The 57,019-nt window shown below is 32.3% G+C and carries 59 protein-coding genes, 2 tRNA genes and 3 pseudogenes; 32 read left to right on the top strand and 32 right to left on the bottom strand.

Annotated elements, in window-relative coordinates; all coding sequences use genetic code 11:
* Positions 1-47 precede the first annotated feature (47 nt).
* From HXZ69_RS00475 to HXZ69_RS00445, 7 genes are all read left to right on the top strand, one after another.
* Positions 48-515 (top strand): ABC transporter ATPase, encoded by a 468-nt coding sequence (locus tag HXZ69_RS00475; protein WP_125348739.1) that lies wholly within the window; start codon positions 48-50, stop codon positions 513-515.
* 114 nt (positions 516-629) lie between these two features.
* A complete protein-coding gene (locus HXZ69_RS00470) occupies positions 630-1,232 on the top strand; it encodes a LemA family protein (RefSeq protein ID WP_180904995.1) in 603 nt (200 codons plus the stop codon).
* Between the two features lie 5 nt (positions 1,233-1,237).
* The gene (locus HXZ69_RS00465) at positions 1,238-1,678 is read left to right on the top strand and encodes a TPM domain-containing protein (RefSeq protein ID WP_286494678.1); all 441 of its coding nucleotides are present in this window, start codon (positions 1,238-1,240) and stop codon (positions 1,676-1,678) included.
* On the top strand, positions 1,659-2,471 hold the full coding sequence (locus HXZ69_RS00460) for a TPM domain-containing protein (protein ID WP_280036030.1): 813 nt from the start codon (positions 1,659-1,661) through the stop codon (positions 2,469-2,471). Before HXZ69_RS00465 ends, HXZ69_RS00460 begins: the two co-directional genes overlap by 20 nt.
* A 17-nt stretch (positions 2,472-2,488) precedes the next feature.
* Positions 2,489-2,821, top strand: coding sequence for a hypothetical protein (locus HXZ69_RS00455; protein WP_221854340.1), 333 nt, complete (start codon positions 2,489-2,491; stop codon positions 2,819-2,821).
* A 79-nt stretch (positions 2,822-2,900) separates the two neighbouring features.
* Entirely contained in the window at positions 2,901-4,268 is a 1,368-nt protein-coding gene (locus HXZ69_RS00450) for a deoxyguanosinetriphosphate triphosphohydrolase (RefSeq protein ID WP_286494676.1), read from the top strand.
* Positions 4,269-4,503: 235 nt separating this feature from the next.
* A complete protein-coding gene (locus HXZ69_RS00445; protein ID WP_115001464.1) occupies positions 4,504-4,956 on the top strand; it encodes a GNAT family N-acetyltransferase in 453 nt (150 codons plus the stop codon).
* A 53-nt stretch (positions 4,957-5,009) separates the two neighbouring features.
* On the opposite strand, the gene HXZ69_RS00440 is transcribed toward HXZ69_RS00445, so the two are convergent.
* On the bottom strand, positions 5,010-5,540 hold the full coding sequence (locus HXZ69_RS00440; RefSeq protein WP_125348748.1) for an RNA methyltransferase: 531 nt from the start codon (positions 5,538-5,540) through the stop codon (positions 5,010-5,012).
* An 80-nt stretch (positions 5,541-5,620) separates the two neighbouring features.
* Here HXZ69_RS00440 and mutS point away from each other — a divergent pair, with 80 nt between their 5' ends.
* From mutS to HXZ69_RS00410, 6 genes are all read left to right on the top strand, one after another.
* Positions 5,621-8,176 carry a DNA mismatch repair protein MutS gene (mutS, locus tag HXZ69_RS00435; RefSeq protein ID WP_286494675.1) on the top strand — a complete coding sequence of 852 codons (2,556 nt, stop codon included), beginning with the start codon at positions 5,621-5,623 and terminating at the stop codon, positions 8,174-8,176.
* A gap of 10 nt (positions 8,177-8,186) precedes the next feature.
* Complete coding sequence (locus HXZ69_RS00430) at positions 8,187-8,990, top strand: M48 family metallopeptidase (protein ID WP_221854344.1); 804 nt, start codon at positions 8,187-8,189, stop codon at positions 8,988-8,990.
* A 97-nt stretch (positions 8,991-9,087) separates the two neighbouring features.
* Positions 9,088-10,992, top strand: coding sequence for an acetate--CoA ligase (gene acs, locus HXZ69_RS00425; RefSeq protein ID WP_286494673.1), 1,905 nt, complete (start codon positions 9,088-9,090; stop codon positions 10,990-10,992).
* Between the two features lie 180 nt (positions 10,993-11,172).
* Positions 11,173-11,820 carry an O-methyltransferase gene (locus tag HXZ69_RS00420; RefSeq protein ID WP_286494672.1) on the top strand — a complete coding sequence of 216 codons (648 nt, stop codon included), beginning with the start codon at positions 11,173-11,175 and terminating at the stop codon, positions 11,818-11,820.
* Positions 11,820-12,584: a C40 family peptidase gene (locus tag HXZ69_RS00415; protein ID WP_219033619.1), complete on the top strand. Its 765-nt coding sequence runs from the start codon at positions 11,820-11,822 to the stop codon at positions 12,582-12,584. Before HXZ69_RS00420 ends, HXZ69_RS00415 begins: the two co-directional genes overlap by 1 nt.
* A 140-nt stretch (positions 12,585-12,724) precedes the next feature.
* On the top strand, positions 12,725-15,220 hold the full coding sequence (locus HXZ69_RS00410; protein WP_286494670.1) for a cation-translocating P-type ATPase: 2,496 nt from the start codon (positions 12,725-12,727) through the stop codon (positions 15,218-15,220).
* A 32-nt stretch (positions 15,221-15,252) separates the two neighbouring features.
* On the opposite strand, the gene HXZ69_RS00405 is transcribed toward HXZ69_RS00410, so the two are convergent.
* The 3 genes from HXZ69_RS00405 to HXZ69_RS00395 form a co-directional block, all read right to left on the bottom strand.
* On the bottom strand, positions 15,253-16,023 hold the full coding sequence (locus HXZ69_RS00405; RefSeq protein ID WP_221854348.1) for an alpha/beta fold hydrolase: 771 nt from the start codon (positions 16,021-16,023) through the stop codon (positions 15,253-15,255).
* Positions 16,024-16,114: 91 nt separating this feature from the next.
* Complete coding sequence (gene gmk, locus HXZ69_RS00400; protein ID WP_221854349.1) at positions 16,115-16,681, bottom strand: guanylate kinase; 567 nt, start codon at positions 16,679-16,681, stop codon at positions 16,115-16,117.
* Positions 16,681-17,541, bottom strand: a complete 861-nt coding sequence (locus HXZ69_RS00395) for a YicC/YloC family endoribonuclease (RefSeq protein ID WP_236688172.1) — start codon at positions 17,539-17,541, stop codon at positions 16,681-16,683. Before HXZ69_RS00395 ends, gmk begins: the two co-directional genes overlap by 1 nt.
* A gap of 149 nt (positions 17,542-17,690) precedes the next feature.
* On the opposite strand from HXZ69_RS00395, the gene HXZ69_RS00390 reads away from it, so the two are divergent.
* Entirely contained in the window at positions 17,691-19,001 is a 1,311-nt protein-coding gene (locus tag HXZ69_RS00390) for a DUF4026 domain-containing protein (protein WP_219033615.1), read from the top strand.
* Here HXZ69_RS00390 and hutI read toward each other — a convergent pair.
* The 5 genes and pseudogenes from hutI to hemH form a co-directional block, all read right to left on the bottom strand.
* Positions 18,991-20,220: an imidazolonepropionase gene (gene hutI / locus HXZ69_RS00385; RefSeq protein WP_219033614.1), complete on the bottom strand. Its 1,230-nt coding sequence runs from the start codon at positions 20,218-20,220 to the stop codon at positions 18,991-18,993. The genes HXZ69_RS00390 and hutI overlap by 11 nt on opposite strands.
* A 211-nt stretch (positions 20,221-20,431) precedes the next feature.
* Positions 20,432-20,662 (bottom strand): annotated as a pseudogene (locus tag HXZ69_RS15275) (GNAT family N-acetyltransferase); the annotation flags it as partial.
* Positions 20,663-21,153: 491 nt separating this feature from the next.
* On the bottom strand, positions 21,154-22,206 hold the full coding sequence (locus HXZ69_RS00375) for a DUF3078 domain-containing protein (protein ID WP_286494669.1): 1,053 nt from the start codon (positions 22,204-22,206) through the stop codon (positions 21,154-21,156).
* A 25-nt stretch (positions 22,207-22,231) separates the two neighbouring features.
* Positions 22,232-23,332, bottom strand: coding sequence for a DUF3078 domain-containing protein (locus HXZ69_RS00370; protein ID WP_286494668.1), 1,101 nt, complete (start codon positions 23,330-23,332; stop codon positions 22,232-22,234).
* Positions 23,333-23,413: 81 nt separating this feature from the next.
* On the bottom strand, positions 23,414-24,397 hold the full coding sequence (hemH, locus tag HXZ69_RS00365; RefSeq protein WP_286494667.1) for a ferrochelatase: 984 nt from the start codon (positions 24,395-24,397) through the stop codon (positions 23,414-23,416).
* Between the two features lie 108 nt (positions 24,398-24,505).
* On the opposite strand from hemH, the gene ruvB reads away from it, so the two are divergent.
* The 6 genes from ruvB to HXZ69_RS00335 all read left to right on the top strand — a co-directional run bounded on the left by ruvB (position 24,506) and on the right by HXZ69_RS00335 (position 28,888).
* Positions 24,506-25,543, top strand: a complete 1,038-nt coding sequence (gene ruvB / locus HXZ69_RS00360) for a Holliday junction branch migration DNA helicase RuvB (RefSeq protein WP_038332085.1) — start codon at positions 24,506-24,508, stop codon at positions 25,541-25,543.
* 200 nt (positions 25,544-25,743) lie between these two features.
* Entirely contained in the window at positions 25,744-26,691 is a 948-nt protein-coding gene (queG, locus tag HXZ69_RS00355; protein ID WP_286494666.1) for a tRNA epoxyqueuosine(34) reductase QueG, read from the top strand.
* Positions 26,692-26,751: 60 nt separating this feature from the next.
* A complete protein-coding gene (locus HXZ69_RS00350) occupies positions 26,752-27,432 on the top strand; it encodes an SH3 domain-containing protein (RefSeq protein WP_286494665.1) in 681 nt (226 codons plus the stop codon).
* 46 nt (positions 27,433-27,478) lie between these two features.
* Positions 27,479-27,793, top strand: a complete 315-nt coding sequence (locus HXZ69_RS00345) for a hypothetical protein (protein WP_286494664.1) — start codon at positions 27,479-27,481, stop codon at positions 27,791-27,793.
* A 52-nt stretch (positions 27,794-27,845) separates the two neighbouring features.
* Positions 27,846-28,340 (top strand): hypothetical protein, encoded by a 495-nt coding sequence (locus tag HXZ69_RS00340; RefSeq protein ID WP_038332097.1) that lies wholly within the window; start codon positions 27,846-27,848, stop codon positions 28,338-28,340.
* 29 nt (positions 28,341-28,369) lie between these two features.
* Positions 28,370-28,888 carry a hypothetical protein gene (locus HXZ69_RS00335; RefSeq protein ID WP_052217554.1) on the top strand — a complete coding sequence of 173 codons (519 nt, stop codon included), beginning with the start codon at positions 28,370-28,372 and terminating at the stop codon, positions 28,886-28,888.
* Positions 28,889-28,940: 52 nt separating this feature from the next.
* Here HXZ69_RS00335 and HXZ69_RS00330 read toward each other — a convergent pair whose 3' ends face one another.
* The 3 genes and pseudogenes from HXZ69_RS00330 to HXZ69_RS00320 all read right to left on the bottom strand — a co-directional run bounded on the left by HXZ69_RS00330 (position 28,941) and on the right by HXZ69_RS00320 (position 30,956).
* Positions 28,941-29,228, bottom strand: a complete 288-nt coding sequence (locus HXZ69_RS00330; RefSeq protein WP_286494800.1) for a T9SS type A sorting domain-containing protein — start codon at positions 29,226-29,228, stop codon at positions 28,941-28,943.
* Positions 29,229-29,252: 24 nt separating this feature from the next.
* Positions 29,253-29,996, bottom strand: a pseudogene (locus HXZ69_RS00325) (endonuclease); the annotation flags it as partial.
* Positions 29,997-30,077: 81 nt separating this feature from the next.
* Positions 30,078-30,956 (bottom strand): helix-turn-helix domain-containing protein, encoded by an 879-nt coding sequence (locus HXZ69_RS00320; RefSeq protein ID WP_125348767.1) that lies wholly within the window; start codon positions 30,954-30,956, stop codon positions 30,078-30,080.
* 196 nt (positions 30,957-31,152) lie between these two features.
* On the opposite strand from HXZ69_RS00320, the gene hemA reads away from it, so the two are divergent.
* The 4 genes from hemA to hemE are packed head-to-tail and all read left to right on the top strand — an operon-like array spanning position 31,153 to position 35,026.
* Positions 31,153-32,400, top strand: a complete 1,248-nt coding sequence (gene hemA, locus HXZ69_RS00315; protein WP_219033603.1) for a glutamyl-tRNA reductase — start codon at positions 31,153-31,155, stop codon at positions 32,398-32,400.
* Between the two features lie 7 nt (positions 32,401-32,407).
* Positions 32,408-33,334, top strand: a complete 927-nt coding sequence (gene hemC / locus HXZ69_RS00310; RefSeq protein WP_221854357.1) for a hydroxymethylbilane synthase — start codon at positions 32,408-32,410, stop codon at positions 33,332-33,334.
* Entirely contained in the window at positions 33,334-34,011 is a 678-nt protein-coding gene (locus tag HXZ69_RS00305) for a uroporphyrinogen-III synthase (protein ID WP_181816324.1), read from the top strand. Before hemC ends, HXZ69_RS00305 begins: the two co-directional genes overlap by 1 nt.
* Positions 33,998-35,026 (top strand): uroporphyrinogen decarboxylase, encoded by a 1,029-nt coding sequence (gene hemE / locus HXZ69_RS00300; protein ID WP_219033601.1) that lies wholly within the window; start codon positions 33,998-34,000, stop codon positions 35,024-35,026. Before HXZ69_RS00305 ends, hemE begins: the two co-directional genes overlap by 14 nt.
* A 43-nt stretch (positions 35,027-35,069) precedes the next feature.
* Here hemE and HXZ69_RS00295 read toward each other — a convergent pair whose 3' ends face one another.
* On the bottom strand, positions 35,070-35,696 hold the full coding sequence (locus tag HXZ69_RS00295; RefSeq protein WP_286494663.1) for a hypothetical protein: 627 nt from the start codon (positions 35,694-35,696) through the stop codon (positions 35,070-35,072).
* A 151-nt stretch (positions 35,697-35,847) separates the two neighbouring features.
* Between HXZ69_RS00295 and HXZ69_RS00290 the strand changes: the two genes are divergently transcribed.
* Positions 35,848-36,627 (top strand): superoxide dismutase, encoded by a 780-nt coding sequence (locus HXZ69_RS00290; RefSeq protein WP_286494662.1) that lies wholly within the window; start codon positions 35,848-35,850, stop codon positions 36,625-36,627.
* Between the two features lie 69 nt (positions 36,628-36,696).
* Here HXZ69_RS00290 and HXZ69_RS00285 read toward each other — a convergent pair whose 3' ends face one another.
* The 10 genes from HXZ69_RS00285 to HXZ69_RS00240 all read right to left on the bottom strand — a co-directional run bounded on the left by HXZ69_RS00285 (position 36,697) and on the right by HXZ69_RS00240 (position 44,478).
* Positions 36,697-37,020, bottom strand: a complete 324-nt coding sequence (locus HXZ69_RS00285) for a T9SS type A sorting domain-containing protein (RefSeq protein ID WP_115001418.1) — start codon at positions 37,018-37,020, stop codon at positions 36,697-36,699.
* Between the two features lie 140 nt (positions 37,021-37,160).
* On the bottom strand, positions 37,161-37,985 hold the full coding sequence (tsf, locus tag HXZ69_RS00280) for a translation elongation factor Ts (protein WP_219033598.1): 825 nt from the start codon (positions 37,983-37,985) through the stop codon (positions 37,161-37,163).
* 114 nt (positions 37,986-38,099) lie between these two features.
* The gene (gene rpsB, locus HXZ69_RS00275; RefSeq protein ID WP_115001416.1) at positions 38,100-38,846 is read right to left on the bottom strand and encodes a 30S ribosomal protein S2; all 747 of its coding nucleotides are present in this window, start codon (positions 38,844-38,846) and stop codon (positions 38,100-38,102) included.
* A 124-nt stretch (positions 38,847-38,970) separates the two neighbouring features.
* Complete coding sequence (gene rpsI / locus HXZ69_RS00270) at positions 38,971-39,357, bottom strand: 30S ribosomal protein S9 (RefSeq protein ID WP_038334481.1); 387 nt, start codon at positions 39,355-39,357, stop codon at positions 38,971-38,973.
* Positions 39,358-39,366: 9 nt separating this feature from the next.
* Positions 39,367-39,822, bottom strand: a complete 456-nt coding sequence (gene rplM / locus HXZ69_RS00265) for a 50S ribosomal protein L13 (protein WP_038334665.1) — start codon at positions 39,820-39,822, stop codon at positions 39,367-39,369.
* Positions 39,823-40,157: 335 nt separating this feature from the next.
* Positions 40,158-41,018, bottom strand: coding sequence for a fumarylacetoacetate hydrolase family protein (locus tag HXZ69_RS00260; RefSeq protein WP_286494661.1), 861 nt, complete (start codon positions 41,016-41,018; stop codon positions 40,158-40,160).
* Between the two features lie 123 nt (positions 41,019-41,141).
* A complete protein-coding gene (locus tag HXZ69_RS00255; RefSeq protein WP_115001412.1) occupies positions 41,142-42,281 on the bottom strand; it encodes an acyl-CoA dehydrogenase family protein in 1,140 nt (379 codons plus the stop codon).
* A gap of 52 nt (positions 42,282-42,333) precedes the next feature.
* Entirely contained in the window at positions 42,334-43,122 is a 789-nt protein-coding gene (gene porT, locus HXZ69_RS00250; RefSeq protein WP_286494660.1) for a type IX secretion/gliding motility protein PorT/SprT, read from the bottom strand.
* Positions 43,123-43,148: 26 nt separating this feature from the next.
* A complete protein-coding gene (gene ubiE / locus HXZ69_RS00245) occupies positions 43,149-43,889 on the bottom strand; it encodes a bifunctional demethylmenaquinone methyltransferase/2-methoxy-6-polyprenyl-1,4-benzoquinol methylase UbiE (RefSeq protein ID WP_038334486.1) in 741 nt (246 codons plus the stop codon).
* A gap of 25 nt (positions 43,890-43,914) precedes the next feature.
* Positions 43,915-44,478 carry a hypothetical protein gene (locus tag HXZ69_RS00240; protein WP_038334487.1) on the bottom strand — a complete coding sequence of 188 codons (564 nt, stop codon included), beginning with the start codon at positions 44,476-44,478 and terminating at the stop codon, positions 43,915-43,917.
* A 123-nt stretch (positions 44,479-44,601) separates the two neighbouring features.
* Here HXZ69_RS00240 and HXZ69_RS00235 point away from each other — a divergent pair, with 123 nt between their 5' ends.
* Together HXZ69_RS00235 and aroC are read left to right on the top strand one after the other, a co-directional pair.
* Positions 44,602-45,675, top strand: a complete 1,074-nt coding sequence (locus HXZ69_RS00235) for a 3-oxoacyl-ACP synthase III family protein (RefSeq protein WP_286494659.1) — start codon at positions 44,602-44,604, stop codon at positions 45,673-45,675.
* Between the two features lie 23 nt (positions 45,676-45,698).
* Positions 45,699-46,757 (top strand): chorismate synthase, encoded by a 1,059-nt coding sequence (gene aroC / locus HXZ69_RS00230; protein WP_286494658.1) that lies wholly within the window; start codon positions 45,699-45,701, stop codon positions 46,755-46,757.
* A 130-nt stretch (positions 46,758-46,887) separates the two neighbouring features.
* Here the strand turns inward: aroC and HXZ69_RS00225 are convergent, their stop codons facing one another.
* A complete protein-coding gene (locus HXZ69_RS00225; protein ID WP_125348776.1) occupies positions 46,888-47,568 on the bottom strand; it encodes a LytR/AlgR family response regulator transcription factor in 681 nt (226 codons plus the stop codon).
* Positions 47,555-48,295: a sensor histidine kinase gene (locus HXZ69_RS00220; RefSeq protein WP_185144074.1), complete on the bottom strand. Its 741-nt coding sequence runs from the start codon at positions 48,293-48,295 to the stop codon at positions 47,555-47,557. The genes HXZ69_RS00225 and HXZ69_RS00220 overlap by 14 nt, the downstream gene beginning before the upstream one ends.
* Before the next feature lie 469 nt (positions 48,296-48,764).
* Here HXZ69_RS00220 and HXZ69_RS00215 point away from each other — a divergent pair, with 469 nt between their 5' ends.
* On the top strand, positions 48,765-49,589 hold the full coding sequence (locus HXZ69_RS00215; RefSeq protein ID WP_280038012.1) for a DUF5694 domain-containing protein: 825 nt from the start codon (positions 48,765-48,767) through the stop codon (positions 49,587-49,589).
* 209 nt (positions 49,590-49,798) lie between these two features.
* Here the strand turns inward: HXZ69_RS00215 and rplI are convergent.
* The 3 genes and pseudogenes from rplI to rpsF form a co-directional block, all read right to left on the bottom strand.
* A pseudogene (gene rplI, locus HXZ69_RS00210) lies at positions 49,799-50,296 on the bottom strand (50S ribosomal protein L9); the annotation flags it as partial.
* A 21-nt stretch (positions 50,297-50,317) separates the two neighbouring features.
* Positions 50,318-50,620 (bottom strand): 30S ribosomal protein S18, encoded by a 303-nt coding sequence (rpsR, locus tag HXZ69_RS00205; RefSeq protein WP_019976570.1) that lies wholly within the window; start codon positions 50,618-50,620, stop codon positions 50,318-50,320.
* Positions 50,621-50,628: 8 nt separating this feature from the next.
* Entirely contained in the window at positions 50,629-50,976 is a 348-nt protein-coding gene (gene rpsF / locus HXZ69_RS00200; RefSeq protein ID WP_038334492.1) for a 30S ribosomal protein S6, read from the bottom strand.
* 338 nt (positions 50,977-51,314) lie between these two features.
* On the opposite strand from rpsF, the gene HXZ69_RS00195 reads away from it, so the two are divergent.
* Complete coding sequence (locus HXZ69_RS00195; protein WP_180904959.1) at positions 51,315-52,619, top strand: aminopeptidase P family protein; 1,305 nt, start codon at positions 51,315-51,317, stop codon at positions 52,617-52,619.
* 73 nt (positions 52,620-52,692) lie between these two features.
* Here HXZ69_RS00195 and pncB read toward each other — a convergent pair whose 3' ends face one another.
* Positions 52,693-53,895 carry a nicotinate phosphoribosyltransferase gene (gene pncB / locus HXZ69_RS00190; protein ID WP_286494657.1) on the bottom strand — a complete coding sequence of 401 codons (1,203 nt, stop codon included), beginning with the start codon at positions 53,893-53,895 and terminating at the stop codon, positions 52,693-52,695.
* A gap of 96 nt (positions 53,896-53,991) precedes the next feature.
* Entirely contained in the window at positions 53,992-54,747 is a 756-nt protein-coding gene (locus tag HXZ69_RS00185) for a hypothetical protein (RefSeq protein ID WP_286494656.1), read from the bottom strand.
* Positions 54,748-54,814: 67 nt separating this feature from the next.
* Between HXZ69_RS00185 and HXZ69_RS00180 the strand changes: the two genes are divergently transcribed.
* Positions 54,815-55,228 carry an RNA-binding S4 domain-containing protein gene (locus HXZ69_RS00180; protein ID WP_180904955.1) on the top strand — a complete coding sequence of 138 codons (414 nt, stop codon included), beginning with the start codon at positions 54,815-54,817 and terminating at the stop codon, positions 55,226-55,228.
* On the opposite strand, the gene HXZ69_RS00175 is transcribed toward HXZ69_RS00180, so the two are convergent.
* The gene (locus HXZ69_RS00175; protein ID WP_180904953.1) at positions 55,225-55,752 is read right to left on the bottom strand and encodes a shikimate kinase; all 528 of its coding nucleotides are present in this window, start codon (positions 55,750-55,752) and stop codon (positions 55,225-55,227) included. The genes HXZ69_RS00180 and HXZ69_RS00175 overlap by 4 nt on opposite strands.
* Positions 55,753-55,754: 2 nt before the next feature.
* Positions 55,755-56,360 carry a hypothetical protein gene (locus HXZ69_RS00170; RefSeq protein ID WP_115001390.1) on the bottom strand — a complete coding sequence of 202 codons (606 nt, stop codon included), beginning with the start codon at positions 56,358-56,360 and terminating at the stop codon, positions 55,755-55,757.
* A gap of 298 nt (positions 56,361-56,658) precedes the next feature.
* Between HXZ69_RS00170 and HXZ69_RS00165 the strand changes: the two genes are divergently transcribed.
* Together HXZ69_RS00165 and HXZ69_RS00160 are read left to right on the top strand one after the other, a co-directional pair.
* Positions 56,659-56,731 (top strand) — tRNA-Lys (locus tag HXZ69_RS00165).
* A gap of 96 nt (positions 56,732-56,827) precedes the next feature.
* Positions 56,828-56,900: transfer RNA gene (locus HXZ69_RS00160), tRNA-Lys, on the top strand.
* The last annotated feature ends 119 nt before the right edge of the window (positions 56,901-57,019 follow it).

Here is a 57,019-nt window from a genome sequence, read left to right as displayed (position 1 = left end):
TCTAAAATTTCCGTATCTTTGAAACACAAATTTTAAACAAAGAGAAAATGAATTTAGCAGACGATTCAAGAATTTGGATTTTTCAAGCCAATCGTAAATTCTCAACAGAAGAAAAGCAAGCTATTACAGCTAAACTAAATACTTTTATAGCGGATTGGAATGCGCATGGCGCTGAACTTTTAGCTGATTTTGATTTACCTTATGATCAATTTATTGTAGTTGGTGTAGACGAAAATCAAGCGACAGCAAGTGGTTGTTCTATCGATAAATTAACGAAAATCGTACGCGAAATTGATGCAGATTATTCGTTCGATTTATTGAACAGAATGTTAGTTTCGTATGAAAATGAACAGGAAGTTTTTATCGAAAAATTACCAACATTCAAACAAAAAGTAAAAGAAGGAGAAATCAAAAATGTAAAAGTTTTCAATAATGGAATTTCTTCTTTGAATGATTTTAAGCAAAATTGGTTATTACCGATTGAAGAAAGTTGGGCGAAAACATTATTAAATTAAACGCTTAAAATCCAAAAAATATTAAAGCCGAGTTTAGAAATAAGCTCGGTTTTATTTTTGATAAAATATTGTTTAAAAAACACTATTTTTACGTAATAATAAATTAAAAATACTATGAAAAACAAAGGATGTCTTATTGGCGGAGTGATTCTTTTACTTCTTGCAGGAATCGTTTTCTGGGGAATTGGAGTTTCGAATACGATCAAAACAACAGACCAAGGTGTGCAAAAACAATGGTCGAATGTAGAAAATACATATCAAAAACGTTCAGATTTAGTTCCAAATTTAGTGAACACGGTAAAAGGTGCTGCGAATATGGAAAAAGAAACGTTAACAGCTGTGATTGATGCACGTGCAAAAGCGACTTCTAATCAAATTAAAATTGATGATCCAAGTCAATTAACAGATGCAAATATTGCGAAATTTCAACAAGCTCAAGATCAATTAGGATCTACATTAAGCCGCTTATTGGTTTCTGTTGAAAAATATCCAGATATTAAATTCAATCAAAACTTTACTTCTTTACAAGCAGAATTATCTTCTATCGAACAAGAAGTTTTATTTGAAAGAAAAAAATACAACGATGCTGCAGAGAAATTTAACAACATGATTGTAACTTTCCCTAACAGCTTAATCGCTGGTTTTACAGGTGCTACGAAAAAAGGTTATTTCAAAGCTGCTGCAGGATCTGAGAATGCTCCTAAAGTAGAATTCTAATCATTATGGGAAATAAGAAACATAAATTTCTTTCCTCTAAAGATGAAAAAAAAATAATCGAAGCCATCCAAAAAGCGGAGAAAAATACAAGTGGGGAAATTCGAGTTCATATTGAATTCGAATCTTCTCCCAATCATTTTGACAAAGCTTTAGAAGTTTTCGAGCAATTGGAAATGCACAAAACCAAAGATAGAAATGGTGTGTTGTTTCATGTTTCACCAACCGATCATAACTTTACAATTATTGGTGATAAAGGAATTGATCAAGTGACACCAGATGATTTTTGGGATGATATAAAAGAAGAGGTCATCAAGCATTTCAAAAAAGAACATTATGTAAAAGGGCTTTGTGAAGGAATAAAAAAAACAGGCAAAGCACTTAAAAAATATTTTCCTTATCAAGAGGATGATACAAACGAATTACCAGATGAAATTAGCTACAGTTAAATACTTTTTTCTAACTTTTTTTCTTTCAATTTTAACCGTTTTTGGGCAGACACCGGATGAATTGGTGAAGATGGAACATCCGCCTAAAAAGCTTGTGCAAGATTATGCACATGTTTTTGATGCAATGCAATTGGATGAATTAGAACGAAAATTAGTAGCCTATGATGATTCAACATCTACTCAAATTTTGGTATTAACAGTGAAGTCTCTAGATGGTTATCCGTTAGAAATGTTTGCAAATGATATTGGTGAAAAATGGAAAGTTGGTACACAAGGAAAAGATAATGGAGTTGTAATTGTTTTAAGTGAACAAGATCGTAAGATTACGATTAGAACAGGTTATGGAGCTCAAATTTATTTACCGCCAAGTGTCAACAAATCGATTATTGACAATGTTATTATTCCGTATTTCAAACAAGGTGATTATGCTGGTGGAATAAATGCTGGAGTCAATTCTATTTTTCAAGCTTTTGCAGGAAAATATAAGCAAGACAAACCAAAATCGCAAGAACCAGAAATGGATTGGCTTGCATTGATTTTTGCCATAGGATTTTTCATTTTTATCTTTATTATTATTTCGAAAGGTAAAGGAGGAAATAATGGAGGAAATGGTGGCAGACGAAGAAGTTTGTTAGATGATATTATCATTATGAACACAGGAAGTTCTGTTTTCGGTGGCGGAGGTTTCGGCTCAGGAGGTAGTTCTTGGGGTGGATCATCTGGTGGCGGAGGCGGCTTTGGTGGTTTCGGAGGCGGAAGCTTCGGAGGCGGAGGAGCATCTGGTAGTTGGTAGAAATACTATTTTGATTAATGAATTTTAAAATTGTCACAAATATTGAAACTGATATTTTTTATTTAATTATTAATGAATTAGTAAAAGATAAATGGAAAATTATTTGTGAATATGATGATGAAATTTTTGATAAATCAATTGATTTCGACTTTTACAAATTAGCTAAAAATGAAAAAATAATTTTGTTTGCTTGGGACAACTGGTTTGAAGGAGAGATAAAAGCTGAAATTGAAATTCTAAAAGAGTTAGCTGTTCAATATAAGTTTGATTTAAACTTTAATGAAGCAAATTTTCTTCAAGATGAATATATTACAGAAAGAATGAAAAATCTTTTAAAATTTCACGAATAAACCCAAAAATCCGAACGAAACCGTTCGGATTTTTTTATGACTGAACATTATTCGTTAAATTCGTTTTCTAAATCAGTTTATGGAACTTCTCAATCATATTTACACCAATCAACGCAGCAATACAAACGATACGTCGGATGCGAGATCAGAATATCAGCGTGATTATGATCGTATTATTTTTTCGTCTGCCTTTCGTCGTTTGCAGAACAAAACGCAAGTTTTTCCTTTGCCAGGAAGTGTATTTGTCCACAATCGATTGACGCATTCGTTAGAGGTTTCGTCTGTTGGACGCTCGATGGGAAATTTGGTAGGAAAGTTTATTTCCGAAAATTATAAATTAACAAAAGAATCACAAGAATTTTATAAATATAGTATTCACGATGTTATTTCAGCGGCATGTTTGTGTCACGATATCGGAAATCCAGCTTTTGGACATTCGGGCGAAGATGCAATTGCTTCTTATTTTGATCGCCATGAAACAGATTTGAAACAATATTTTACTGAAGCCGAATGGGCTGATTTAATCAATTTTGAAGGAAACGCAAATGCAATTCGAATTTTAACACAACAACAAAACGGAAAATCGGAAGGTGGTTTACGTTTGACGTATTCAACATTGGCTGCGATTGCAAAATATCCATGTGAATCGGTTGCAAAAGATAAAAATCAATTGCATCGTAAGAAATTTGGATTTTTTCAGGCGCAAAAGGAAGCTTTCCGAACAATTGCTGAAAAAACGAATATGATTTTGGAACAAGATTCACCAATTATTTACAAGCGACATCCGTTTGTGTGGTTGGTAGAGGCGGCTGACGATATTTGTTATTCGATTATCGATGTCGAAGATTCGCAACGTTTAGGAATTATTGATCATGATAAATGCCGAAAATTATTTTTGAATTTAGTTGAATCTTTAGATCCATCTCAAATTGATAAAACAAAAAATACATTAAAATCAATTTCAGATAAAAATGATCGAATAGCCTATTTACGTGCAAAATCAATTAATTTATTGACGCAAAAATCGGTTGAAGTTTACCAAAATAATTTTGATCAAATTGTAAAAGGAGAATTTAAAACGGCGTTATTAGATGTGATTAAAAATGAAACGGAACAAGTAACGAAACGAGTTTTAGACGAAATTCAACGTTTCTCGATTGAAAATATTTATAATCATCGTTCTGTTCTCGAAATTGAAAATGCAGGTTATAATGTAATGTCAGAATTGCTTTCGCAATTTATTCCTCCAATTTTAAAAGATGAAAAAGAACGCAAAACGTTTGAGAAAAAAGCCTTGCGTTTAGTTCCTGCTCAGTTTTTATATGAGAAAGGAACAAAGTATCAAAAGGTAATGGGAATTTTGGATTATGTTTCGGGAATGACTGATAATTACGCAACAGAATTATATCGTCGTATCAAAGGAATCGAAATTGGAATGACGATTTAAGTACGAAGTTAGAAATACGAAGCTCGAATTTAGAGAAATTGTCATGCTGAACTCGTTTCAGTATCTCATCAAAAATTAGCGAATTTGTTATTCCGACGAATGGAGGAATCTATAGATTCTTCATTTCGCTGAAGCTATATTCAGAATGACAAAAAATAATGAATTCTACGTTTCGTAAACTAGATAACTAATTTCTAGTCTCGAATAACGAATAACTAAATAACATCACACAATAATGAAAAATGTAACAATACGAGAAGCAAGAAAAGAAGATTGTCCTCGAATTTTAGAGTTAATTCACGAATTAGCTTTATACGAAAAAGCACCAGACGAAGTAACGGTAACCTTAGAAGAAATGGAAGAATGCGGGTTTGGAGATAAACCAGTTTGGGGTTCTTTGGTTGCAGAAGTGGACGGAAATGTGGAAGGAATTGCGTTGCATTACGATCGTTATTCGACTTGGAAAGGACGCAGATTATATTTGGAGGATTTGATTGTAACCGAAAAAATGCGCGGTTCTGGAATTGGTAAATTATTATTGGATGAATTAATTGTTTATGGAAAAGCGAATAATTACCACGGAATGGTTTGGCAAGTTCTGGATTGGAATGAACCTGCAATTAATTTCTATAAAAAATATAACGCAGATTTTGATCCAGAATGGATTAATGTTTCGGTGAATTTTTAATAACAAAAAACTCCAACTTGATGAAAAGTTGGAGTTTATATTTTTGCTTAACGCTATTTCATAAAACTTTCATACCATTTCCATAAAATAATTCCTGTACAAACCGAAACATTAAGCGAATGTTTTGTTCCTGATTGTGGAATTTCGATACACGTATCACATTGATCAATGATTGATTGTTGCACACCATCAACCTCATTTCCCATCACAATTGCATATTTCTGAGATTGGTCAACTTCAAATTCATTTAACAAAACAGAACCTTCCGTTTGTTCAATCGTTACAATTTGATAACCATCTTCTTTTAATTTAGCAACCAATTCATTCGAATCTTTCACATATTCCCAATCAACAGAATTTTCTGCACCAATGGCCGTTTTATGAATTTCTTTATGAGGTGGAGTTGCTGTAATTCCACACAAATAAATTTTATCAATTAAAAATGCATCCGAAGTTCTAAAAACTGCACCAACATTGTGCATACTTCTCACATTATCCAACACCACAACAATCGGGTGTTTTTCAATAGCTTTATATTCTTCCGCAGAAACGCGACCTAATTCGTCTAATTTTAGTTTTCTCATCACTTCGTTTTTAACTAACTTAGCTGTTCAAAATTTATAATAATTTGACAAAAGTAGTAAAGAATAAGGAAACTCCTCTAATGAAACAATATAACACCATCAAGGCGAAATATCCTGATGCAATGTTGTTGTTCCGTGTGGGAGATTTTTACGAAACATTTGGAGAAGATGCTGTGCGAGCTTCTCGCATTTTAGATATAGTTTTAACAAAACGCGCCAATGGTTCTGATAATAGTGCTTTGGCAGGGTTTCCTCATCATAGTTTGAATACTTATTTACCGAAATTGGTGAAAGCCGGTTTACGCGTTGCAATTTGTGATCAGCTCGAAGATCCAAAGATGGTAAAAGGTATCGTAAAACGTGGTGTTACAGAATTGGTAACGCCTGGTGTTGCGTTGCAAGATGAGGTTTTATCGTCAAAATCGAATAACTTTTTGATGGCTGTTCATCAAGGTGATAAAGCTTTTGGAATTGCGTTGTTAGATGTTTCGACAGGAGAATTTTTGGTTTCGGAAGGACAAGAAGATCAAGTAGCGAAAATTATTCAATCGTTTCGACCAAGTGAAGTGATTTACCAAAAACGTGTTAAATATAATTTTTCTGATGTCAAAAGTAAATTTTTGTTGGATGATTGGGCTTTTCAATATGATTTTGCAGTTGATAAATTAACCAATCTTTTTAAAACTAAGAATCTAAAAGGTTTTGGAATTGAGGATTTAAAAGATGGAATCATTTCTGCGGGTGCAATTTTAGCTTATTTGGATGACACACATCACTTCGAAATTCAGCATCTAACATCTATTCAGCGTCTTAATCAAGATAGTTTTGTGTGGATGGATCCATTTACGATTCGCAATCTCGAATTGGTTTATTCTCCACATCCAAAAGGTGTTACGTTATTAAATGTTTTAGACGATACCAAAACTCCGATGGGAGCACGTTTGTTGAATCGTTGGATGGTAATGGTGTTGAAAGATTTGAAATCAATTCAACGTCGTCAAAATATTGTCGAATACTTCTACAAATTTGGAGATTTACGTTACGATTTGCGAGAAAAATTAGGTCAATTAACCGATTTAGAACGTTTGGCTGGAAAAGTTTCGACAGGTAAAATTACACCTCGTCAATTGCAACAATTAGCACAAAGTTTGAAAATTTCGGAAGAAATAAAAGAAGTTGCTGAACAATCGAATATCAAAGAAGTTGCAGATTTATTTTCTCGAATCGAACCAATTGATCATTTAACACAAAAGATTTTTGATACACTTTCTAACGAGCCTCCGCATCAAATTGTAAAAGGAAATGTAATTAGAGAAGGTGTTTCAGAAGAATTGGATCGATTACGAAAAATTCAGTTTTCTGGAAAAGATTATTTGGATCAAATGTGTCAACGCGAAACAGAACGAACTGGAATTTCGTCCTTGAAAATTGCATTCAATAATGTGTTTGGTTATTATATTGAAGTTCGAAATACGCACAAAGATAAAGTGCCAGAAGAATGGATTCGTAAGCAAACTTTGGTGAATGCAGAGCGTTATATTACCGAAGAATTAAAAGAGTACGAAACACAAATTCTTGGTGCAGAAGAAAAAATTCTTGCTATAGAAAATCAATTATTTATTGAATTGTTACAAGAAATTATCACTAAACTTTTACCGATTCAACAAACGGCAAAAGCAATTGCATTTTTGGATGTTTTGTCAACTTTTGCAGAAATAGCAGAGAAAAATAATTACACAAAACCTTCTCTTAATGATGGTTTTGAACTAAATATAAAAGAAGGTCGTCATGCTGTGATTGAGCAACAATTACCAATTGGTGAACAATATGTGTCGAATAATGTTGAGTTAAATTCGGATCATCAGCAAATTATTATGATTACTGGACCAAATATGTCTGGTAAATCGGCGCTTTTACGTCAAACTGCTTTGATTGTTTTGATGGCGCAAATGGGAAGTTTTGTTCCAGCTCAAGCTGCAGATTTAGGAATCATTGATAAAGTTTTTACTCGAGTTGGTGCTTCAGATAATATTTCATCAGGTGAATCGACATTTATGGTCGAAATGAATGAGACAGCAAGTATCTTAAATAACATTTCGGAACGAAGTTTGATTTTATTGGATGAAATTGGTCGAGGAACTTCGACTTACGATGGAATTTCGATTGCATGGGCAATTGCAGAATTTTTACATCAAAGTGCCTTGAAACCAAAAACATTGTTTGCAACGCATTATCATGAATTGAATGAAATGTCAAAATCGATGGAACGTATCAAAAACTTTAATGTTAGTATCAAAGAAACAAAAGATACAATATTATTTTTGAGAAAATTAGTTCCAGGAGGAAGTGAGCACAGTTTTGGTATACATGTTGCTAAAATGGCTGGGATGCCAAAACGAGTGGTGGACAGAGCAAATGATGTGTTGAAAATTTTGGAAGCAACGAAAACAGATGAAGGAATCTCGAATAAAACGGAGAAAATAACGCAAGATAATATGCAATTAAGTTTCTTTCAGTTAGATGATCCAATTTTAGATTCTATAAGAGAAGAAATTCTGAACACAGATATCAATACGTTAACACCTGTTGAAGCATTGATGAAATTGAACGAAATCAAAAAGAAACTTGGTAAATAAACTTAAAAATATGAAGAAAATAATTTTAACTGTAGCAGGAGCTTTAGTATTAGCTTCTTGTGCTACAAACCCTGTTACCGGACGTAAATCGTTGTCATTAGTTTCTAATGCAGATTTATTTCCGACAGCTTACAATCAATATTCTCAGGTTCTTAAACAAGGGAAAGTAATTACAGGTACTGCCGATGCTAAAATGGTGCAAACAGTAGGGGAACGTTTAAAATATGCCGCTGAAAAATATTATCAAGAAAAGGGAATATCTTCTCAATTACAAGGTTATCAATGGCAATTTACGTTGTTAAATGCAAACGAAGTAAATGCATGGTGTATGCCTGGAGGTAAAGTTGCGGTTTATTCAGGTATTTTACCTGTTACCAAAGATGCAACGGGATTGGCTGTTGTTTTAGGTCACGAAATTGGTCACGCTTTGGCTGGTCATAGTGCGGAGCAAGCTTCTCAGCAAATGGCCGCACAAGGTTTAGGACAAATAGTTGGTGGATCCATTGGAAATGCAGAATATGCAAAAGTTTTTGAACAATTATATCCTGTAGGTGCACAAGTTGGTTTACTAAACTATTCTCGTAAAATGGAATTAGATGCTGATGTTACAGGATTGTATTTAATGGCGATGGCGGGTTATGATCCTTCTCAAGCAATTCCTTTTTGGGAACGTATGGCGGCGAAAAGTGGAAATGCAGGAGTTTCAGAATTCTTGAGTACTCACCCTTCGGATGCGACGCGTATGGCTAAAATAAAGGAAGCCTTACCAACTGCTTTAGCATATTACAATGCAAGTCCGTATAAAGGAAAATAGAATAGTTTTTATTCATTTGTAAAATATAAGCGAGTTAATTTGATAAATTGATTCGCTTTTTTTATATTTAGTATTCAAAACCACAATTAAAATTAAAATGATTAACAATTTTAGAATCAATTCGTTTTCTGAATATAAGAAAGCGTATAAAAAAAGTGTCGAGGAGCCTGAAAAATTTTGGGATAAAATTGCTGGAAACTTCGTTTGGCAAAAGAAATGGGACAAAACACTTGAATATAATTTTGAACAAGCAGATTTTAAATGGTTTCAAGGTGGACAACTAAATATTACCGAAAATGTTTTGGATCGTCATTTGGAAAAAAATGGAAACAAAACAGCTTTAATTTGGGAACCAAATAATCCTTTAGAGGAATCTAGAATTATTACATATCGTCAATTGCATTCAAAAGTTTGCCAATTTGCGAATGTCTTAAAAAATAATGGCGTACAAAAAGGAGATCGTGTGTGTATTTATATGCCAATGATTCCAGAATTAGCCATCGCGATGTTAGCTTGTGCTCGTATTGGCGCGGTACATTCTATTGTTTTTGCAGGATTTTCTTCTGCTGCAATTGCCTCTCGTATCAACGATGCGCAATGTAAGGTTTTGGTGACAGCAAACGAAGTTTTTCGTGGAACGAAATCAATTAACTTAAAAGCAATTTGTGATGAAGCCTTAAAAGATTGTGCTTCTATTCAGTCGTGTATTGTTTATCGACGTGCTATCGAGCCTACTTCTATGGTTGGTGGACGTGATAAATTTTGGATTGATGAAATGCATAAGGTAGACGATAATTGTCCTGCGGAAATTATGGATGCCGAAGATCCTTTGTTTATTTTGTATACTTCTGGTTCTACAGGAAAACCAAAAGGAATGGTGCATACATGTGGTGGATATATGGTGGAAACGGCTTATTCGTTCGATAATATTTTTCAAATGGAGCACAACGATATTTATTGGTGTACAGCAGATATCGGTTGGATTACAGGACATAGTTACATTATTTATGGACCTTTGGCTTGTGGAGCAACTTCAGTAATGTTCGAAGGAATTCCAAGTTTTCCTGATTTTGGACGTTTTTGGGAAATTGTCGAAAAATTAAAAGTGACACATTTCTATACAGCTCCAACAGCAATTCGTTCGTTAGCTCGTGAATCCTTAGATTATGTCGAGAAATATGATTTATCAAGTCTTAAAGTTTTAGGATCAGTTGGTGAACCAATTAACGAGGAAGCTTGGCACTGGTTTAATGATTATATTGGAAAAGGAAATTGTCCAATTGTAGATACATGGTGGCAAACAGAAACGGGATCTATTTTGATTTCGCCATTAGCAGGAATTACGCCGCTTCGTCCAACGTTTGCAACATTACCGCTTCCAGGAATTCAGCCAGTTTTAATGGATGAACATGGAAAAGAAGTAGAAGCAGTAAATGAAAAAGCAGAAGGACGTTTAGCAATTAAATTTCCTTGGCCATCTATGGCTCGTACTATTTATGGTAATCATAAACGCTATGTAGAAACCTATTTTTCAACATTTCCGGGATATTATTTTACAGGAGATGGAGCGTATCGTGATGTAATGGAAAATTATCGAATTACAGGACGTGTAGATGATGTAGTGATTGTTTCTGGACACAATTTAGGAACTGCACCAATAGAAAATGCGATAAATGAACACGAAGCTGTAGCAGAAAGCGCGGTTGTTGGTTATCCTCATGATATCAAAGGAAATGCATTGTATGCTTATGTGATTTTGCAAGATGGAGTACAAGGTTCACCAGAACTTGAAGCAGAAATAAAAAATGGAGTTTCTAAATTAATTGGAGCAATTGCAAAGCCAGATAAAATACAGTTTGTTTCAGGTTTACCAAAAACGCGAAGCGGAAAAATTATGCGTCGTATTTTAAGAAAAATAGCAAGCAACGAAACTGATTTTGGCGATACATCAACATTATTAGATCCAGATGTTGTAACTGTTATTCAGAAAGGAAAAGTTTAAAGTAAGGCTGAGGTTAAGATTTAGTCTAAGCTTATCAAAATAATTTTCAAAACAAAAAGCATTACCCAAAAAGTAATGCTTTTTTGGTTTGATTATTTTGGATAAATTTTCTCTTCTAAATTTCCTTTATATAGCCGATATTCAATGCATTTTTTGTAATTTTGTTGACTTTTTAAAGGTATGATAAAAATTTCACCAGTTTTAGAATCGTATTTAGATCATCATGTGGATCAAGAACCTGAAATCTTGAGCCGTTTACGTGTTGAAACTTATCAATGTACAACGCAGCCACACATGATTTCGGGAGAATATCAAGGTCGTTTGTTAAGTATTTTGTCAAAGATTTTAGCCCCAAAAACTATTTTAGAGTTAGGAACTTTTACAGGTTACGCAACATTGTGTTTGGCAGAAGGTTTGATTGCTGATGGAAAAATCATTACGATGGATAAAAATGATGAATTGGAATATTTGTGCAGAAAATATTTTGATGAATCTGAATTTGCTTCAAAAATTGATTTTAGAATCAATGATGCACGCGAAGAATTAGAAACAATCGAGAAAAATTCTGTAGATTTAGCTTTTATTGATGCTGATAAAGAGAGTTATCCTTATTATTTTGAAAAAGTTTTAGAACTTTTACGTCCAGGAGGAACCATGTTAGTTGACAATGTTTTGTGGTACGGAAAAGTAATGATGGAAGAGGAAGATAAAAAAGATCCTTCGACAAAAATTTTGAAAGAATTTAATGAAATGGTAACGAAAGACAAACGAGTAGAGTCGATAATTTTACCAATTCGTGACGGAATTACGTTAATTCGAAAAAAATAATGAAGTACGCCATTTGTCAAGTAAGTGTTGCGCCATTGCGCTACGAAGCAAGAGATTCATCAGAAATGGTGAGTCAGGTTTTGTTTGGAGAAAAGTTGATTATTTTAGAAGAATTAGAAAAATGGACTAAAGTTCAGTTAGCTTTTGATGGTTACGAAGGTTGGCTAGATCCAAAACAAATTGTAGAAATTTCGGAAGAAGAATATAATAAAGATTCGATCGAGAAATTTGCAATTAATCCGTATAATCATGCGATGGAAAATGGCTTGCCAATGACGTTGACAATTGGAGCTGAGGTTCGTACTTTGAATGAAAGTAAAATCAAAATTGGTCCAAAATGTTTTGAATATTTTGGGGTATATACGTCTGGTAAAAAATCAAAAGATCAATTGGTAGAAATTGCAAAAGCCTATCTAAATGTACCTTATTTGTGGGGAGGAAAATCTTCGTTCGGTATTGATTGTTCTGGTTTAACGCAACAAGTGTACAAAATAGGTGGCTATAAAATTCCAAGAGATGCTTATCAACAAGCGGAAATGGGTGAAGTTTTGAGTTTTGTAGAAGAAGCAGAACCAGGTGATTTAGCTTTTTTTGATAATGCAGAAGGTCTAATTATTCATGTCGGAATTATGTGTGGCAATGGAAAAATTTTGCACGCACACGGAAAAGTTAGAATTGATCCAATCGATACAAATGGAATTTTCAATACCGATTCTCAAAAATATTCGCATAAACTGCGATGCATTCGAAAATTAATTCCTTAATAATAGAGCAAAAATCATTTCGAAAGAAATGATTTTTTTGTTTTAATTGAAATCAAATCTAAATAGGATATAATCAAGTATTAAACTATTTTTTAATTGGATTTAGCTGTAACTTTAGTAAACACTAATCGATTGAAATAATGTCTATAAAAATTCCTGAAAATTTAAAAGGGTTATCTGATTCTGAAGTCAAAAAAGCTCAACAACAATACGGAGATAATGCTATAAAGGGTGAACAGAATTCTGCTTGGTATAGTTTATTATTTGATATTCTAAAAGAACCAATGACGCTAATTTTGATTGCTGTATCAATTATTTATGTGTTGGTTGGTGATTTGGGCGAAGCTGCATTTATGTTTGTGGCTATTGTTGCTGTGACAGGAATTTCATTTTACCAAGGTTCTCGTAATCAAAAAGCTCTGCAAGAGTTAGAAAAGTTGAACGAACCTTTGAGTTCAGTTATTCGTAATGGACGATTAGTTGAGATACCAACACACGAAATTACAATTGGTGATTTGTGTATTACGGAAGAAGGAAAAATGATTAATGCGGATGGAAATATTGTTCATAGTAATGATTTTTCGGTGAATGAATCGGCTTTAACAGGCGAAAGTATGTCAGTTTTTAAAGATATAGATCATCCAGAAATTTACAGTGGAACTTTGACAGTTTCTGGTTTGGCTATTTTTGAAGTGACAGCCATTGGAGCAGAAACGAAGTTGGGAAAAATAGGAACGTCAATTTTATCTATAAAAGAAGAAAAATCGCCTTTGCAATTGCAGATAGAAAAATTTGTGAAAGGAATGGCAATCATTGGAATTATTGTTTTTGCAATGGTTTGCGGATTCAATTATTTTCAAACAAAAGACATTGTAAGTAGTTTATTAAACGGTTTGACTTTGGCAATGTCTATTTTACCCGAAGAAATACCAGTTGCATTTACTACATTTATGGCATTGGGTTCATGGAAATTATTACGCGAAGGAATTATTGTAAAAAAGAGTAGCGTTGTCGAAACTTTAGGAAGCACAACTGTTATTTGTAGTGATAAAACAGGCACAATTACCGAAAATTCGATGAAATTGAAAGCGATTTATGATGCAAAAATGTCTACGGTTTTTGATGAAATTCAATTCAATGATGTCGAAATTTCTAAGATTATACAATATGCGATGTGGAGTAGTGAACCTGTTCCATTCGATCCAATGGAAAAAACGTTGCACCGAGTTTACGAACAAACACAGGTTGATGAGCGCAATCAATATCAAATGTTTTTCGAATATCCTTTATCTGGAAAACCTCCGATGATGACGCATTGTTTTAAAAATAAAGATAATCAACGAATAATTGCGGCAAAAGGTGCTCCAGAAGCTATTTTACAAGTTTCGAATCTTTCTGATCAACAAAAAGATCATTTACGAAACGTTATTCGCGATTTTGGAACAAAAGGTTTCCGACTTTTGGGTGTTGCAAAATCTACTTTTAATTCAAACGATTTTCCAAAACAACAACAAGATTTACCTTTTGAATTGTTAGGTTTTGTTGTCTTTTATGATCCGCCTAAAAAGGGAATAAATGAGGTTTTCGAGAAAATATATAATGCCGGAATAAAAGTAAAAGTAATTACAGGCGATAATGCCGAAACTACGATGAGTATTGCGAATCAGGCAGGAATTATTCATGCTGAAGATAGTATTACAGGAAGTGAAATTACACAACTTTCTGAAAAAGAATTATTAAAAGCAGCCGACGAAAAAGTCTTATTTGCACGAATGTTTCCCGAAGCAAAATTAGCCGTCGTGAAAGCTTTGAAAGAGGATGGAGAAGTAGTTGCAATGTTGGGCGACGGAGTAAACGATGGACCAGCATTGAAAGCCGCACACATTGGTGTTGCAATGGGCGAAAAAGGAACTGAAATAGCCAAACAAGCTGCGCAATTAATTTTAACAAATGATGATTTAGGAAAATTAGTTATCGGAATAGCTGCTGGAAGACGCATTTATACGAATCTTAAAAAAGCTGTTCAATACATTATCTCGATTCATATTCCAATTATATTAATTGTTTCATTGCCGTTGTTTTTAGGTTGGGCTTTTCCGCAAATTTTCACACCGGTTCATGTTATTTTCTTAGAATTGGTAATGGGACCAACCTGTTCTATTGTGTATGAAAACGAGCCTTTAGAGAAAAATTCTATGAACGAAAAACCTCGTCCTATGACGGAAACTTTTCTGAATTGGAAAGAACTTTCAACAAGTATTATTCAAGGAATTATCATCACATTAGGATTGCTTTTTGTTTATCAATACACTTATCAGTTAGGCGGAAATGAAGAGAAAACCCGAGCAATGGTTTTTACAACGTTGATTTTCTCAAATGTTTGGTTAAGTTTAACGAATAGATCGTTTTATTATAGCTTGTGGTCAAGTTTTAAAAATAAAAATAATTTAATGGTTGGCGTTACAATTCTTACATTGCTTATACTTTTTGCAATACTGTATATAAAGCCAATTTCTTTATTTTTTAAAGTTTCTTCGTTGAATCTAAAAGAATTAGGAATGGCGATGCTTGTAGCAATGTTATCTGTATTGTGGTTTGAAGTTTATAAATGGATTAAACGTAGGAGAAAAAATTGAGTAAAATGGTAATATTTAGGTTTATTGATTCGTTATAACGAATCAATAAACTCAACTGTTTTTGCCAAAGTCGGCGTCCTATTCTCTTTGTAAGGTGTATGTTTTGCATCAGGAACAAGATAACTTTCTTTTCTTCCTTTTACATTGTTGATAATTCCATTTACTTGCTCAATCGAACCATATTCATCATCAATTCCTTGAATAACCAAAGTTGGACATTCGATGTTTTGCAATTCTTTTCGAATATCAAAATCAATAAAATCTGGGCGTAACCAAGTTTCTGTCCACATCTCAAAAACTTTCTGCGTTTTATCGCCATGATATTTTGTCAAACGTTCTTTCAAATTAGTTTCTGCATATGCAATTTTTGCATCTCTGATTCCTTGTAAAGAAATTTCTTCTACAATAATGTGCGAACCAACTACAACAATTCCTTTTAAATTTTGATGATATTTCGAAGCATAAAGTAACGCAATCGATCCGCCATCGCTATGTCCAAATAAAATAATGTCTTTGAAGTTGAAATATTGAACCAAATCATTTAGAAAATCTGCTTCATCATGCATGTAAGTCAATTCGCGACGATCAATGGTAAAAGGCGACGATTTTCCATAACCTTTTCTATCGTAGATGAATAAATTACAATTTGTTTTTTCGGCAACTTCTTTTGGGAAATCTCTCCAAAGTTGGGTGCAACCTAAGGAATCGTGTAAAAAAATAAGTGTTGGATTTTCTGGATTTATTTCGTGGTGAACATAATGAATATTGGCGTTGTTGATTTCTAAACTATTTTCTATTTCCATTTTATGTAGTGATTTTTTCGAAAGCTAAAGATAACAAAAATGCCTCGATTTTATTTATTCGAGGCATTTATATCATGATGATTAAAAATTATTATTTAATAAAATCTGTAATAATTTCTAAGGTTTTTGCTTTTGCAGTTTCTAAATCGTCGTTCAATAAAATGATATCAAACTCTTTAGCTTTTTCCATTTCAATTCCTGCTTTATCAATACGTTGTTTCAATTTATCTTCGCTTTCTGTGTTGCGAGAAATTAAACGTTCTTTCAATATTTCCAAAGATGGAGGATTTACAAATACTGTTAAACATTGATCTCCGTACAATTTTTTGATATTCAATGCACCAATAACATCAATATCAAAAATTACAGAATTTCCTTCAGATGTAATGCGATCAACTTCCGATTTTAAAGTTCCGTAAAAATTATCGCGGTAAACTTCTTCGTGCTCTACGAATTCGTCGTTTGCAATTTTTGCCTTAAATTCTTCTGGTGTTAAGAAATAATAGTCTTCTCCGTGAGTTTCACCTTCGCGTTTATCTCTAGTTGTACAAGAAATAGAAAATTTGATATTCTCCAATTGTTCTAAAGCGTAACGAACCAAAGTTGTTTTTCCTGCGCCTGATGGAGCCGAAAAGACGATTAATTTTCCTTTTTTCATTATAAAATGTTTAACGATTGTTCTTTAATTTTTTCTAATTCATCTTTCATCTGAACAACAATTTTTTGCATTTCAGAATGATTTGATTTAGAACCTAATGTATTGATTTCACGACCAATTTCTTGCGAAATAAATCCTAGTTTTTTTCCATTTGATTCAGTTCCAGCTAATTCTTTTAAGAAATATTCGCAATGGTTTTTTAGACGAACTTTTTCTTCTGTGATATCAAATTTCTCCAAATAGAAAATTAATTCTTGTTCGAAACGATTTTGATCAACATCAACTTTTAATTCTTCTAAACGTTTATTGAAACGTTCTTTTATAGTTTCAATTCGTTCTTTTTCAAAAGGGACAACTTGTGTTAAAAGCTCAAGAATGTTATTCAAGTTTAAAGTCAAATATTTCTCTAAAACTTTTCCTTCATCTAATCTAAATTGATTTAATGCGTCGATCGCATCAATAATTGTTGCGCGAATTTGATTCCATTCGTCTTCACTCAAATCGTCTTGCGTGTACGAAATAACGTCTGGAAGGCGCATTACTACAGGCAATAATTCACCATCAGTCACATTTGGTGTGATTGATTTAAATTCTGCCATATAACTTTTGATTAATTCAGCATTTATATTTTGATTTCTTGCAGCAGGATTTAACTCTACTAACATCGAAAAATCAACTTTTCCACGTTGAACTTTTTCTGAAATAAGGTTTCTGATTTCTAATTCTTTTTCACGATAAAAAGAAGGAATTCTCGTGTTTAAATCTAGTGTTTTACTGTTTAAAGAACGGATTTCTATCGTTACTTTTTTCTCAGGTAATTCCAATACGGATTTACCGTAACCTGTCATAGATGCTATCATAATTGTAAAATTATGCGAACAAAATTACAATAAATTAACGTAATGCGAACTGAATTATCATCTTTAATCATTTTAAAGTTTAACATTTTGCTAAAATTTTGATGAACTTAAAACATTTATCTTTAACAAAAAACAAACTAAAAATAACTATGACAAATCAAGAATTGTACAAAGGAATTGCAGAGGATGGATTGAGTTTACCTTCTACAATGGGAATTTTTCCTTCGTCGAAAGATTTTGTATTTTCAAGAGAATCAATTGAAAAAAGTCTAAAATCAACCGATTATTTTCAATTAATCAATTTTGATCTTATCGAGATTGATAAAGACGAAAATGGAGCTGTAAAGCAAGAATATCAACTTGTAGTGTCTTATTTGGAGGAAGAATTTGATGTGAATTTGTATGTTGTGGATGCGAGAAGTAACGATTATTCTGAATTTGGTTTTGGAAATATGATTTCGGACGAAGAAATGGAAATTGCAACGCAACAAGATTTTTATTTGGAATCTGTGATGTATTTTGGAAATGATGCATTGGATAGTTTTCATTTGCAATTAAAAATTATGCAAGCAATTGTTGAAAACCCGTCTATTGTTGTCGATTTTATGCCTTATCGTTTGCTTTCTGGTAAATGGGCTAAAGTGACAGCAGAGTCAGAAATTCCGCCTGCGCCTTCGTATTTATATGTGATTCATGGCGTTTATGATGAGGATGAAAATGGCGATCGCGTGTATTGGATGCATACGCATGGTTTGCATCGTTGCGGTTCTGTGGAGTTGGAGATGTTGAACATCAAAGATGGAGTAGAGCAGATGAATTCGGCTTTGGATATGATTGTAAATGCGTTTATCAAACCAGATTTTCGTTCGCCAGAAAATGAAGAATTTAATATTGGTTATGATGGTTTGGATATTACATTTTGTTGGAAACGTTGGGAAGATGTGGTGAAAGATTATCCTGCTAAAATTCCTGGAGGTTACAATGAACGTCAGCCAGAAAACGAAAATTATGAACCTTGTGGCGTTTTGTTAGCGGTGCAAGAAGGACATACATTGACACCAGAAGTTTATGCGGCGACAATTGCAGATAATCCGATTTTCTTTATCAGCGATCAGGAAACGGAACGAATGTCAGCCTTGGCTTATCAACGTTTTGAATTGTATAAAAAAGCATTTAACACATATTTTAATCCAGAAGCAGATGAAGAAAATTATTATCGATTTTTAATTAAATTAGGATTTGATGTCGATCATGAAATGAATAAGGAACACATTTGGTTTGATGTGTACGGAATCAATGAGAACAACGAAATTTTTGGCGTTTGTTTGAATCGTCCTTATGCTGTAGAAGGTTTGAATGAAGGAGATGAAGGTCTTTATCCGCAAGAAATGATTACCGATTGGTTAATTTACACGCCGACAAACACCATCACTCCTGATAATATTTACACTATTGATTAATCAAAGCACCATTTTTCCATACATTTGTTGGTTGTAATTGTCCTTGATAATAGATAATATTACGATAATCGAAGGTAGAGAAGCTGATAAAATCGGCTTTTTTACCTTTTTCTATTGTTCCACGATCAGCTAAATTTAAAGCCTTTGCAGCACGAAAAGTAATTGCAGCTAAAACTTCTGCCATTGATAATTTCTCAAAAGTAGCCAAAACAGAAGCTTGTGTAAGAAGATTTCCCATTGGAGCTGAGCCAGGATTCCAATCCGAAGCAATCGAAACGCAACAACCAGCATCTAACAATTTTCGAGCAGGTGCATATTGCATTCCCAAACCGATAGAAGCGCCAGGTAAAACAGTTGCAACAACATCAGAATTGGCAAGTTTTTTCACTTCTTCTTCTCCTGAAAATTCTAAATGATCTGCACTCAAAGCATCGAATTTTGTAGCTAAATAACTTCCTCCAGCTGTAAATTGATCAGCGTGAATCGTAATATCAAAACCTTGATTTTTTGCTTCGTTTAAGAAATAATCGCCTTCCTCAACAGAGAAAGCAGATTGTTCCACAAAAATATCGATACGATTTGCTAAATCATCAGATTTTAATTTAGGAAAAACTTCTTTCACCAAAAGTTCTAAATATTCTTTGTTCGAACCTTCAAAATCTTTTGGTTTCATATGCGCACCTAAAAAAGTAGGAATCAAATCAATCTCACTTTCTTGATTCGCCATATTTATCGCTTCTAACATTTTAATTTCACCCTCAACAGAGAGAGCATAACCAGATTTTACTTCAGCAGTTGTGATTCCTTGTTTAGCTAATTGGGCAATATGTTTTAGCGTAATATCTTTCAGTTCGTCAACTGTTTTCTTACGTGTTTCTGTCACAGTAGACCAAATTCCACCACCACTTTCGGCAATTTCTAAATAGGTTTTTCCGTCCAAACGCATGGCGAAATCTTTGGCACGATTTCCTCCAAAACAAACGTGTGTATGCGAATCTACAAATCCAGGAAGAAGAATTTGTTCCGTTTCGATATGTTCAATTTCGATAGTTGGATGTTGTTGAGAAAGCGTTTCGAAATTTCCTATTTCTACAATTGTTTCATCATCAATAATAATTCCTCCATCTTCGAGAACTTCGACTTGGTTTTCGTGAATAGCACCTTTTAAAGGTAAATTGGCAAGTGTTATAATTTGTCTGAAAGGACCGATTAATTTCATTTTTGTTGTTTTATAACACAAGTTTACGAAATTTAAGGGAGAATTTGTAGATAAGCTGAACTTGTTATCAAATAAGATATGATTCTAAAATGAGTTTGCAATGACTTAATTTTTATCGTAAGTCAGTCGATAAAATAGCGTAGCCATAATTATCTGCCCAACCAGATTTTAGAGGAAGAAGCTTTCTGGTATGTGCTTCTCGAATCATTCCAACTTTTTCAAGAACTTTGTAAGAACCAATATTTTCAATTGCGCATCCAGCTTCGATTCTATGAAGATTTAACGTATTGAATCCAAAAGAAATAATTTCTCTTAAAGCTTCTGTTGCAATTCCTTTGTTCCAAAAATCTGGATGAAGTTTAAACCAAACTTCTGCATTCTTGTATTTAGCCCTACCTAAATTTAAAGAAATTAATCCATCAAATTGATTGTCATTTTCGATAACAAAAGTATAAGCTTGTGGTTGTTCTCCTTGATTAGATTTTACTAAATCTTTTACATGAAGAATTGTAACCTCTATATTTTCTGGAATTCCTACGTGTTGTATTAATCAACTTCTTCGATAGAATATAATTGATGAATTGTTTCAGTATCATCAAGTGTGACTGGTCTCAAAGTTAAACGTTCAGTTTTAAGAATTACATTTATATAAATTACTTTTTCTTCAAATAAGTTGGGTCGTTGGGATATTTAATTACCTTGAGTAATGTAATAATTGTAAAAATAACGAAGATTAATATCACGATTGCGCTAAGAATGATGCGGTTATTTTGTTCGTTGTTGAACCCAAGGTAAAGCTCGAAAGCTGCCCAAACAATTATTAAAATTTGTGGTAAAAGTGCGCCGAAAATATTTTTTGTCATTTTATTCTTCTATTGAGTTATAAAAATAAGAAAAATAAAAAACCTGCTTATTAAAAGCAGGTTAAAAATATTATTGAGTGACTAATTTTGTTTCATTAAGAATTGGTTCTCTTTTTAGAATATTTGTTGCTACTTCTACAGTTTCTTCTTTTTCTTCGAAAATTGGTGCTTCTTGCATAAATGCAATTGCTGGAGCTTCTTCTATTTTTGGTGGCGTGTTATCAAATTTGTAATTAAATCCAATTCCAAGTGTTTGTTTAATCTGTGTTTTTTTGATTTGATCTTCATCATACAATAGGTTGACACTTACTTGTGCCGAAACAAACTTGTTCACTTTCATATCCAAAATTCCTTGATAAGCAACGTCCATATTTCCGAAATTTTTCAGGTAATCTGCATAGATTCCGACACGGTTATCATAAGAAATTCCTTCCATAATTTGTAGTTTATATCGCGCACCTAAATATGCACCGAATTCAAATAAAGTATTGTCTCCATCATTTTTAAGTCCAAAATTTCCTTTTTTCTGTAAATCTTTGTCTAAGACAAAGGTCATTCTTGGTGTAAATGGGTGAATATTAATTTGAAAATTTTCGCTTGGTTTGTAATCAATACCCAATCCTAAACTTAAATAACCTGGAGCCATCAAGGCTGAAATCTTCGTTTTTGGATCTCTTGAATAATCAAAACCATCTGTAAATTGTGTGCGAAAATTCATAGAGGAAGCTAAATACCAATGATTTCCGATGCTGTAACCATAAGAAGAAGTTAAGTCGATAACATCATTTGTTTTGCGAGAACTTTCGCCTTTGTTAGTCTGGATTCCGTATCCTAAAACAACACGATTATCCCAAATATGTTTCTCTTTTGTCAAGTTAAATTCGTAATCTAAACTTCCGTTCAGCGCAAACGAATTTACACCTCCCGCAACCCAATTACTGAATGCACTTTGAGAAAATAAAAGTGAATTATTTCCCGAAACGAACCATCCTGGTTGACGGCCATCAAATTTTTGATCTTTTAAATAACGCTTGCTATCAGTAGCTACTTTACCATCTTTTACTGTTTGCGCAAAAGTTGTAGCACTTCCTAAAATTGCTAATACAAATAAAAATTTTTTCATGTAGATTTGATTGATTTATATTAACTTACTCCAAAAATATGGATTCTGATTTAATATATGTTGATTTTTCGTCAATTGTATTTTTATCAAAAACTTGATCATAGTTTTGTTTATCCAGTTTTATTCTAGGTAATTTGACTGGGGAAATGCCAGATGTATCGAAATATGGGAGAATTTCCTTCTTTCTACGTTTCTTCTTATCTTTTTTCTTAGTACTGTCTATTTTATATGTTAAGCCAATTCCGAGGGCTTGTTTAAATTGTGTTTGAGTAACTTGATCTTCATCATAAATCAAATTGATGGTTAATTGTGTGGACATAAAATTATTAATTTTCATGTCTAATAATCCAGCATATACAATATCGAGGTTATAAAATTTGTTCGAATAATTAGAGAAAATTCCAATATTATTATCGTAAGTTACGTTATCAAAAAGTTTCATTTTGTATCGACCACCTAAATATGCTCCAACTTCAAAAAGAAACGTATCTCCATCGTTTCGTAAACCATAAGTTCCTTTCTTTTGCAAATCTTTGTCTGCTACAATTGTTGTTCTTGATGTTAAAGGTTGAAAACTGACAGAAAAATTAGAATTTGGCGTATAATTCGCACCGACCCCAATTGTTACATATGCAGGCGCAAATAAGTTTGATAGTTTTGTTTTTGGAGTTGTTCCGTAATTGTAACCTGTAGAAAACTGTGAACGAATATTAAGTGATGAGGTTAGGTACCACTTTTCTTTTATCAAATATCCATAAGAAGTTGTGATATTTAGATTGTCAGCAGTTTTACGCGTTCCATTGGTTTTATTGTCTAAAAAACCATATTCAAAAATAAAACGATTGTCCCAAAAGTGTTTCTTTTTTCGGAAATTAAATTCGTAATCAGCTTTAGCATTTAGTGAAACCGAATTTTCACCACCTGCCATCCAATTGGAAAAGGTATTTTGATTAACGGTTAAAGTATTTGCACCATAAATTTCCCAACCCGATTTTCGTCCTGTAGTATCCACTTTGGATTTCAGATATTTTCGACCATCAATAATTAGATTTCCACTAGTATCTAAAAATTGAGCCGAACTAAAAAGTGATAGGACTAAAAATATAATTGAGAAAATTAGTCTCATTTTAAAAAAAATATCTTTGTTTAAAATTGAAAAATTCCAAACAAAGATATCTAATTTATTTTGTAAGGCTAAAAACCTTTCTTAATTATTTTGCCAACCTTTCAACCATTTCACTAATGTATCCACCCAATCTTGACGATCATTCAAACAAGGGATGTATGTAAATTGCTTACCACCAGCTTTTAAGAATTCTTCTTGTCCTTCCATCGAAATTTCTTCCAAAGTCTCCAAACAATCCGAAACAAAGGCAGGGGTGCAAACCGCTAAATTCTTAACGCCTTGTGCAGGAAATTCTTCTAACATGTGGTCTGTATAAGGTTTAATCCAAGGGTCACGACCTAAACGAGACTGAAAAGAAGTGGTATATTTATCTTCTGGTAATTGCAAGTATTCGGTTACCAAACGTGTTGTTTCAAAACATTGATTACGATAAGTTTCAATAGGTAATTTGCTCGCTTTTGCAGCACGAAGTGCTTTATTATCGTGACGTTCTGGAATTCCGTGATAAGAAAACAATAATTTATCAAAATTCTCAGGTAATTTTTCTTTGATAGAATCTCCTAAAACCTTGATATAATCTGGATGATTGTAAAAAGCTTTCAAGAAATTAATCTTAGTGTCTTTGTAACTTTTTTTCTGAATTTCAAGCACTTTATCCGCAACAGTTTCTGTAGAAGACATTGTGTATTGAGGGTATAAAGGAACAACCAAAATGTCGCGAACACCTTTGTCATAAAGCTCTTGTAAACCAGCTTCTATCGAAGGGTTTTTGTAACGCATTGCCAAAACAACTGGAATATCCATTTGTTTTTGTATCATATCTCTCAAAATTTTAGAGTAAACAATTAAAGGAGAACCTTCTTTTGTCCAAATTTTTCGGTAAGCTTCAGCAGATTTTTCGGGTCTTTTTGGTAAAATAAATAATTCAACAATAGTTTTACGAATAATCCAAGGAGAATCCAAAACTTTCTTATCCATTAAAAATTCGCGTAAATAAGTTCTTACGTCTTCAACATTGGTAGAATCGGGCGAACCTAAATTCACTAATAATATTCCTTTGCTCATAATTCTTTTTATCTAAAAAAATATTGCGTTCTTTGTAGTTGTAAAAGTACGGAGGATAATTTAATTTGTCCTTCGTAATATCATCATTATAATTTATATCATCATTTTATGTCAGATTTATTAAATCCTGATAAAGAATTTTATCCAGATGACGATCTAAATCACGAAAATACTGTTCGTCCGCAAAGTTTTGATGATTTTGCTGGACAAGCGCATATTCTAGAGAATTTAGAAGTTTTCGTAAAAGCGTCTAAACTTCGTGGCGAAGCATTAGATCACGTTTTGTTGCACGGACCTCCAGGTTTGGGAAAAACGACATTAGCAAATATTATTGCGAATGAATTAGGTGTAGGAATCAAAATTACATCTGGACCAGTTCTCGATAAACCGAGTGATTTAGCTGGTTTATTGACGAATTTGGAAGAAAATGATGTGCTTTTTATTGATGAAATCCATCGTATGTCTCCCGTTATCGAAGAATATTTGTATTCGGCAATGGAAGATTTTAAGATTGATATTATGATCGAATCTGGACCAAATGCACGTTCGGTTCAAATTGGTTTGAATCCTTTTACATTAATTGGTGCAACAACGCGTTCTGGTTTATTAACTGCGCCGCTTCGTGCTCGTTTTGGAATTAATTTCCGTTTCGAATATTATAATGTTGAATTATTAAGTACGATTGTTGAGCGATCTTCTCGTATTTTAGACACACCAATTGACGAAAGAGCGGCGATAGAAATTGCAGGTCGTAGTCGTGGAACTCCTCGTATAGCAAATGCTTTATTGAGAAGGACTCGAGATTTTGCACAAATTAAAGGAAATGGAAAAATTGATTTATCAATTGCTGAATTTTCTTTAAAAGCTCTAAAAGTTGATGATAATGGTTTAGATGAAATGGATAACAGAATTTTATCAACAATTATTGAAAAATTTAAAGGTGGACCAGTCGGAATTACAACTTTAGCAACAGCAGTTGGAGAAAATGGTGGAACATTAGAAGAAGTTTATGAACCGTATCTCATTCAAGAAGGTTATTTGATGCGTACTGCTCGTGGACGTGTGGCAACAGAAAAAGCTTTCAAACATATTGGTGTAAAATATCGTGGAGAAAATTCACCTCAAACCGATTTGTTTGATTTGTAATTTTGTTCTAAGTCATTCTGAGCTTGTCGAAGAATCTTAACGATTTTCTTACTCTAATAAATCGAAAATGGCTCACACGACATATTATTCTTGCGTTAGGAGGAATCTAAGATTCTTCATTTCACTCACGTTTCATTCAGAATGATAAAATTTAATCTCGTCGATATAATAATTATAAATTCATAATTACGAATTAACTAATGCTCCTTCAAACAGAAGAACATATCAAAATAAAATGGTCCCATCGAATCAAAGAAAAAGCTGAAGCATTGGGATTTATTTCGTGTGGTATTGCCAAAGCAGATTTTTTGGAAGAGGAAGCTCCACGTTTAGAGTCTTGGTTAAAGAATAATTATCATGGAGAAATGCAGTATATGGAAAATCATTTCGATATGCGACTGGATCCTCGAATTTTGGTCGAAGGAGCAAAATCTGTGATTTCGTTGGCGTATAATTATTACCAAGATTTAGATCGAAATCCTAATTCTTACAAAGTTGCGATGTATGCGCAAGGCGAAGATTATCATTTTGTCGTGAAGGAAAAAGTGCGCGAGTTGTTAGATTTTATTCAAGAAGAAATAGGGGAGGTGAGCGGAAGAGCTTTTACCGATTCAGCACCAATTCTGGAACATGCATGGGCGAAAAAAGCTGGAATTGGTTGGGTTGGAAAAAATTCGTTGACGTTATCTAAACAAAAAGGTTCGTTTTTCTTTTTATCCGAATTAATTATTGATTTGGATTTAGCTTATGATTCTCCAATTGAAACTGATCATTGTGGAAAATGTACGCGTTGTATTGATGCTTGCCCAACTGAGGCAATCTTACCCAATAAAACAGTGAACGGAAGTCAGTGTATTTCGTATTTTACAATTGAATTGAAAGATCAAATTCCGACCGAAATGAAAGGAAAATTTGATGATTGGATTTTTGGTTGTGATCTTTGCCAAGAAGTTTGTCCATGGAATCGTTTTTCGTTGCCAACGAAAGAAACTCGTTTTGTTGGTCATAAGAAAATTAATCAATTCTCGAAGAAAGATTGGGAAGAAATTACAGAGGATGTTTTTCGAGAAATTTTTAAGAAATCACCTGTAAAACGTACAAAATTTGATGGTTTGAAAAGAAATATCGATTTTGTAAAATCACTATAATTCGTGAAAATTTTTGGTTTAGATTTTGTTAGCTTTACTTCAAGAAAATCGAATCAAAAAATGAAAAAAAGTTTATTCATTCTTACTACTTTTTTAGGCTATTTTGTGCAAGCTCAATTTGGGATTGTGCAAGATAAAGATGGTTTTGCAAATGTGAGAGATGATAAAAATATTTCGTCTAAAATTGTTGCTAAAGTCAATTCAAATTCAATTTATCCAATTGATTCTGATGAAGAAAACTCGAAATGGTATTTAGTTGAATATCAGCCTGAAAAAGCTGGTTTTGTTTACTATGATCGAATCAAAAAGTTAGAAGATTTTGAAACTATTTCACCAACTTCAGTCAATGATTCTAAAATAGAATTTTCGGTTGCTGATTATACCATTCAGCTCGAAACGCAAGAATTTAATTCGAAAAAACATAAAATTTTCAAGGAAAGTGATTTTGTTTATGCGATTGATGAAAAAGATTTTCTTGGTTCGGATGGAATGATTCCTCAAACAGAATTCAAATCGTTTAAAATATCATTCAAAGGAAAAGAAATTATCATTCCAAAAGAATATTTTATCAATTTATATAATGCGAATTTATCAGCAACAAAACTTACTTACAATAAAGAGTTAAATCAATATTATTTGTTCGGTACATATAGCGATGGAGCTGGTGTTTATGATGCACTTTGGGTTTTGGATAATGGAAAAATTGTAAAACATATTGCTCAAATTAATGCTTATGCTTAGTCGATTTTTTTCAATTTTAGGGTGCTTCTTGCTATTCACTTCGATAATGTTTGCTCAAAAAGTAACGACTTCCAAATTTGGAGATATTTCGTACGAAATGAAGCAAAAACAAGTTGCAGCTTTAACACCAAATCAATTAGCTCTTTATGATGTAAATAATGCAGAAATGCCTGAACAGGACATTGAGTTGAATGGAATTAAATATCATATTTCGTACTATAAAAATTTGAAAACAAAACAATTCGAAGTATGTATGGTTTCGTCTGTCAACTCTAAACTTTTGACTTTATCAGGAATAAAAGTTGGAAGTTCGTTGGACGATTTATGGAAAGCGTACAAAAAATATGATATTTCGGTGTAAGATATTTTTGAAGATGATGAGACAGAATCGGGATATTTAAACAATAAAATTTATGAGGATTAAAATAACTTTATTAGGATTTTTCTTGCTTTCGGTTGTTGGATTTGGTCAGATTTCTACAACACGAATGAATGAACTGAAAATTGGTATGCGTCCGTTCGAAGTGTTGAAATTGTTAGGTGAAGAAATTGCTGCAATTGTTGATGAAGGAGAAACGAATGTCACCCTAAAAGGGATTGATTATACAATCGAAATAAGAAGTGGTTATTTGAGTAAAACAGAAAATGACACCTATTTAAGTTCTATTTCTACAACAAGTAAAAATATCAAAACTTTGTCTGGAATTGGAATTGGTAGTACGTTGGAGGATTTGTGGAAAGCTTATTCGTCAAAATATAATGTGTTTTTGGATAAATCGAATAATAATAACAGAGAATTTAGAATTGATGATAGAGAAAATGGTGTTATATTGACTTTTTCTTTGAAAAATGAAATTGTAACAACAATAAGATTGAGTTCTTATAACCCAGAAGAATGTACACTTTAAAATAATGATTAAAACCTAAATACATAAAAATGAAAAAAATATTTTTTATAGCTGCTTTTGTAGCTGGAATAGCTTTGCAAGCGCAAGTTTCTACAACTCGTATTAATGACGTAAAACTTGGAATGAAATTGTCTGAATTAGAAAAATTAACTGGACAAAAATTCAAAATAAAATTGAATGAATATGGTTATCCTGATGGTGATGTAACAATTGTCTCTAAAGGAGTAACATATAAAGTTGGATTGACAACAAATGGTGAGGAGACAGCAGGTTCTTCTACTTTAACTGTATATAGTGTAAAGTCTTCGGATTCTAGTCTTAAAACATTATCTGGAATTAAAATTGGCTCATCTTTGGATGAGTTAATTAATAAATATAAAAATCTGAATATTTCTATTTTCGATGGTTATGATGATAAAACGGATAAAAGAACAAAAGCTTTTCGTTATTTTAATGTTGAAGATTATGATAATGGATCGATTCTACAATTTTATTTAGTGAATGATAAAGTAGTTTCTTTCGATGTAATGTATAATGAAGGTTGTTAAAATGAATAAACAAAAAATTCCAACTCTTAGAGTTGGAATTTTTTGTTTAAAATTATTTTTTAATCACTTTTTTTGTGACGATGTTTCCATCTTTTAGGTGAATAGATAAAATATACATTCCAGCTGGATAATTTTTCAAATTAACTTCCGAACCTAATTCAATTCCAAGTAAACGACCGTTAAAATCATATAAATTCACATAATCAAAATTCTTAGCATTAATCTTTACTTTGTCTGTTGTTGGATTAGGAAAAACTTCTACAAGCGTTTGTTGATAATTGTAATCGTTCGCAGATAATTCAGTCCAAGTATTTTCGGCTTTATCTCCTCCCCAAATCAACGTTGCTAAATACGGATTATCAATAAATGGATTTCGACTTCCTTGTGTTTCGGCAATAATTTCGTTTCGGACTTTCTCAAATTCAGATACTTTATCCTATACATTCCATTTCAAAAACATATCTGGCATTCCATCATTATTGGTTGTTGTCGTATTGTTATACGCAACCAATTGTGGATCGGTTTCCATACCATAATGTACATACATATACATAATAATTCGCGCGACATCTCCCGTCCATTCATCACCAGGATAAAAACCTCCATTGATTAATTTGGCTTGTCCTGTCACATCTTGTGCCCATTTTTCGCGATAAGCATTGTTACGTCTAGTCGAATTTATTTGTCTATCAACTGCGCGTAAATTATGAGCATCTGTTCCAGTTCCAGGACGATCAGTATCAAGTTTAGGAACTGCTAAAGATTTTGGGAAAACATGTTCGCGTTCCCATTTTCCGATTGTACTTCCACTTGAAGAGTTGTTTTTGTTGTTTATATCACGCGTGCGCTGTTCTGCATAAACAGTAGAATTATCTGTGAAACCATAAATCAATAAAACGCGACCTTTTGAATCTAAATCCAAGTCAGATTTATCTAAAATATTCCAAACTCCAGGCGTATAGCTAACTGCATGATGTGTAGCATTGATTAAATCGTGTAATTCTTCCTTTATAGTTTTTCCATTTTGATTAAAATCAATCCCTTCATAATAGTCGGGTTGTTGCGCAAAAGCGGCAAAAGGAAATAAAAGAAGCAAAAATTTTTGCATAACTATTTATAAATATTTAACAAAAGTAAGTATTTATAAGTAGTTAATAAATGATATTAAGATTAACAATTCTTAAAGTTTTTACTGAAATTGTTTAATGTATTGTTTAGGAGTTAAGCCATATTTCTTCTTAAATGCTGATATAAAATGAGATGGGTTTTCGTAACCAATTTCAAACGAAATATCTTTTACCATTTGTTGATTTTCTTCTAATTTATGCAATGCATATTCCAGTTTTTTATCCAACAAATAACCATAAACAGTTGTTCCGTATAGTTCCTTGAAACCTTCTTTCAGATGATATTCCGAGATCGAAAATTTTTCGCAAAGTTGTTTGATTGTTGGCGGATTTTTAAAATCAGCTAATAAATAATCTTTGATTTCTTTGATTCGTTTTCCTTCATTTTCATCATTTAAGAAAGGACAATGTTCGGTTTGACTTTCAATTTCAGAAAAATAAAGGGTGAATAATTCGTACATTTTTCCAATCAAAAATAAATTTTGAAATTGCGGAGAAAGTTTCATTTGTTCAATTTGATTCAAAACTAATTTTATTGAAGGTCCAATTTCTCGTTCAATATAAAATTTTTCTTGCGTCATACTCGAAATCAAATTATTCTGAATTTGATATTCTGCAAACAATTGATGTAATTTCTGAATAGACAAAACCACAATATAAACCTTGCTTTCGGCATTTATATTCAACGATAATGGAATGTCCAATGTCGGATAATAGAACAAAAAGCTTTTTCCTTCGTTCAAATTGATTTTATAAATACCATTATTAAAATTAAATGTCAACGAACCTTTTGTACAAAAATAGAATTGTATATAACGCTTGTCAATTCCTTTCAGAATCGTGTCTGTAGAAGCTGTAAAGTTGTCTATTTGAGCGATAAATACGTCTGTTGACAATTTATACTCGTTAATTTTACTTTTATGGGTATTTTTTAATTCCATTTTGAATAATGAGGTTTGTCATATAAAAAACGTGATAATTGTCAACTTCGCTCTTTATAATGGTTTACATACAAATATAAACCTTTAATTTATAATTATTCTAAAAAAGCAAACTTTAATTTTTGGCGTTATTTTTTCTTTTTAAAGTTATTTTTCGAAGACTTTTGAAACTACTTTTGTATCAGTATTTGAAGAAATGGCAATTAGAGGTAATAAAACGGAAGAAAATTTTTACGTAATCGGAATCAGTTATGAAAAAGCTGACGCCATTACACGTGGTAAATTTACATTTTTCCCGGAACAAGTTGAAACGTTTACGCAAGATTCTAAAACGAATGGATTAGAAAACTTTTTTATTGTATCAACTTGTAATCGTACTGAATTTTATGGTTTTGCAGAAAACGAAGATCAAATCGTTGAGCAATATTGTAAATACACAGAAGGTAATGCAGATGAATTCCGTCAATTTATGATGGTAAAAGAAGGAGAAGAAGCGATTACACATTTATTCCGTGTTTCGTCGGGATTAGAAAGTCAGATTTTAGGTGATTTTGATATCATCGGACAAATCAAAATTTGGTTTTCTCGTTTCAAAAAACAAGGTGCATCAAATGCTTTTTTAGAGCGTTTGGTAAATACTGCGATTCAAATTAGTAAAAAAGTGAAGAACGAAACTTTCTTAAGTAACGGTTCTGCTTCGGTTGCATATTCAGCGGTTAATTTTATTCAAGCAACGCAAGGAAACTTAGTTGACAAAAATATTTTGTTGTACGGAATTGGTAAAATTGGTCGTAATACGTGTGCTAATTTGGTCAAACATTATCCAAATACAAACATTACGCTAATCAATCGTACAAAAGAAAAGGCAGAAATTCTTGGACTGAAATACGATATTACCGTAAAAGATCACAGCGAATTAAAAGAAGAATTACAAAAAACAGATATTCTAATTGTTGCAACGGGAGCAAGTAATTACACGATTACAGAAGAAATGATTCCGTTCGATAAGGAAATGACGATTATTGATATGTCAGTTCCAGAAAATGTAATTCATACATTGGCTGCTCGCGAATCTATTCAATTGGTAAATGTAGATGGATTATCTAAAATGGTAGACGATACAATTGCGCAACGTCGCAATGCAATTCCAGAAGCATTGGCAATTATAGAGGAGCATTCTACAGAGTTTTACGAATGGTTAGAAACCAGAGAATTGGTTCCAGCTATTCAATCTTTCAAAGATAGATTAGACTTTTTTCAGAGTTTTGCTTTAAATAACTTGAAAAAAGACAATGTAAATATCGACGAAAATGAAACGATTTTAACTGAAAAAGTAATTCAGAAAATTACAAATCAGTTTGCTTCTTATTTGATCGAAAATAAAGAAAACGCAGACGAAACAATTCAGTTAATCGAAAAAATGTTTCATTTAAAACAAGCTTAATACAATCATGAAAACAATAAAAATTGGTACACGTCAAAGTCCGTTAGCGCTTTGGCAAGCCAATAAAGTTGCTTCTATTCTTGAGGCAAAAGGTCATCCAACAGAAATCGTTCCGATTACTTCTGAAGGCGATGCAAATCTAAAACAACCCATTTATTCATTAGGTTTAACAGGTGTTTTTACGCGTTCATTGGACATTGCTTTGTTGAATGATCAAGTAGATATTGCGGTTCATTCGTTGAAAGATGTGCCAACTGTTTTACCAGAAAAATTAGAGTTGATTGCATATCCAGAACGCGCAAGTTCTGCGGATATTTTGGTGTACAAATCGGAAGATATTTTCGAGAAAAAACATCGTGTTATCGCTACTGGATCTTTGCGTCGTAAAGCATTTTGGAATCATAAATATCCAAATGATACGATTGTAGATTTACGTGGAAATGTGCAATTACGTCTGAAAAAGTTGCAAGATAATGCAGATTGGGACGGAGCTGTTTTTGCTTTTGCAGGTTTGGATCGTTCAGAAATTTTAGATGAATTGGCAGAAAAAGGTCTTCATTATAAAGTGATTGATTGGATGATTGCTGCACCATCACAAGGAATTTTAGGAATTGTAGCCAAAGAAGGTTTGGATTTGAGTGATATTAATAATCCTCAATGTGAACTTTTTGCAACGGTAGAACGTCAATTTTTGAATGTTTTAGAAGGTGGTTGTACAGCGCCAATTGGAGCATTAGTTGAGAAAATTGATGAAGAAAATTACTCCTTCAAAGGAGCAATTTTAACCATTGATGGACAAGAAATGATTTCAATCGAAAGACAATTCAAAGCAGATGAATATTTGACGAAAGGTCGCGAATTTGCTGAAGAATGTATTGCACAAGGTGCAGCAAAAATGATTGAACAAATAAAAAAAGAAATCGGAACGAAATAGTGCGAACGAAGGTTTTATTCACGAAGTTAATTTCTTCTGAATTGCTTGAAAAAGAATTTGGAACTGATGTTGAGGTGGTTTGTAAACCAACTTTACAAATCGATTTGACTTCGAAAAATGAAATTTATGCACAGATTGATGAATCCGTTCATCAGTTTATCGTGACGAGTCAAAATACTGTAAATGCCATTCAAGATTTGGAATTGAATGGTCATTTTTTTGTTGTTGGAAAAAAAACGGCAGAAAAACTAAAAGCGCAAAACAGAGATGTTGTGTTGGTTGAAGATTATGCAGAAGATTTAGCTTCGAAATTAATTTCAGGAAATTATTCTCCGAAATGGAATTTCTTATGTGGTTCTTCCCGTCGAGATTTGTTGGTGAATGAATTATCAAAAGCAAATCACGAAGTCAATCAAATTATAACATATCAATCAGGGCAAATTGTTTATCAATTAAATGAAACATTTGATGTGTATGCTTTTTTTAGTCCGTTGTCATTCAAAGCGTTTCATCAACAAAATGAAATTTCAGAAAGTTCGCGTATTTTTACAATCGGAAATACAACAACTTCTGCGATAGAAGAAGTTTATCCAAATCATGAAATTATAACTGCGCAAACACCATTGGTGGAAGTAGTTATTGAAAATATAAAAAAATACATCAATGATAAAAAATGATTTGCTTTTAAAAGCATTGAGAGGTGAGGAGGTAGAGCGTCCGCCAGTGTGGATGATGCGTCAAGCAGGACGTTATTTACCAGAGTTTATCGAATTGAGAGATAAATATGATTTCTTTACACGTTGTCAAACGCCAGAGTTAGCGGCTGAAATTACAGTTCAACCAATTCGTCGTTTTCCGTTAGATGCAGCAATTATCTTTTCAGATATTTTGGTTGTGCCACAAGCAATGGGAATGAATTTCGAGATGAAACCTGGTGTTGGTCCTTGGTTAGAGAATCCTATTCGTACAGCTCAAGATGTAGAAAAAGTTTATATTCCTGATGTTGAAGAAGAGTTAGGATACGTTTATGCAGCGATGGATATTACAAAGAAAGAGTTGGACAATAAAATTCCGTTGATTGGTTTTGCAGGTTCGCCTTGGACATTGTTGTGTTATGCAGTGGAAGGTCGTGGTTCTAAATCTTTTGATCAAGCGAAAGGTTTTTGTTTCCAAAATCCAGTTGCAGCACACCAATTATTAGAAAAAATTACACAAACAACGATTCAATATTTGTTGAAAAAAGTGGAACATGGTGCAAATGTGATTCAGATTTTTGATTCTTGGGGTGGAATGTTATCGCCAAAAGATTATGATGAATTTTCTTGGAAATACATCGAGCAAATTGTAAACGAAGTTTCTAAAGTAGTTCCTGTAACTGTTTTTGCAAAAGGTTGTTGGTTTGCTTTAGAGAAAATGGCAGATTCTAAAGCATCTGCTTTGGGTGTTGATTGGACGATTACGCCACAATTAGCGCGTGAGTTTACAGGTTTCAAAAAGACGTTACAAGGTAACTTTGATCCTTCTCGTTTGTTATCGCCACCAGAAACTATTCAGCAAATGGTAAAAGAAATGATTGACGATTTTGGTCCGTATAAATATATTGCCAATTTAGGTCACGGAATTTTACCAAATATTCCAGTTGAAAATGCACAAGCTTTTATAGAAGCTGTTGTAGATTATAAAAGAGATTAAGAAACTCTATATAACAAGAAAACCTTCCGAATGGAAGGTTTTTTTATTTTATGGTCTTTTTTGCTTCGGTCCAATAATTGATTTGATTAAAAATAAATAATGAAATAGTAATCATATCAGATACAATTTCTACTTTTTCTTGATGTGAATAATTTTCGAAATTACCTATCTCTACACGAAATTTTACATTTTCAATATTAGGAAAGGTTTTTATTCTTTCTAAATGTTCGTTACTAAAATGAATAAAGCCACAGTATTTTTTGTATAAAATTTTTATTTCTGGAAATTTTTTTGAAATTTGTTCAACTAAATAAGCATCATTGAAATTCTTTTTTAAAATGCTATCGCGGAATTTTCTGATTTCTTTTCCGTCTAATATATAATCAATATAACTATCGTCTTTAGCAACTAGGATAGAATTATATCTAATTAGATTATCCATTTGTATTCTAATTAGATGAGTTGCAGAGTAAAAATTATTTTCTTGAAATAATAATCTAAAACCTTCATTAATTGACATAGCTCTATTTAAAATACTAAGAGCAATAAAATCAACTTTCATAGCTTTATATTTAAAAATTTCTTTAGCCAAATTTTTATAATCTTCAGTTAATAAATATAATTTATCAACTAGATCATTTAATTCTTCTTTATTAATTTCAATATCCATGAATCAAATATACAAACAAATTACCTTTATTGATTTAGATGATAATCTCCATTTTAACAGAAAATTAAAAGAAATCAATTTTATATTCGATAGTTTTAGTATATTTTAGTAGAAATATTAATATCATAAGTAAACTACATAAAAGAATAAGATGAAAAAGGGTATATTTTTGATGTCAGTTTTGGGTGTTCTTTTCTTTGTTCAGTCATGCGAAACGAAGAAAGAAAATGCTGACTCAACAACTAAAGAAGTTGTAAAACAAGATACAGTGCAAGCTGTTGCAGAGCCTGTTGGAAATCCTACAGATGTTAAAGCTGACCCAGGAACTTTCCAAATTAAACCTTTGAAATATGGTTACGATGAATTGAACGAATACATTGATGCAAAAACAATGGAAGTTCATTTCTCTAAACATTATTTAGGATACATCAACAAATTGAATACAGCGCTAAAAGAAGCAAATATCAAATCGAATGATATTGTAGATATTTTGAAAAAAATGGATATGAATAATGCTGCTTTACGCAACAATGCTGGTGGATATTACAATCACATGCTATATTTTGATATTATGTCTCCAACGCCACAGAAAGCCCCTACAGGAGATCTTAAAGCGAAGATTGAAGCAACATTTGGTTCTACAGAAGAATTAATCAAACAATTGGACGAAGCGGGTTCTAAACGTTTTGGTTCTGGTTGGGCTTGGTTGGTTGTGAAAGCGGACGGAAGTTTGGCGGTTACAAGTACAGCAAATCAAGATAATCCATTGATGCCAGGAGCAGAGATCGCAGGAACGCCAATTTTAGGAATTGATGTTTGGGAACATGCTTACTATTTAAAATACCAAAACAAACGCGATGATTATTTGAAAGCGTTTAACAATGTTTTGGATTGGAAACAAGTTGAAGAAAATTATAAGAAAGCAAAATAGTCTTTCTAATTACAAACAAAAAAGCTTCTCAAATTTTGAGAAGCTTTTTTGTTTTATATATAAATAATCTTAATTCTTAATCAAGGATTGTGTTTCTGTTGTTCCATCTTCATTAAAAACGCGAACAATGTATTTTCCTTTTTTCAAACTTTGTACGTTAAAGTTTGCTTTTTGGCTTCCGTCTAATTTTTTATTCATCACTTCATTTCCAATAATCGAATATATCGACACCGAACTTGCCTTTGATGGATTGTCAAATTTTATTGTAAATGTAGAACTCGCAGGATTTGGATAAATACTAACAGAGCCTTTATCCTGATCAAATCTCGACTGAGCTGAAGCAGATGTTATGGTGAATAAAAATATAGTTATAAATAGTATAAAGTGTTTCATATGCTTGTAATCCTAACAAATATAAAAATAAATAATTATAAAACAAACATTTCAAAATATATACCAAACAAAAAAGTGATGCTAAAATTTAGCATCACTTTAAGATATATAATAAAAATTATAAACTTATTATAAGCTTATTATAAGCTGTAACGGATAAATCCAGTTACTTTCAAGTCAGCGTTAACAGCTTTAACGATATCTTGAACAGAAGTTTTTCCGTCTTTGATTGACGCTTGGTGAACTAATGTATTCTCTTTGAAGAATTTTTGTAATTTACCTTGAGCGATGTTTTCAATCATGTTTTCTGGTTTACCTTCTGCAACTAAAGTTTCTCTAGCGATAGATAATTCAGTGTCAATTACAGATTGAGCAACAGAAGTTTCATCTAATGCTACTGGGTTCATAGCAGCAACTTGCATAGCAACGTCACGAGCTACTTCAGAAGCACCTTCTACGTTAGCAGATAAAGAAACTACAGCACCAATTTTGTTACCAGCGTGGATGTAAGAATTAACGATAGCACCTTCGATAGCTTGGAAAGTACCAATTTCGATTTTTTCTCCAATAACACCTGTTTGCTCAGTTAATTTTTCACCAACTGTAATTCCTGCGAATGGTAAAGCTAATAATTCTTCTTTAGAGTTAACTGTCAAAGCTAAATCAGCGATTTCGTTAGCCATAGCAACGAAAGCTTCATTTTTAGCAACGAAGTCAGTCTCACAGTTCAAAGCGATAACGATACCTTTAGTTTGGTCAGCGTTAACTTTAGCGATAACTGCACCTTCTGTAGAATCACGGTCAGCTCTTTTAGCAGCTACTTTTTGTCCTTGTTTACGTAAAACTTCTACAGCTTTATCGAAATCTCCACCAGCTTCTTCTAAAGCTTTTTTAGAATCCATCATTCCCGCACCAGTTGCGTTTCTTAATTTACTTACCTCAGCGGCTGTTGCTTTGTAGCTCATAGTAATATTTTTATTTTGTTTCTTAATATTTTAAATAAAAGTAGCTCGTACACCACAAAGTGGTGTAGGAGCTACAAGGTATATTATATCGATGAATTGATCATCAAGTTAATGTTAAGCTTCTTTTGTTTCAGCTCCTTCTTCTTTACCTTCTTTTGCTTTTTCTTTTTCTGCTTTACGTGTAGATAAACCAGCTTTGATAGAATCAGCTACTGTAGATAAGATGATATCGATAGATTTAGAAGCATCATCATTTGCAGGGATTGGGAAATCTACTTGACGAGGGTCAGTATTTGTATCAACCATTGCAAAGATTGGAATACCCAATTTTTGAGCTTCTGCTATAGCGATGTGCTCACGTACGATATCTACAACAAATACTGCAGATGGTAAACGTGTCATATCAGCTATAGAACCTAAGTTTTTCTCTAAAGATGCTCTTTGACGATCAACTTGTAATCTTTCTTTTTTAGATAGTGTTTCAAACGTACCGTCTTTTTTCATACGATCGATTGAATTCATTTTTTTAACTGCTTTACGGATAGTAACAAAGTTAGTTAACATCCCACCAGGCCAACGTTCTGTAATATAAGGCATGTTGATTTCTTCAGCATGCTTAGCTACAACATCTTTCGCTTGTTTTTTAGTTGCAACAAAAAGAACTTTACGTCCAGATGCAGCAATTTTTCCTAAAGCTTCAGATGCTTCATCTAATTTCACTGCAGTTTTGTGAAGGTCGATGATGTGGATCCCGTTTTTCTCCATAAAAATATAAGGAGCCATAGCCGGATTCCATTTTCTTGTTAAGTGACCAAAGTGCACACCAGCACCTAATAAGTCCTTTACATTTACTTTTGCCATTTTCTTTTTTTTAGTTTACGTTCCGTTATCTCAACAAGCAACAAACAAGTGGTCGAAAAATTCTAGCCTTATTTGTTTAGATGCTAAACCAACGGAAAATGGATTTTTTAATGAATTGAATAAATTAACGTTTAGAGAATTGGAATTTCTTACGCGCTTTCTTTTGACCGAATTTTTTACGTTCAACCATACGTGGGTCACGTGTTAATAACCCTTCTGGTTTTAATTGTAAACGAAAATCTGCGTCAACTTCACATAAAGCTCTAGAAATTGCTAAACGAATTGCTTCAGCTTGACCAGTGATTCCACCACCAAATACTTTGATATCTACATTGTATTTCTCTTTTGTACCAGTGATTAAAAATGGTTGTTCTACTTTGTATTGTAATACTGCCGTAGGGAAGTAGATTGCTAACTCGCGCCCGTTAATGAAGATTTCTCCATTACCTTCTTGTAAGTATACACGAGCAACAGATGTTTTTCTACGTCCGATTTTATGAACTATTGCCATGGAATTAGATTATAAATATTCGTTAATATCGATTTGTTTTGGTTGTTGAGCTTCGTGATTGTGCTCAGTACCAACAAATACATGTAAATTAGTCAATAATTTACTACCTAATTTGTTTTTAGGTAACATTCCTTTTACTGACTTTTCGATTAAGCGTACAGGATCTTTTGCAAAAACTTCTTTCGCAGTTAAAGATCTTTGTCCACCTGGGTAACCTGTGTGACGGATGTATAATTTGTCATCCCATTTGTTACCTGTTAATTGAATTTTGTCAGCGTTTAAAACAATTACATAATCTCCACAATCTGCATGAGGAGTGAAGTTTGTTTTGTGCTTACCTCTGATAAGCTTCGCAACACCTGACGCTAAACGACCTAATGATAAGTCAGAAGCGTCCACAACTACCCATTCTTTCTGAGCAGTTTCTTTGTTGGCTGATGAAGTTTTGTAACTTAACGTGTCCACTATCTTGATTTTTAATATTTTATAAATTACCGACAATCCGATCGGGGTGCAAATGTACAAAATGATTCTGTTTTCCCAAAAGATTTTAGGAATTATTCCTCATTTTGATGGATTTGTACCATTTGGATGGTTGTCAAAACGTTTGCAAAATTACGTTAATTAATTGAATATCCAATATTTTTTTCGAATTAGACTTTCTATTTAATCGATTGATTGTATGAAAAAGAATTCGTTTTATAGTTTAATCAATTAAGTATGATGCTAAACAAAATTTAAAAACCGTGCAATTCAAAATTTAAATTGCACGGTTTTTTTTAATTGTAAGATATCTTATTCTAATCTCTTGAGAAAGGTAAAATAGTTTGAGTTGTAGAACCTAAACCTTCAATTCCATATTCGATAACATCTCCTGGTTTTAGCCAAACTTGAGGTGTTTTTCCCATTCCTGATCCTGCAGGTGAACCTGTAGAAATAATATCTCCAGGTAAGAAAGACATAAATTGAGATAGGTAAGAAATTAATTTAGGAATGCGGTAAATAAAATCACTTGTATTACCATCTTGCATTAATTCTCCGTTTAATTTTAACCAAACACGTAAATTATTTACATCCTCGATTTCGTCTTTTGTTGCAATAAAAGGTCCAACAGGTGCAAATGTATCACATCCTTTTCCTTTGTCCCAAGTTCCACCACGTTCTGTTTGGAAAGCACGTTCAGAAATATCATTAATCAATGCATAACCATATACGTGATTCATCGCCTCTTCTTCCGTTACATTATTTGCTTTTTCACCAATAATAATACAAAGTTCTGTTTCCCAGTCCATTTTTGTAGAACCATTTGGTTGCATAATTCCGTCTTCTGGTCCGTTAAACGATTGATTCGCTTTGATAAACATAATCGGTTCTGCTTGTTGTTGTAAACCTGTTTCTTTTACGTGATCATCAAAGTTAAGACCTACACAAACAATTTTTCCTGGGCGAGTTAAAGGTGTACCAATACGTACATCATCTTCAACTAATGGCAAGCTGTTAATGTTAAGATCGATATATTTTTGTAAAGTTTCTTGTTTTTCTGTATTTCCAAAAAAATCATCATCATAAATAATTCCTGATGCTGAAACATCGAATTTTTTCTCATCGATGATTACACCTGATTTCTCCTGACCTTTTGGTCCGAATCTAAAAATTTTCATCTTCTTTATATTTTTTCCGCCACAAATATACGACGTATTGTTTTTTGATTAAATAAATAAAAAAAGACATCTGTCATTTACAGATGTCTCATAGAGATAAAAAATAATTATATTTATCTAAAATTATTTAGCAATTCCTCTCGAAATTACAATTTTTTGAATTTCTGATGTTCCTTCGTAAATCTGAGTAATTTTTGCATCACGCATCATACGCTCTACATGATACTCGCGAACATAACCATTTCCTCCATGAATTTGAACGGCTTCCGAAGCAACTTCGTTTGCTGTTTTAGAAGCAAATAGTTTTGCCATTGCACCAGAAATAGAAATATCTTTTCCTTCATCTTTCTCAACAGCAGCTTTGAAACATAACATACGAGCAGCTGTAATATTAGTTGCCATATCTGCTAATTTGAATGCAACAGCTTGATGATTGATGATTTCAGTTTTGAATGCTTTACGAATTTTTGCATAATCTAATGCTAATTCATAAGCACCTTGAGCAATACCTAATGCTTGAGAAGCAATACCGATACGTCCTCCGTTTAAGACATTCATTGCGAAAGCAAATCCAAATCCATCTTCACCTATACGGTTTTCTTTGGGCACTTTTACATCATTAAAGAATAATGAATGTGTGTCAGAACCACGGATTCCCATTTTTTGCTCTTTTGGTCCAATTTCGAAACCTGCCCATCCTTTTTCTACGATGAAAGCATTGATTCCTTTGTGACCTTTTTCTGGATCAGTTTGAGCGATTACTAAATAAGTAGAAGCTGTTCCACCATTCGTAATCCAGTTTTTTGTACCATTTAATAAATAGTGATCTCCCATATCTACCGCAGTAGTTTTTTGAGAAGTAGCATCAGAACCAGCATCTGGCTCAGATAAACAAAAAGCTCCGATTACTTGACCAGAAGCTAATGGTACTAGATATTTTTGTTTTTGATCTTCGTTACAATATTTTTCCATACCAGCACAAACCAAAGAGTTGTTAACTGACATGACAACAGCAGCAGAAGCATCAACTTTAGCGATTTCTTCCATTGCAATGACATAAGAAACGCTATCTAAACCAGATCCTCCGTATTTTGGGTCAACCATCATACCTAAGAATCCAAGTTCTCCCATTTTTTTTACTGCATCAGTTGGGAAAGTAGATGTTTCGTCGCGTTCGATAACTCCTGGTAATAACTCAGCTTTAGCGAAGTCGCGAGCAGCTTCTTGAATCATTAATTGTTCTTCCGATAATTGAAAATTCATGTGATTATATTATTTATGGTTTTTATTATTTTATGATTATGACTTTAAATTTTTATTCAAATTTTAGAGAAAAAACAAATGCTCTGGTTGATAATGAATTCAAACTTCCTGTCCAATACTTTTGTGAAGCATCTTTATCAGGAACAATTTCATTATTAAAGAAGAACATACCTTTTAGAGCTGGTGTAAGTTTAAATCGTTTGAAATAAATTTCAACACCAATTTCTGCTTGCCAGTTAAAATTATTCGTTGTAGTTCTGAAAACTCCAGTTGCGTTATCGTCTTCTTTGTTTTCGTTTGATTGTAAATTCATTAGATAACCCAAACCTCCTTGAATGTATGGACGTGTATTGAACCAACGATCTCCGTGAAAGTTAAGTAACAACGGAATTTCGATATAAGTAGATTTTACTTCGCGTGTTATTTTAGAAGGGTCTTCTATTGTTTTACCTGTAGCAGGATCCAAGTAGTTATTGAAATGTAAAATACGTTGAGCAAAATGCAATCCTGGTTCTGATTTTAAATCAATATAATCATTTACTCGCATTTTTGCGATTAATCCAACAGAGAAACCAGCTTTACTTTCTTGATCTAAATAAACTAAACCGTGTTCATTTACCCCATCATCATCTGGTGTTTGAGGAGTTCCTGGTAACGGATTTGTTTGAGCTTTAGGAACAATCTTGTAACTCATCATATTAGTTCCCAAGAAATATCCAAAACTAAATTTTTTCTGATCAGTTTCAGTTCTGTTTTCGCTTCTGTCATTATTAGGACGAAACTGCGCATTTGCAATGCTAGCAACAGTTAACGATAATGCGATGATTAGATTTTTTCTCATAGACTTTCAACGAATAACAAGCAATTTTATTTTATACTCTTATAAATGCTTGCAATACCAAAAGTAAGTTTTTTATCAATAGGTTGTGTAAATTTTACACTTTTCAGGATGTTTTTCATTTCTTCTCCATGTGGAAAAGCACGAACTGAATCTGGTAAATAGGTATAAGCACTTTGATCTTTCGAAACCATTTTACCGATTGCAGGTAAAATATTTTTAGAATAAAACGTGTACAACTGTTTCATAGGGAAAGCTGTAGGATACGAAAATTCTAAAATAACAAAAGTTCCTCCAGGTCTTAAAACACGATTAATTTCTGCTAAACCTTTCTCTAAGTTTTCAAAATTACGAACACCAAAAGAAACGGTCACACAGTCAAAAGTGTTATCAGGAAAAGGTAAATTTTCCGAATCACCTTGCACCATTTCGATACGATTTTCTAATCCAGCTTCTTTTACTTTTTTGCGACCAACTTCCAACATTCCGTTAGATAAGTCTAATCCAGTAATTTTTGCATCGGTATTTTTACCCATCATAATCGCTAAATCTCCTGTTCCAGTCGCGATATCTAAAATCGTTTTTGGTTGAGAAGCTTTTACCATTTTGATAACATCTTTTCGCCATTGAATGTCGATTCCCATTGATAAAACACGGTTTAATAAATCGTATTTTGGCGAAATATTATCGAACATTTGCTCGACTTGTTTCTTTTTATTTAGATCTGATGCTTCGTAAGGAGTTACTGCATCGTGTTGATGATTTGCCATTTTGTAAAGTTATAAAATCTAAATCTTATTCGTAATTCTCGAAATAAAATTGTTTAAAATCTTCTTTGTTAAATATTTTCGATAAATCAGTTGCTTTCTCGCTTCCACTACTTTTTATGAACATTTTAGGATAATCTTGATCGATGTTATAGTAAAAGTTTTCGATGTATAATTGAGAAGATTTTTCGATAATTCCGTGATAAATCTTGTTATCTATTGCAATATTGTTTGATAAAAAGATAGAATCTTTGTTTTTTCTAACACCATAAGGTCGTGTAAATGTATAATATTCTTGATGCGTTGGATTTATAAAACCATTTGCTCTCGTAATATCTACAACTGTATCTACATTTTTGTTATTAAAACTATAAACGATATGCGCTTTTCCTTTTTTCAAGTCTACTCTTGCATTTTGTTGCGGTGCAATTGTAAAATCTTTATCGTTAATTTTGATTGTCAAGGTTTTGTTTGATGGATTATCAATCACATACCCATCTTTTTTGCTTAGAAAAGTGTTATAAATAACAACGATTAAAGCAGCTAATCCACAGACGATTAAAAGACCAATTAATGAAGGATTTTTTTTCATGCTGCTAAATTAAATATACTTTATTAATTTCGGTATGAGTTATTACATATTTTTCATGACTATTTTAATGAAATGTGTAACTTTGTCGCTATTATTTTTTTATTAAAATTGAACAATATTAATATGATAAACTCTGTAATTACAGGTTCTGGACACTATTTACCAAATAGAATTGTTACGAACGAAGATTTTGTTAACCACGAATTTTATGACGAAAGTGGAAATCGTTTGGATAAAACTGGTGAAGAAATTACGCGTAAATTTGAGGAAATTACAGAAATCAGAGAAAGAAGATATGTAGAAGATGATTTATTAAATTCTGATATCGCAACTTTTGCTGCTAAAAAAGCAATTGAAGAATCTGGCGTTAATCCAGAAGAATTAGATTATATAATCGTTGGGCACAATTTTGGAGATATTGATCCTGTTGGTCATCAAATTGATATTATGCCGTCAATTTCGGCAAAAGTAAAACACAATTTAGGAATCAAAAACCTAAAATGTAAACCTTATGATATGACATTTGGTTGTCCAGGTTGGATAGAATCATTGATTTTAGGACATCAATTTATTCAAGCAAATATTGCAAAGAAAGTTTTGGTAATCGGTTCTGATACGTTATCTCGTGCTGTAGATCCGCATGATCGTTCTGCGATGATTTTTGCAGATGGAGCAGGAGCAGTTGTTTTGGAAGCGAAAGAAGCTGATTATAAATATGGAATCATCAATCACGAAACGTTAAGTTATACAGGTGATGAATTGGCTTACTTGACAAATGGACGTTCTGCAAATCCAGATTATAAAGGTTCAATCAAAACAATTAATATGAAAGGTCGTAAAGTTTACGAATTCGTATTAAAAAATGTTCCACCAGCAATTAAAGAATTGTTAGATGAAACAAATTTATCAATTACCGATATTGATAAAATTTTATTGCACCAAGCAAATGCAAAAATGGATCATGCGATGATAGAGCGTTTATACAAATTATATGGTGTAGCTGTACCAGAAAAAATTGATCCAATGACGGTTCAATTCTTAGGAAATACATCTGTAGCAACGGTTCCTACAATGTTTGATTTAATAAAAAAAGGAGAATTAGCTCCTCATCAATTTCACGCAAATGATATAATTATTTTAGCTTCTGTTGGAGCTACAATGAATGTTAATGCAGTGATTTATCAATTCGAAAAATAAAAATAAAAAACACATATACTATTGTGAATACATTCGGAAGACTATTTAAAATTTCGACTTTTGGTGAAAGTCATGGTGTAGCGATTGGAGGTGTAATTGATGGTGTTCCAAGTGGAATCGAATTAGATTTCGATTGGATACAAGCGCAATTAGATCGTCGTAAACCAGGGCAGTCTGCAATTGTGACACAGCGAAAAGAACCAGATACAGTACAATTTCTTTCAGGTATTTTTGAAGGGAAAACAACAGGTGCTTCTATCGGGTTTATTATTCCGAATAATAATCAAAAATCTCACGATTACGATCATATCAAAGGTGTTTTTCGTCCTTCTCATGCCGATTTTACATACGAAACCAAATATGGTGTTCGCGATCATAGAGGTGGAGGAAGAACTTCTGCGCGCGAAACGGCTAATTGGGTTGTTGGTGGCGCTGTTGCAAAACATGTGATTCCAAATATCAATATTACAGCTTATGTAAGCGGAGTAGGTGAGTTGAAGTTGGATAATGATTATTCTACATTAGATTTTTCTAAAATTGAAGATACTGCGGTTCGCTGTCCAAATTTAGAAATGGCAGAAAAAATGATCGATCTTATCAAAGAAATTCGCAAAGAAGGTGATACAATTGGTGGTGAAGTTACCTGCGTTATTCAAAATGTGCCAGTAGGTTTAGGTGAACCAATTTTTGATAAATTGCATGCTCGTTTAGGGCAAGCAATGATGTCGATAAACGCGGTGAAAGGTTTTGAATACGGCGAAGGTTTTGCTTCTACATCGATGAAAGGTTCAGAAATGAATGATCAATTCAACCAAGATGGAACAACAAGAACCAATTATTCTGGAGGAATACAAGGTGGAGTTTCAAATGGAATGGATATTTATTTTAAAGTTGCTTTCAAGCCAGTTGCGACATTAATGCAAGAACAAACAACGTTGAATGCAGATGGCAAAATGGTAGAAATGCATGGAAAAGGTCGTCACGATCCTTGTGTTGTTCCAAGAGCCGTTCCTATTGTAGAAAGTTTAGCTGCGATGGTTTTGGCTGATATGTTGCTGATACAACGAACAAGAAATATATAAACAAAAAACTCCAACCTTTAAAGTTGGAGTTTTTTGTTATTGTCATTCTGAATGCAGTGTTAACGAAATGAAGAATCTGAGATTTTTCGACAAGCTCGAAAAGACAAGTATTTTTTGTTCTTAATAATTCTTAACCAAAATCCTTCATTTCTTTTCGATAAGTTTCTCCAATTGGTAAAATTTTCTGATTGAGATAAACAGAATTTCCATCAATAGAAGTTAAAAAATCAAGATTGATGATATACGAACGATGAATTCTTTTGAAATGATTTGGTAATTTTTCTTCGAAAGACTTCATGGTTTCTAAGACTAATATTTTTTCAGTTTTGGTATGAATTCGAATATAATCTTTCAAACCTTCAATGTAAATTAAATCTGAAAAATTAATTTTTACTTGCTTTCCATTTGCTTTTACAAACAAATAAGTCGACTGATTTTTAGTTGATGTCGTTTGAAAAAAATCAACATATTTTTTTATAGAGGCATCAAAACGTTCTTTCGTAATAGGTTTCAATAAATAATCAACCACATGAAAATTAAAACTTTCTAAAGCATAATCTTGATAAGCTGTTGTGACAATGAATTTCTGAGAATGATCAAGGATTTTCATCAACTGAATTCCAGTCAATTCGGGCATTTGAATATCTGTGAAAATAAGATCAACTTTATTATTTTTGAGAAAATCAATTGCTTCAAAAACTTCAGTTGTTGCAAGTGAAACAATTAAATTTTCATTTTCAGAAGCATGTTTTTTCAATAATTCAACAGCTAAAGGTTCATCGTCTAAAATAATACACTTAATTTTCGTCATTTAATGGAATTTTTAAGTAAATATGAAAGGTTTCATAATCGTTTTTAATTTCGAAAGTATAATTATTTCCGAAATAATAATTCAATCTTTTTTTCAAATTCGTTAATCCAATTCCTGAAGTTTCATCTTTTTGATGTTGATTAATTTTATTTGAAACGGAAATCTCAAGGTATTCAGAATTAGTTTTTAAATTGATTTTAATTGGATGATTAATGTCTTTTACAACACCATGTTTTATTGCATTTTCGATTAAAGGCGAAATAATATATGGATGAATTAATTTTTTAGAATTCTCAATCAAAAATTCTTTTTCGACATAAAATTTTTCTCCATAACGAATCTGCTCCAAATCTAAATATTGATTGATGTAATCAATTTCTCGTTCAATTTCAATTTTATCTTTATTGGTTTCGTAGGTTGTAAAACGCATAATTGCACTCAAATTTTCGATTGCTTTTAACGAATGAGGAGAATTTACACTCACCAAACTATAAATATTATTGAGTGTATTAAACAAAAAATGAGGATTAATTTGAGATTTGAGAAAATTAATTTCAGCTTCTTTTTTCTCTTTTTCAATGATGTTATTTTGTTTTAGTGTATGGATTGAATGGAATGTCATCCATAAAAAAAGTGACGAAAAAACGATAAAAGAACCATAATGTAAATTGTCGTAAATGTAAAAACTAATTGTTGTTCCTTCAAAATAATTGACTTTATGGAACAAAAAATCTGTAATAATTTGCTCAATAAAATAACGAACAATAATGAATGTTGTAAAGGAACATACTATAGAGAATAATATCGATTTCCAATTTATTTTTTTAAGAAAATAGGGGGCAATAAAAAAATAGATAATAAAAATTGTAATTAACTGAACAATATACATTGTTGATGCAAATAATGTAATTGATTTAAAAAATGAATTTCCGTTAGTTAGATTAACTAATCCAATTGTTATGTAATCAAACAGAATGTAAATAACCCAAAAACCTAAAAGTATAAATACGCTTTTTTGATTTGAGAAGCTTAAATTTTTTTTATCATCTTCCATTGTTTTTGTTTTTTGTAAAATTAGATTCTTTTCTACATAAAAGTGAAGTGATTCGTCGATTATTCAAATGGGTTAGTCGATAAATAAAAGTCAATTTTTTCAGAATCATAGAAATTTGAATCATAATTAAAAATTAACTCAAATGAAAAACTTATTTATTGCAATTGCTACATTTATTGGTACTATGAATTTATCTGCTCAAACAAAATATCAATTTCAAACAAAATTTGATGATGCTATTCCAGTTCTTAATATGGGAACTTTTCACATGGGATATACTCCAGATGCAAGTACGACTGAATTTGATGAGAATAACCAAGATAATGTTCGTCAAATACATGAAATAGCAAAGCAGATTGCGGCTTTTAAACCTACAATTATTTTAGTTGAACAAAATCCTTCTCGCAATAAAGTGTTGAATAAACTTTTTCAAGATTATTTACTTAATCCTAAAATGAAGTTTGAAAATCCAAACGAAGTTGAGTTATTGGCTTATGAAGTTGGGAGACTAAGCGGATCGAAGAAAATTTACGGAATTAATTATCAAGAAGATTATCTTTATATGCTTGGTGATTTGTTGAAAGAGCAAGATGATTCGATTACATTCAAAAGATACATTGAAATGTTCCGAAATAATGAATCGAAAAATGGAGTAACAAAAAAAGATGTAAAATTAAAAGAGTTATTGCAGTACTATAATCAACCAGAATTTTTAGATTTTTCTGTTGCAGTTAATGCGGATATGTTAACGACGGTTTCATACAAAAAATATCCAGTAGGAGCAGAGCAAGCGGCGAAATATTATCATAGAAATTTAGCCATGTTCTCAAATATGAATAATGTGCCAATAACAAAAGACGATCGTATTTTTGTATTAATGGGAGCTACACATACGGCTTTCTTTAAAGATTTCTTACGACGTTCACCAAAGTTTAAAGAAGTAAATACGTTAGATTATCTAAAATAAAAGCATAAAAAAAACCTCGCAAATTGCGAGGTTTTTTTTATATAGTTGAATAATAATTATTCTTCTGTAGATGGAGTTTCTTCTGTCGCAACTTCTTCAGATACTTCCTCTTTTTTCGCTTTCTTGTCGTTAGCGTAAATTGGGTTATCATAGTTGAAGAAAGAACCTTCTTCTTTAGTAGCATTAGCTGCTTTTTGAGCATCTAATTTAGCTAATTCTACTCTAGTTTTAGCAGCTTCTTCAGCAGCTTTGATAGATGCAGCATCTGGTACAATTTCAAATCCGAAATCTACTTCAACATCTCTGTGGAAACGAACTTTAGCTTCGTATTTTCCTAAACGTTTGATAGTATTTCCAGGGATTCTAATGTTTTTCTTCTCGATTTCAACACCAGCTTTTACTAAAGCTTCTGCTAAATCTGCATTGTTGATAGATCCAAATAATTTGTCTCCAGAACCAACTTTAGCGTCGATTTTAACAACTAAACCATCTAATTTAGCTGCTTTTTCTTTTGCTGCAGCGATTAATGTAGCTTCTTCTGCTTTACGAGCTTCTAAAACTTCGTTTAATGCTTTTACGTTATTTGGAGTTGCAACTGATGCTAATCCACGAGGGATTAAGAAGTTACGTGCGTATCCAGGTTTTACTGAAACAACTTCAAATTCAAAACCTAAACCTTCTACATCTTGTCTTAAAATTACGTTCATGATATTTTAATATTTAGGTTATTATTTTAATTGATCACCAATAAATGGCATTAATGCTAAGTGACGAGCTCTTTTGATCGCTTTAGAAACTTTTCTTTGGTATTTTAAAGATGTTCCTGTGTAACGACGAGGTAAAATTTTACCTTGCTCATTCACGAATTGAATTAAGAAATCAGCGTCTTTATAGTCAACGTATTTGATTCCAAATTTTTTGAAACGACAATATTTTGAGTTTGATTGTGTTTCGATATCTAAAGGAGATAAATAACGGATTTCTGATTCGCTACCTCCAGCTGCTTTTTTTGCTAAATCGTCAATTGCCATAGCTTTGCTTATTTGTTAGAGTTAGACTTTAATTTTGTTCTACGTTTTTCTGCCCAGTCCATACCGTGTTTGTCTAATTTCACAGTTAAGAAACGGATTACACGCTCATCACGTTTGTAAGCAACTTCTAATTGAGAAACTAACTCGTTATTGTCTGATTTAAATTCTACTAAGTGGTAGAATCCATTTCTTTTGTTTTGAATTGGGTAAGCTAATTTTTTTAAGCCCCAGTTCTCTTTTGCTACGATTTCACCACCGTTAGCAGTAACAAAGTCATTGAATTTATTAACTGCTTCCTCTACCTGAGAATCAGATAGAACGGGAGTCAAAATGAAAACAGTTTCGTAATGTGTCATTTTTAACTTCTTTTAAGTTATTATTTATACTAAAATTCGAGGTGCAAATATATAAATAATAATCCAAATATTACAAATGAATATTTATTGAATTTTTATTAAAACCTTATTTATTGAATATTATCGTTTTATCATATTGATCTTCAAAAAATATTGACTTTTTTTAAAAAAAATTTGCAGTTTAAAAAAAGTAGCTTACATTTGTCAACATAAAAGGCTAATGGCTTTTTCATAGGTTTAGGTTGGTTAAGGTTAAAACCCTCGTTTCTGCGAGGGTTTTCCTTTTTTTTCTAAAAACATCTTCTTAAATTTGGTCATAATAATTAATGTAAAATTTTATGACAACAAAATACAATCCTATTCCAAGCGAGTTATTCGTAAAGAACAGAGCGAAATTTGTAAAAGCAATGAAACCTCGTTCTCTTGCTATTTTCAATTCTAACGATATTTATCCAATTTCTTCAGATTCTACGTTACCGTTTGCACAACATCGTGATATTTTTTATTTATCTGGAGTTGATCAAGAAGAATCTATCTTATTAATTTTTCCTGACGCTTACGATCCTAAATATAAGGAAGTATTATTTGTTCGTGAAACAAACGATCATATTGCAGTTTGGGAAGGAGAAAAATTATCAAAAGCTCAAGCAACAGAAGTCTCTGGAATCAAAACTGTACTTTGGTTACAAGATTTACCAAATGTTTTGCGCAAATTGATGGTAGAAGCAGATAATGTTTATGTAAATAAAAATGAGCATTATCGTGTAACAGAAGCACCTCAAGTAGAAACGCGCGAAGATCGTTTTGTAAAACAATTGAAAGTAGATTATCCTGGACATACTTATTTACGTTCAAACCCTATTTTGCAACGTTTACGTTCTGTAAAAGAACCAGAAGAAATTCAATTGATTCAACAAGCGTGTGATATCACAGAAAAAGGTTTCCGTCGTATTTTAAATTTCGTAAAACCTGGAGTTTGGGAATTCGAAATCGAAGCTGAGTTTGTTCACGAATTTCTTCGTAATCGTTCAAAAGGTTTTGCATACACGCCAATTATTGCGTCTGGAAATAATGCAAATGTGTTACATTATATTCAAAATAATCAAGAATGTAAAGACGGTGATTTGATTTTGTTTGATGTTGCAGCTGAATATGCAAATTATTCATCAGATATGTCACGTACAATTCCAGTTAATGGAAAATATACAAAACGCCAACGCGAAGTTTATGACGCAGTTTTACGTTGTAAAAAAGAAGCGGAAACGATGTTAGTTCCTGGGAATAATTGGTACAAATACCATGAAGAATTAGGAAAAGTTTATACTTCTGAATTGTTAGGTTTAGGTTTGTTGGATAAAGCAGATGTACAAAATGAAGATCCAGCTTGGCCAGCTTACAAAAAATACATGATGCACGGAACGTCTCATCATATGGGATTAGATACACATGATTATGGTTTATTGACTGATGATTTTGTGGCAGGAATGGTTTTCACAAACGAGCCAGGATTCTATATTCCAGCAGAAGGTTTTGGAATTCGTTTGGAAGATGATTATGTAATTCAGAAAGAAGGAAAACCTTTCAACTTGATGCAAAATATTCCATTAGAAGCAGAAGAAATCGAAGATTTAATGAATAAGTAATCTTTCATTATATTAAATGATAACAAAAATGGAACTCAATATTGAGTTCCATTTTTTATTTTAAAGAATATTCTTAATCATTTTCTGGCGCATCATGTGATGGAATGTCATCTAAATCTAACATTTCTTTTGCAAGAGCAATCATACGTGGCGTTCCGGTATGTTTATTTTTTTCGTCCGAAAGTTTTACAACACCTGTCCATTTTATATCAATAGAAGAAATTTCGGTCAATTTCATCACGATATTCATAGGTTTTAAATCAGTGTCGTTTGTTAAGTTGGTTCCAATTCCAAATGATAATCCAATTCTTCCTTTGAAAGCTTTTGTAATCATTTCCACTTTTTCTGAATTTAATCCATCCGAGAAAATAATCGTTTTGAATAAAGGATTGATGCCCATTTTTTCGTAATGCGCAATTGTTTTTTCTCCAAACTCAATCGGATCTCCAGAATCATGACGAACACCATCAAATAATTTAGATAATTTTTTATCAAATTGTCCAAAGAAAACATCCGACGTATAAGTGTCAGTCAAAGCAATTCCTAAATCACCATAATAAACTTTTACCCAACGATCTAAACTGATTGAATTCGCGATTTTGAATCCGTAACGTGCACCATGAAACATAAACCATTCGTGAGCGTGTGTTCCAATTGGTTTTACACCATATTTATGCGCAAAGTGAACATTCGAAGTTCCAACAAAGCTTTTTCCTTTATGGTTTGTTAATTCTTTCATTACCACATCATGAACTTCGTAACTGTGACGACGACGGGTACCAAATTCCGCAACTGTAACGCCAAGACGATTGTATAAATCAACTTTATCGCTTGTACGTTTTGTGATTTCTTCGTTAGAAATGCGTTGCGCATTTGTTAATTTATAGAAAATTTCACTAATCAAACACAAGATTGGAACTTCCCATAAAATAGTACGATACCAATATCCTTCTACGTGAACTTCTACATCAGTACCGTTTTGAGTGATTTTTACTTCATTTGGATCATAGCGATAACCTTGCAAAAAATCTAAATAAGCAGGACTTAAATAAGGGCAATTTGTAGTGAAAAAATTTTTTTCGTCTTTGGTTAAAGAAAGCGAAGCCATTGCATTGATTTCTTTTTGCAGTTCTTCCGCAAAACCTTCAGGAAATTGATGTTCACCACGGTTAATGAATTTATAGCGCGCCATTACATCTGGATACAATTTTGTAACGCCAAATTGCATGGTGAATTTATAGAAATCGTTATCGATAATAGATTTTATTATACTCATTTTTTAGGTTTAATTCTAATACATTTTGAAATTTAAAGATAAAAAAAAACCATCAATACAGATGGTTTTTGTAAGATTATCTTATTTTGAAGATAATTATTCTGTTGTTCTTTTTTCGATTTTAGGTAATTCGAAATTGAAAATTATAGTTGCATCTCTATAAGCTGAAAATTCAGTCAATCCTGTGCTTGTAACATAATATTTGTTTCTCGCATAAGCTAAACGAGAAGGTAAAATAATTACACCTTGAAAGTTATACAAGTCAGTTGTAGCACGTTCAGTTGTTTTGAAATGTTTTAATCCTTCTACAAAGTTTTTTAATTCGATGTGTTCTCTTTTTACCCCATTTTTAATTTCAGTTGCTGTTGGTGTAAAGTAATAAAAAGTTGGATCTTGCGTAGCAGAACCATCTCCAGTATTTATACTTGAGTAATAAAACTGATCCAAAGAACCATATTTTCTTTTGTAGTCTGTACTATTTGTTGCAACAAAATATGTTGAAATAGAACTTAGATAAATAGAAGTACTATCATTAGAAATAATAGTTTTTCCTGTTCCTTTATGATTAGGATTTTCGGCATACCAAATTCCTAATTCATCTTGCTTTGCTAAAGATTTTAATGTTGGATAAGCATCATCTTCGTTTCCTTTGATGGTATCAAATTTTGTAAGTACACCTTTAGAGTTGAAGTAAAAATCTTCCATGTATTGTTGAATCGCTTCATCATCTAATGCATTACGTTCTTCAACTGGAATCTTAGTTTCTTTATTCACACCGTTATCATCATCATTATTACATCCTACTAAAACAGCAGAACATGCAATTAAAGTAACGAAGAATTTCTTTATCATGTTATTTCGATTTATATTGCGAATTTAGAAAAAATATTAGTTTAACCTAACAAATATTCAGTTTTAAATGAGATTAGATAAATTTCTTTGGAGTGTTAGATATTATAAAACGAGATCTTTAGCGGCTGATGCGGTTAAAAAAAATCGTGTAAAAGTAAATGGAGATGTAGCAAAAGCGTCGCGAGATATAATTCCAGGTGATGCGATTGAGGTGAGAAAAGATCAAATAAATTTATCTTTTAAAGTATTGCAAGTGCCAAATAATAGAATTGGAGCTAAATTATTAACCTTACATATTGTGGATACAACGCCAAAAGAAGAATATGATGTGTTAGAGCTTCGTAAACTTTCGCAAGATTATTATCGTGAAAGAGGTGAAGGTCGACCAACGAAAAAAGATCGTCGAGATTTGGATGATTATTTAGAAGAGGGAGGAGAAGATACTGAAGGTATCATTATAAAAGGAGAAGATTTGGATTAATTCCAAATCTTCTCCTTTTTAAGATGTTTCATAATTTCGTCCAAAATCTCTAATGTACTTTGGTTTGAAATGCTGATTGTATATTTTGCCTTTTCATAATATTGATTGCGTTCAAATAAATGTTTCGCAATAAACTCCATCATTTCTTCATTAGAAAGATGAGCAATTAAAGGTCGAGTTTCTTTTTTATTTTCCAATCGTTTCACCAATTGCGGTAATTGTACACGCATGAAAAATGAAATTGAATTGTTGGCAATCTCATTCATATTATCGTAATAAACAGGAGTTCCACCGCCTAAAGAAAGCACAATGTTTGTTGAAGTCAGAACTTCTTTTAAGGCTTCTCTTTCTTTTTTACGAAAACCTAATTCGCCTTCTTTTTCAAAAATCTCACTAATTTTTGTTTGATATTTATTTTCGATAAAATCATCAAGATCGATAAATTCGAAACCCAATGCTTTGGCTAAATCTTTTCCGGTAGTCGATTTTCCGCTACCCATATATCCTACTAAAGAAATAATCATGATTAGTCTACTGGTAAGTCTTCTGAATAAAAAATAGTTAATCTCGCATATCCATCAAACGTATCAATTTGATATGAATACGTATTCTCCAAACGTCTTGCATCATAACGTTCAACATTATAAGTTACTTGATAATCTTCGTTAGTAACGATTGAATTTGAATGATGGTATTTAGATTTTGGCGCATCTTTTTTGATTTCTGCTCTATATTGATTCAAGAATTTAATAGGAAAAGAATATGTTAATTTATAAACAATCTCTTGCGAAACCTGTATTGCTGTTATTTTATTCAAAAACATCGTTCCTTGATTATTGTTTTTAATCTTCAAAGAATCTAAACGATCTGAATTTTGAATGTATAAATTTTTTCCAAGTTTAGAAACCTTGAAACAACGATCATTCAATTTTTGATGAATAATCTGTGGTTGATCTTTTATTAATTCCTTTAATTCTTTCAATGCAAAATTAGACAAATGTGCATCTTTTGTTTCCTGATTACAATTGTTTGCATATTCAGAATCGGGTACGTCTGCCTCTGGGTTGTCAGATTTTTTACACGACACTATCGAAAACAAAGCAATAATAATATATAGTATATTCTTCTTCATTCTAAAATTTCAATCTTTAAATAGCGTTCCGAAAATAATTTCGGTTCACATAGATTTAGATTTGCTGGATGACAAATATAGTATATAAATCATTTATCAAATATATAAAATGATGTTTCTATGGCTTATTTTTTCAGTTTTCTTATCCGAAATTCTATCTTTCAAAAAAAAACTAAAAATTTATCTAAATTTAAGTTCTTAAAACCGAAATGATTAATTAATAAATTGTAAAAAACTTCACAAAACGTTTGTTAAATTAGTATTAAACGCCCTATATTTGCACTCGATTTAAGAAACCGACCTGGTAGCTCAGTTGGTAGAGCACAACACTTTTAATGTTGGGGTCCTGGGTTCGAGCCCCAGCCAGGTCACTTAGTCAAAACGTTCTTTTTTATATAAAAAAATAAAAACGTCTTTCGTTTTGTAAACTCAGATATAATCGTATATTTGCAGTCCGAAAAAACGGAGACCTGGTAGCTCAGTTGGTAGAGCACAACACTTTTAATGTTGGGGTCCTGGGTTCGAGCCCCAGCCAGGTCACAAACTTCATGTTACTAAGAAGTATAAAAATAGTAACACTCCAAAACGGAGACCTGGTAGCTCAGTTGGTAGAGCACAACACTTTTAATGTTGGGGTCCTGGGTTCGAGCCCCAGCCAG

It is taken from the genome of Empedobacter sp. R132-2 (assembly GCF_030324375.1).
Lineage (GTDB): Bacteria > Bacteroidota > Bacteroidia > Flavobacteriales > Weeksellaceae > Empedobacter > Empedobacter falsenii_B.
This window is presented reverse-complemented; position numbering and strand designations above follow the sequence as displayed.

Coding starts and splice junctions, on each gene's coding strand:
- porT (WP_286494660.1), bottom strand. CDS start 43,122: ATGAGAAAAAATCTAATCATCGCATTATCGTTAACTGTTGCTAGCATT.
- HXZ69_RS00290 (WP_286494662.1), top strand. CDS start 35,848: ATGAAAAAGGGTATATTTTTGATGTCAGTTTTGGGTGTTCTTTTCTTT.
- tsf (WP_219033598.1), bottom strand. CDS start 37,985: ATGAGCTACAAAGCAACAGCCGCTGAGGTAAGTAAATTAAGAAACGCA.
- HXZ69_RS00460 (WP_280036030.1), top strand. CDS start 1,659: ATGAAATTAGCTACAGTTAAATACTTTTTTCTAACTTTTTTTCTTTCA.
- pncB (WP_286494657.1), bottom strand. CDS start 53,895: ATGAGTATAATAAAATCTATTATCGATAACGATTTCTATAAATTCACC.
- HXZ69_RS00170 (WP_115001390.1), bottom strand. CDS start 56,360: ATGAAGAAGAATATACTATATATTATTATTGCTTTGTTTTCGATAGTG.
- HXZ69_RS00335 (WP_052217554.1), top strand. CDS start 28,370: ATGAAAAAAATATTTTTTATAGCTGCTTTTGTAGCTGGAATAGCTTTG.
- HXZ69_RS00420 (WP_286494672.1), top strand. CDS start 11,173: ATGATAAAAATTTCACCAGTTTTAGAATCGTATTTAGATCATCATGTG.
- HXZ69_RS00235 (WP_286494659.1), top strand. CDS start 44,602: ATGATAAACTCTGTAATTACAGGTTCTGGACACTATTTACCAAATAGA.
- HXZ69_RS00225 (WP_125348776.1), bottom strand. CDS start 47,568: ATGACGAAAATTAAGTGTATTATTTTAGACGATGAACCTTTAGCTGTT.
- HXZ69_RS00295 (WP_286494663.1), bottom strand. CDS start 35,696: ATGGATATTGAAATTAATAAAGAAGAATTAAATGATCTAGTTGATAAA.
- HXZ69_RS00455 (WP_221854340.1), top strand. CDS start 2,489: ATGAATTTTAAAATTGTCACAAATATTGAAACTGATATTTTTTATTTA.
- hutI (WP_219033614.1), bottom strand. CDS start 20,220: ATGAAATTAATCGGTCCTTTCAGACAAATTATAACACTTGCCAATTTA.
- HXZ69_RS00345 (WP_286494664.1), top strand. CDS start 27,479: ATGTTTGCTCAAAAAGTAACGACTTCCAAATTTGGAGATATTTCGTAC.
- HXZ69_RS00465 (WP_286494678.1), top strand. CDS start 1,238: ATGGGAAATAAGAAACATAAATTTCTTTCCTCTAAAGATGAAAAAAAA.
- rpsR (WP_019976570.1), bottom strand. CDS start 50,620: ATGGCAATTGACGATTTAGCAAAAAAAGCAGCTGGAGGTAGCGAATCA.
- hemA (WP_219033603.1), top strand. CDS start 31,153: ATGGCAATTAGAGGTAATAAAACGGAAGAAAATTTTTACGTAATCGGA.
- HXZ69_RS00440 (WP_125348748.1), bottom strand. CDS start 5,540: ATGAGAAAACTAAAATTAGACGAATTAGGTCGCGTTTCTGCGGAAGAA.
- HXZ69_RS00180 (WP_180904955.1), top strand. CDS start 54,815: ATGAGATTAGATAAATTTCTTTGGAGTGTTAGATATTATAAAACGAGA.
- HXZ69_RS00450 (WP_286494676.1), top strand. CDS start 2,901: ATGGAACTTCTCAATCATATTTACACCAATCAACGCAGCAATACAAAC.
- acs (WP_286494673.1), top strand. CDS start 9,088: ATGATTAACAATTTTAGAATCAATTCGTTTTCTGAATATAAGAAAGCG.
- HXZ69_RS00255 (WP_115001412.1), bottom strand. CDS start 42,281: ATGAATTTTCAATTATCGGAAGAACAATTAATGATTCAAGAAGCTGCT.
- HXZ69_RS00470 (WP_180904995.1), top strand. CDS start 630: ATGAAAAACAAAGGATGTCTTATTGGCGGAGTGATTCTTTTACTTCTT.
- HXZ69_RS00430 (WP_221854344.1), top strand. CDS start 8,187: ATGAAGAAAATAATTTTAACTGTAGCAGGAGCTTTAGTATTAGCTTCT.
- HXZ69_RS00350 (WP_286494665.1), top strand. CDS start 26,752: ATGAAAAAAAGTTTATTCATTCTTACTACTTTTTTAGGCTATTTTGTG.
- rpsB (WP_115001416.1), bottom strand. CDS start 38,846: ATGGCAAAAGTAAATGTAAAGGACTTATTAGGTGCTGGTGTGCACTTT.
- ruvB (WP_038332085.1), top strand. CDS start 24,506: ATGTCAGATTTATTAAATCCTGATAAAGAATTTTATCCAGATGACGAT.
- gmk (WP_221854349.1), bottom strand. CDS start 16,681: ATGAAAAAAGGAAAATTAATCGTCTTTTCGGCTCCATCAGGCGCAGGA.
- HXZ69_RS00240 (WP_038334487.1), bottom strand. CDS start 44,478: ATGAAAAAAAATCCTTCATTAATTGGTCTTTTAATCGTCTGTGGATTA.
- HXZ69_RS00195 (WP_180904959.1), top strand. CDS start 51,315: ATGACAACAAAATACAATCCTATTCCAAGCGAGTTATTCGTAAAGAAC.
- HXZ69_RS00370 (WP_286494668.1), bottom strand. CDS start 23,332: ATGAGACTAATTTTCTCAATTATATTTTTAGTCCTATCACTTTTTAGT.
- HXZ69_RS00185 (WP_286494656.1), bottom strand. CDS start 54,747: ATGATAAAGAAATTCTTCGTTACTTTAATTGCATGTTCTGCTGTTTTA.
- HXZ69_RS00375 (WP_286494669.1), bottom strand. CDS start 22,206: ATGAAAAAATTTTTATTTGTATTAGCAATTTTAGGAAGTGCTACAACT.
- HXZ69_RS00340 (WP_038332097.1), top strand. CDS start 27,846: ATGAGGATTAAAATAACTTTATTAGGATTTTTCTTGCTTTCGGTTGTT.
- hemH (WP_286494667.1), bottom strand. CDS start 24,397: ATGAGCAAAGGAATATTATTAGTGAATTTAGGTTCGCCCGATTCTACC.
- HXZ69_RS00410 (WP_286494670.1), top strand. CDS start 12,725: ATGTCTATAAAAATTCCTGAAAATTTAAAAGGGTTATCTGATTCTGAA.
- hemE (WP_219033601.1), top strand. CDS start 33,998: ATGATAAAAAATGATTTGCTTTTAAAAGCATTGAGAGGTGAGGAGGTA.
- HXZ69_RS00395 (WP_236688172.1), bottom strand. CDS start 17,541: ATGATAGCATCTATGACAGGTTACGGTAAATCCGTATTGGAATTACCT.
- HXZ69_RS00260 (WP_286494661.1), bottom strand. CDS start 41,018: ATGAAAATTTTTAGATTCGGACCAAAAGGTCAGGAGAAATCAGGTGTA.
- queG (WP_286494666.1), top strand. CDS start 25,744: ATGCTCCTTCAAACAGAAGAACATATCAAAATAAAATGGTCCCATCGA.
- HXZ69_RS00175 (WP_180904953.1), bottom strand. CDS start 55,752: ATGATTATTTCTTTAGTAGGATATATGGGTAGCGGAAAATCGACTACC.
- HXZ69_RS00415 (WP_219033619.1), top strand. CDS start 11,820: ATGAAGTACGCCATTTGTCAAGTAAGTGTTGCGCCATTGCGCTACGAA.
- ubiE (WP_038334486.1), bottom strand. CDS start 43,889: ATGGCAAATCATCAACACGATGCAGTAACTCCTTACGAAGCATCAGAT.
- mutS (WP_286494675.1), top strand. CDS start 5,621: ATGAAACAATATAACACCATCAAGGCGAAATATCCTGATGCAATGTTG.
- rpsF (WP_038334492.1), bottom strand. CDS start 50,976: ATGACACATTACGAAACTGTTTTCATTTTGACTCCCGTTCTATCTGAT.
- HXZ69_RS00390 (WP_219033615.1), top strand. CDS start 17,691: ATGACAAATCAAGAATTGTACAAAGGAATTGCAGAGGATGGATTGAGT.
- HXZ69_RS00215 (WP_280038012.1), top strand. CDS start 48,765: ATGAAAAACTTATTTATTGCAATTGCTACATTTATTGGTACTATGAAT.
- rpsI (WP_038334481.1), bottom strand. CDS start 39,357: ATGGCAATAGTTCATAAAATCGGACGTAGAAAAACATCTGTTGCTCGT.
- HXZ69_RS00285 (WP_115001418.1), bottom strand. CDS start 37,020: ATGAAACACTTTATACTATTTATAACTATATTTTTATTCACCATAACA.
- HXZ69_RS00405 (WP_221854348.1), bottom strand. CDS start 16,023: ATGGAAATAGAAAATAGTTTAGAAATCAACAACGCCAATATTCATTAT.
- hemC (WP_221854357.1), top strand. CDS start 32,408: ATGAAAACAATAAAAATTGGTACACGTCAAAGTCCGTTAGCGCTTTGG.
- HXZ69_RS00320 (WP_125348767.1), bottom strand. CDS start 30,956: ATGGAATTAAAAAATACCCATAAAAGTAAAATTAACGAGTATAAATTG.
- HXZ69_RS00475 (WP_125348739.1), top strand. CDS start 48: ATGAATTTAGCAGACGATTCAAGAATTTGGATTTTTCAAGCCAATCGT.
- HXZ69_RS00445 (WP_115001464.1), top strand. CDS start 4,504: ATGAAAAATGTAACAATACGAGAAGCAAGAAAAGAAGATTGTCCTCGA.